The organism is Alloalcanivorax balearicus MACL04, from assembly GCF_025532145.1.
GTDB classification, from domain to species: Bacteria; Pseudomonadota; Gammaproteobacteria; order Pseudomonadales; family Alcanivoracaceae; genus Alloalcanivorax; species Alloalcanivorax balearicus.
In genome coordinates, this window is record NZ_ARXS01000006.1 from 56,906 (window position 1) to 112,898 (window position 55,993).

Genomic DNA, 55,993 nt, shown 5'->3' on the forward strand with positions numbered 1-55,993 from the left:
GTCGATGGTATCCGGATCCTCGTTGCCGATTTCGCAACCATTGCCGTGTGCGACCACGACCAGAGTGATCGCGCCCGCCAAATTCAGATGGCAGGGATGAATCTGATCCCAGGCGTAACGTGCCAGCACCGGGCCCCAGTTGGAGTGGAGCTGGGTATTGCGGATGTCGTTATCGGTGCTTAGTTCGAATACGGTGGTCATGATGAATGCCTGTGCGTTGTTGTTCGATGGAGTGCAGCCACTTTGAAACGCTCTGGAAATTCGCGGTAAGCGTCATTCGAGGCAATGATCATGGCCACTATGTCCAGGTCGCCGTATTGATCTGTTCGGTATTTTTCAAACGGATAGTCGAACAGAATCCAGCCGAAGTGCCGCCAGCGTTCGGCGGCTGTTCCCTTGCCGAAGGCGGAAAGCAAACCAGACATGATGTAAATGCCAAAGATTCCGTACCAGGTGGCACTGGCGAAGTTCCAGACCACATTCCCGTTTGATTTTTTTGTAAATGCCGAGATAACTTTTTCCAGTTTCTCTTCAGTTGCGCCCGAGTCAGGAAGACCTTTGTATTGGTCCTGTACGTAGACGTCATAGCAGCGATCAGGGCTTAGGTGTGCCCAGGAGCCCGGGGTGTTGTCGTCCCATATTATCGGCGTACCAAGTCTGAAATCTTCATTGATTCGATTGAAAAGAAGGATCTTTCCTCGAATCTCTTCGAGTTTTGGTGCTGACTTTTTTCGGATGGTCGGGTAGCGATCCAGCAAGTCAGATAGGGCGCTAAAGACGGCCTCTTTATCGTCTTCGTGCCCATTCCAGTCATCAATTTTCAATGACGTGAGCACGGTTTCCGTGCCGTGTGCTTCAAGAAAGATTCCGCACTCTTGCAGTAGCGAGGGAAAACACTGGAACTCATTGAATCCGAGCCCGCTGCCTACGTTTCCATGGCACGTTGTAAATTCATATCGCCCTTCTTCAGACTTCTTGACCTTTAGCCGTACATCCATAAGTCTGATGCCGCCTCCGAGCTGATCAGTGACGGAGAAGCGATGACAAGCATATGGGTTGAATCGGGTACTTATCGCGGCGGTGTCGTGCGTGCCCGGCAGGTTGATTTCGGATATGAGCGTGTCATCGCTGATATGAGAGAGCCAGTCACTCCGATCCGTGAGACCGTCTCCAATGTCAGAAATGGCATTGCGTATAAACAAGATCGATGCTTTATTCACGGGCCTTAGCACGACACCCTCCCTTTTTCCCCTAAAAGAAGCAGGCTATTTGGATATCCTGAATGAATTGACGTTGGCCGTGATCAGCTTAATCACCCCTTCGGCGACTTTTTGTCCGACTTCCTTGATGATCCAAACGAGTGCCGGTGGTATGCCTTGTGCATCGACGTCCTCGAGACTGGAGGTTGAATCCTTCTTCGAGTCGTAGCCTGTGATACTAAAAACGTCTCCTCCTGCCTGTAGAGTGGCGCTGCCATCCTTGTTGGTGATGGCGTTCGAGCCTATCCACCAGTTATTGCGTCCCATGGTGCTGCCTTGCCCCAGGTAAACATCGGATGTCTCGCCAGACTTCCAATGAACCTTCAAGCCGAAGCAGAAGTTCAGTTCGCCCGGATCCGTATTCGTTATCGAGAAAGGCGTAAACAGGTGGTCCTTCCCGCCGCTACCATTGCTGAACTTATTTGCCACCTCGGCTGTTTTATGACGCCCGGCCTGGAACAGGATCAAGAATTGGCCTCCCTCCCGCTTTATCGTCGGTGGTGGCTCCATTGGCTGGCCTTCTGACACTGCCCAGCTCCCCGACATGCAGCTAATGTCCTCGATCTCTTCGCTGGATATATAAGCGTAATTATCCCGAATCGTTGGCATGGTGATCACTCCCTTGAAAAGGTGTTGTGTGCGAACGGATGTTTATGCGCTTTCGGGCACATTATTGGGGTAATCAGAGAGAGGGCGTTATGCGAGGCGTCTCACGGTAATTTGCAAGGCGTCTCATTGGGGCAAAAGGAAGGCAAAAAGCTTTATAAAGGGGCGATTAATAAGAGAGTGGTCCGCTCTTCTATTTAACGGATATTGGATTGGTCGCTTGCAAAGCGGGGGAAGTTTGCGTCATAGTTTAAATCGTCATTCGGGGATATTGCGTTCCCGCATGTCGGTTTAAAGATTTTGTTTTCATAGCTTTCTTCATGTCTCCTTCCCGGCTCTGCCGGGCCCGGCCGGAGGGGCCCCATGGATGGGGCCTCCGGTTCGGCGTTTCCAACGTCTCCTTCGCTTTTCCACACTGGCGATCAGTGATCGTCGGAGAGCGTCAGCGCCTCGCCTTCGTTCAGGGTCTCGGCGATTTCCCCGGCGCTTTTACCGTCAAAACCGTCCTCCCCGGCGGACAGCCGCAGGTTGCCGGTGTCGATGACACTCTGCAAGAAAGGGGAAGTCAGCAAGTGGCCTCCCACGGACAGATGGATTTGTTGTCCCACGCGGTCACGGGTGAAATCGGCCAGGGTTTGCCGGCTTTCCGGATCGAGCGTGATATCGATCACGTCCCGGGTTGTATCAGGCGACGTTTTCTTCTCCGCGCTTTCCACCTGCAGGGTTACTGTTTCAGCCTGTGTGACGGTGGACAGAAGCAGAATCGGAAGGTATTTCATAATACGCATTTAGTCGTCCTCCTGGCCGAACAGCAAGGTGTCGACCCAATCGGGTTGTATATCGGTAAGAGGAATGTAGCGCCCTTCCTCCACATAACCCACTCGCAGAAGCGGTGTTTTCGCGCTGCTGTTATCGATCAGATGCGCTTGATCACAAAGCGGCAGGGCCAGGCGCACGTGCTTGAAAGTGCGGGGCAGACGAGCGTCGATCTTATCGGCTGGCACATGGTGTCCGCCTTCCTCGGTGCGCTGATGGACACGGGCCTGGTTGAGTTGCGGATCGTCCAGGTGAATAAAAACCAGGATCACCTGATAACCTCTGGTTTTGGCCTGGGCGATGAAGTCGATTTTGGAAGGGTGTGAAAACACTGTTTCGTAGCAAAAACTTTGCCCCTGATGAATCAGCATATCGCGCAGTTGCCGGGCCAGGGCGGCGGCCTGATAGCTATGCGCTTCCGGGGCCTGGGGAAAGCGCTGGCGGGCAATCACATCCGCATTGACGAACGGCAATCCGGCGCTCTGCAAGGCTTCCCGATAAAAGGTGCTTTTGCCGGCACCGTTGCCACCCACCAGAATCCACAATTGTTTTTCCGGTAAGGGTTGCGAGGCCACGACTCAGTTCTCGGCGATGAAAGTACCGTCAACGAACCGCCCCACGTGGATCTCTCCGGAGGCGCTGATCTGTTCCAGACAGCCTGGATGCCGGCGCGAAGCCTGATAACGCACTGCGCTGGCGGCTACTTGCCGGGCCAGGGTGCCGGAGGCGCGGCGGGCTTCCAGATTGCTGAACACGGTCTCTGACGCCACCGGTTTGGACACCGTCCGTTCCACACGCAGGGTGGCGATGCCCGCCGTGATTTCCAGGATGTCCTGCGGACTGAGCCGTGGTGCCAGGGTCCGGCCCAGATCGGCCCATTGCTCTATCTGCTCCGCGGCGCTGCGGTGAAGCAACTCGCCGTAGGTCTTGGCGGCATCCATCAACTCCGATTGCAGCCGTACCGGTGAGGCGGATTTGCCCATGAGCGTCTCCTGATCGTGATGTTTTCTTGTTTGTAGCATTTTGCTACACCGGCTGCAATGGCGGATATCGCCGGTTTTGTAGACGGGGCTGTGGGAGCTGCCTTGGCAGCGAATTGGTGTATAGGCGTACCGGCACCTGTAAGAGTGCCCGCGAGTTGTGGGCAGCATAACGGCTCAGCTTTCCGATTCGACTTGGACACTTTGCCTGGTGGCTTCCACCAGCATCAGAATCAGACTGCCGGCGCTGCCGAGCACGATGATCAAGCCGGGCAGACCGGCCAGGTTGGCGAGCATTTTAATGCCGTCCACGCCCAGGTAGGTGGCGCTGCTCCACCCCACGGCGCCGATAATGGCCGCCCAGAGCAGCTTGATGGCGAACGGCGATGTCATGTCCTCGGCGGTCACCGCCCGGGTACACAGGCCGCCGATGGCGTCCGTGTTGGAGTCCGCGGCGGTGATGAAGGAAATCAGACAGGCGAAGATAAAAAACAGGCCGAGGGCAAAGCTGCCGGGCAGATAGCTGAACAACTGATAGGAGATGGCCGCCAGTCCCTCGTCTTTATAGACCTGGTACAAGGCGCCGTGGTCCTGGATGTCGAAATACAACGCGGAGGCACCGAAGGCGGAGAACCAGAGAATACCGAACGCCGACGGCAGCACCAGATTGACCAGAATGAACTGGCGCACCGTGTAACCCCGGGCGATTTTGCCGAGGAACAGGCAGGACAGAGGCGCCCAGGCGAACCAACTGGCGAAGAACGCGGTGGTCCACCAGGCGGACCACTGGCTGTTGGCAGGCTCACGGCTCATCAGGTGACGCGGAAAAAAATCACTCAGATAGGTCACCAGGGCGTCGCCGCCCACCCGGAGAATAAAGCGACCCGGTCCCGCCAGCAGCAGGTAGAGCATCAGAGCGATAAACAGCACGGCATTCACGCGGGCGAGCCATTGGATACCGCCGCGCAGGCCGGTGGCCGCGGATAACAACGCCACGGCGATAATGCACGAAGCGGCCAGAGCGTAGACCATGCCGCTCTTGGGGATATCGAACAATACCCGCAAGCCATCCCCGATCAGCATCAGACCGCCGCTCAATACCGCGGACATACCCACCACAACGGAAAACAAAACCAACCCGTCCACCAACTCGCCGAACCACCCCTGAAAACGGTCACCGGCCAAGGGCCGCAATAGAGTACCGATGGAAAAGCCATGGCCGTGATTGTGAAAGCCAAGCGCGAAGGTCAACGCCGCCACGGTGTAAATGGCGTAAGGGGCCAACGTCCAGTGAACCAATAAGGAGGACATGGCGAACCGCAGGGCGCCGTCACTGCCGGGTCGGGCGCCGGAAAAAGCCGGCGGTTCATGGAAATGCACCACCGGTTCCGCCACCGCCCAGAACAGAATGCCCATGGCGATGACCGTGGTCAGGGATACCGAAAACCAGCGAAACGGCGAATAGATCGGCTCGGCCGTCGCGCCGCCGATGCGCACCTTGCCAAGAGGGGAAACGAAGGCCACGAGACACAGCAATAACAGACCCAGGGCCGAGTAAAGGAATACCGGTGACAAGGTATGGATCAGTACGGCGTTGAGTGCGGTGGTGAAGTCGATGAAGCGCTGTTGGTCGATGGCGATCAGAGTCAGCGCCGCCAGCATGGCCGCCAGGGCTGGCCAGAAGGCAATGGGTTTGAGCCGCCGTTTCACCGGAGACGATGTCGTTGACGGAGGTCGCGGGGGCGCACACCGAAGCGGCGACGAAACAGGCGGCTGAAACTGGTGCTGTCGACAAAGCCGCAACGGGCGGCGATGTCGGCGATGGTTTGATGGGCGGGCGCCCCCCGCAGCAGGCGCCGTACCCGGCGCAGACGGGCTTCGCGTAGATAGCCGGCCACGCTCAGGTCTTGAGCGGCGAAGGCACGGTAGAGAGTGGCGCGGGAGCAGCTCAGCCGCTGGGCCAGGGTGCTGGCGTCCAGGTCCGGATCACCCAGGTGGCGGTGGATCAGTTGCCGGGCCAGGGCAAACAGCAAGGCGGGCCGTTCCTTTTCCGGCCGTCGGCCGATGGTGTTCAACGTGGCAAGCGCCAAATCGATGATCTGATCCAGGATCAGGCTTTGATGTTTGATATCCAGAGTGGCGCCATGGCGGGCCAGGAGCCGGAGTTGGTCATGCAGGAACGGGAACAGCGAGCTGTGGTGCAGGGTTTGTATCAACTCGCTGGGGGGCGGCGGATCACCACCCAAGGCCTGACACACCGCGTCCCGGTCCAGGGAAAGATGTAATCCCTGATGGGGGCCCCAAGCGACTCGGGACGGATGGGCGGGATCATAGAACAGCAACTCTCCGGGGCCTGAGCGCAGTGCCCGGTCACCGTCCTGTTCGTGGCACCTTTCGCCGGCCAGTACCAGCCCCAGATTGACCAGCCCGCGCTCTTCCCGGCGGCAATGGTTCTGGCGGCGCCGGCCGGATACGGGATCCGATTGGTACCAATACACATCTCCGCGTGGGGCGATCAGTGCCGCGGCCCGGGCCTGAAAGCCATCGCGCTGAAGAGGGGTGGGGGTATCGGCCTCGAAGTCGTAAAACACGGTTTCCCGCCAGAAATCGTAGGCGTCCCGTGGGCGCAGAGTATCCGTGGAAAGGGACAGAAACACACAGTCCTTGGGGCGTCCATACTCTGGGGACCAACGTCCCCGTTCCGGCGTCCACTCCCAGATGTCCGGTGTCCAATCCCACTGCACTGCTGAACGCTGCTCGTCCAAACTTCCCCCTGCTGCAAAGCATTATTCTAGTCTTTGCTCATGTATGCCGTGAGGAAGAGTGAAAATCAACCCGTGGCCTGGTCCGCTCCGGGGCAAGCGGGATCAACGCCCGTTCATGGACCGGTAAACGCAAGCAGGTCTCCGTCGCGGAAGACGAACAGAGCGCTTGATAGCGAATAGGGTGACTCCGCCGCCATATCGGTGGCGACCCGGCGAAGTTTGCCGAGACTCTCCTCATCCTCGCTGCCACAGATCATCAGCCTGTCGCGGGCGGGAATGGCCAGAACCGGTTCGCCGGCTACCTCCAGCCGCTCACGCCAGTGTTCGAACAACAGCGCCATGCTGGCTTCGTAGTTGGTGTCCAGGGTCACGAAATAACGGCCGTCACCGCCTTTCAGCTGAAGATGGGGCAGCCACTGTCGCTGCAGGTTGTCGAGGGCAAGCCGGTGCAGGGCCTCCCGATCACCGCCGAATTTTTCCAGCACTTCGCCGCCGACAAAGCGCATCTGTTCGCCGCTGTCTTCCACATAAGTGATCAGCAGTTCGTCGTTGCTCAGAGGGCGGGTGAGGAAAGGCATCTGCTCGGGGGTGGCGTCGGGAAACGCCTGGCGCATCTGCTCCAGAGAGGCGCCGAGCCAGGCGCGGGTCTTGATGACCGGCAGGACCACGGCTTCGTCCTGGGTTTGCGTCACCTGATCCTGGCTGCGGATATAGGTGTGGATGATCTGATCCAGGTTTTCCGGATCGTGCCGATAGGTGTCATAGGCGTTGTCCAGGAAATGGCAAATTTCCCAACCGGCTTCACTGTCCCAGCGCACCGAGAAGCGATTGGTGTCATCGGATTGGATACGCACTTCGGCGGGACCGAGAAGCTCCTTCACCGTGGCGGCATAGCGTTGCGCGAACGCTTTCGCATCAAGCAGGTTACCGTTACCGGAAGAGGGGGTCGGTTTCTTGCCGAAAAGACGTCGAAGCAATTCCATGCCCTGACTCCTTTACCCTTGGCGGGGTTGTCATCCTGTGGAGTGGACAGCATACGCTAAAGATGGCGTGCCTCTCAGCCATAAACTCAGAGGTCGCTACGAAGCCGCTGTGGGAGCTTGCCTGCAAGCGAATGGGTTCCGGCACCAAAAGATTCGCTTGCAGGCAAGCTCCCACAGCGGCTTCGTGATTCAGTCTGTTGTGTCCCCGATGGAGGGTGACCGCCATGGACGGCGGTCATAAATAAATCGTCAGGAACGATTTTTAACGTCACTCCAGTGACGGCCCGGAGGGTGACCGCCATGGACGGCGGTCATAAAAAACCCCGCGCGAGGCGGGGTCAAAAGAGCAGATTCAGCGCTTGGAGCAATTACTTTTCCACGAAGGCCCGTTCAATCACGTATTCGTGGATATGGCCGCCGCGGCTCTCACGGAAGCCCCAGCCATCCAGAAGACTGGTGAGATCCTTGAGCATGGCCGGGCTGCCGCACAGCATGAAACGATCTTCTTCCAGGCTGGGTTGGGGCAGACCCAGATCCTCGAAGATTTTCCCGGAGTCCATCAGATGGGTGAGCCGGCCCTGGTTGCGGAACGGTTCCCGGGTGACGGTCGGGTAGTACTTCAGCTTGCCCTGGATCATGTCACCGAAGAACTCGTTGTTGGGCAGTTCATCCTGGATCATGTCCTGATAGGCCAGTTCGGAAACGAAGCGCACACCGTGGGTCAGGATCACCTGGTCGAAGCGCTCGTAGATTTCCGGATCCTTGATGATGCTCAGGAACGGCGCCAACCCGGTACCGGTGGACAGCAGCCACAGACGTTTGCCCGGCAGCAGGTGGTCCGCCACCAGGGTCCCGGTGGGTTTGCGGCTCACATAGATTTTGTCGCCCGGCTTGATTTTCTGTAGCTGGGAAGTGAGCGGGCCATCCGGCACCTTGATGCTGAAGAACTCCAGCTCTTCCTCATGGTTGGCGCTGGCGATGGAATAGGCGCGCAGCAGAGGACGACCGTTGTCCTGTTCCAGACCGATCATGGTGAAATGACCGTTCTTGAAGCGGAAGCCCGGGTCGCGGCTGGTGGTAAAACTGAACAACGTGTCGTTCCAGTGCCGAACACTGGTGACCGTTTCGGTATTCAGATTCGACATAAGTTAATACGCCTTTATTCCAAAATACTTTAGTTGATGAGAATGTAACCGTTTCGCCGATATCGGTAAAATGGGTTGTACCGATATTTGATATCGACTTTGGTGATAACAATGAGATACACCCTGCGACAACTGGAGGTGTTCCTCGCCGTGGCCCATCACGAGAACGTGAGCCGGGCGGCACGGGATCTGAACATGTCCCAGTCCGCCGCTTCCGGCGCTCTCAAGGAGCTGGAAACCCAGTTCGATATCAAGCTGTTCGAACGCGCCGGTAAAAAGCTGCGGCTCAACGAACTGGGACGCCAGCTTTGGCCCAGAGCGGAAGCGCTGTTGGGGCAGGCCCGGGATCTGGAGTCCGGTTTGCAGGCTCACCAGGAGTTGGGGCGCCTCAAGGTCGGGGCCACACTGACCATCGGTAACTACCTGGCGGTGAATATCATGGCTCGGTATATGGCGGAACAGCCCGGGGCCCAGGTGAAACTGGAAGTGGCGAATACCGCCACGATCGTCGACCGGGTCCTGGCCTTCGATCTGGATTTGGGGTTGATCGAAGGGGAAATCAACCATACCGACCTGGAGTTATTGCCCTGGCGAGAGGACGAACTGGTGGTGTTCTGCGCCCCTGATCACCCCCTGGCGAAGCAGGAAACGCTGTCCGACCAAGACCTTTTGGCCGCCACCTGGATCGTGCGGGAGCCCGGTTCCGGTACCCGTCAGACCTTTGAAAGGGCCATGCACGGCCTTCTACCCGGTCTGAAACTGTCGCTCGAACTGGAGCACACCGAAGCGATCAAACGGGCGGTGGAGGCCGGGCTGGGGATCAGCTGCTTGTCCCGGGTGTCACTGCGGGAGGCGTTTCGGCGCGGTTCCCTGGTGCCTCTGACCGTGCCGGGGCGGGATTTCAGTCGTGAGTTCTATTTTGTATTGCATCGGCAGAAATACCGCAGTCCCGGCGTCGAGCGCTGGTTGGAGCTGTGCCGGCAATCGCCGGAATGAGAGGGGAATTCGCGGCCAAGGCCGCTTCCCACAGCGGTTCCATAGTTCCCTCTGTGGGAAGCGGCCTTGGCCGCGAATGGCCTGTAAACGAGAGCCGCCCCACAATAGTGGTCCATGGGCCGTGATAAAACGATCAGGGCAGGTAGCGCTCGCGAATCAGGCCGTCCAGCTTGTTCCAGGGCACGGTCAGTTCCGGCTGGCCCATGGCGTAGGGGGCGATGCTGTAAACATTGTAGAGCAGCGCCACGCCCTGGTCGGTGATATGGAAATCGCCGGTTTGCAGGAAGGGCCAGGTGTCGCGAAAGTCCTTGTCGGCTTCGATGTCATTCGCCAGCCATTGTTGATGCACCTCGGCGGCGGCTTTCCAGAAAGCGTCTTCCTGCCCCGGTTGTAACACGTCCTGCAATGTGGCGCGCCGTTGTTCCCGGCGGTCCCAGTTCAGTAATTGCACCACCGGCATGCCATGGGCCCCACCGGTGATTTCATAGCTGTCGAGCTGCAAGGTGACCAGCCCGGCGCGCTCCCCCAGCAGCGACACTTTTGAGTTGAGCTCCCAGCCCATGCTCTCCACTTCCGCCGCTTCCCTGGCATCGGACAGGAAGCCGTCCGCCACCGCCGCGAAAGAAGAGGCTCCGTCATCGGCGCCATTGCTTAGCTGCTCAAGCAGGGTGCTTTCCAAAGTCCGGGTAAGAGGGGCGTCTTCGGGGAAGGTGAGCCACTGCAAATCCACCTTGGAGCAAGGGTCGTCCGGACAGGACTCGCTTTCGCGGGTCAGGGTTTGCGATTTCGAGGTCAGCGGTGCGTCGTCGGGCTGGTCCGGATTGGCCGCCTCGGCGTCCTGGCCGGGTGCCGTGCCGGATTGGGCGGGGGCATCGCTGTCGCCGCAGCTGACGAGTAACAGCGCGAGTGTCACGGTGGAGAGCAGGAGGCGCATAACCGGGTCCTTGGTTGTGGTGGCGGAAGCCTCAGTGTGCCGCAATGTCGTAAGAGGGAAAAGACGAGCGCGGCGGCGTGGAGATCTTGAACAGGCTCTTACAGTCTTTTGCACGAAAGAGCTGCGCAAATGGGCACAATAGGGGCTGTGCTATAGGAGAGTTTTTATGCGTCATTCCCTGTTGATGGCGGCGACGTTGATGGTGGCGACGACCTCGCTGAGCTGGGCGCAAAGCGACACCACCGAAGGCGTCCCCAATGTGAAGCAGCCTGACCAGGAAAACGTTCAGGCGCAGTTGAACGACACCTGGCAGGAAATCCGCAACTATGGCGTGGAGCAAAAGGAACGTGCTCTTGAGGCGGCTCGTCAGGGTCTCGACATGCTGGACGAGAACATCGACGAGCTGCAGAAAGACATGGACGAGGGCTGGGACACACTGTCCGAGCAGGCCCGGGCGAACAAGGAGCAGGCGCTGGAGAACCTGAAGAAACAGCGCGAGGAACTGGGCAAGGGATACAGCGAACTTCAGGAGGCCACCCGCGGAAACTGGGAGGCGGCGAAGAGCCGTTTTGGTCAGGCGTGGGAGGCCGCCAAGGACGGTTGGCGGGAACTGACCAAGCCGGCGGAAAAAAGCGACGCCGAGGATGACGGCACTATTTCCATATAAAGGTGAGGCCTTGTGGTCGATTGACCGCTGTTACCCCGCAATTGTGCAACAGCCCACTTAATGCTGGGCTGATTCGCTGCCAAGGCAGCTTCCCACAGAGAGGTGCCACGAAGCCGCTGTGGGAAGCTGCCTTGGCAGCGAATACAGCCTAAATATCCGCGTAGTCCTCGCCGCCGTTGAGCCAGCGGCGCAGTAAACGTTCCACTCGCCCCGGGTGGTGTTCCAACAGTGTCTCGGCCAGCTCGCGGGCCGGCTCCATCAGGGCTTCGTCGCGAACCAGATCGGCGATCCGGAAGGCCAGCTCCCCGGTCTGCCGGGTGCCGAGCCACTCTCCGGGTCCGCGCAGTTTCAGATCTTCCTCGGCGATGACGAAACCGTCGGTGGTCTCCCGCATCACCGCCAGTCGCCGCTTGGCGGTCTGCGACAGCGGGATCTGATACAGCAGCAGGCAGTAGCTCTGGCCGCCACCCCGGCCCACCCGGCCACGGAGCTGGTGTAACTGCGCCAGCCCCAGACGTTCCGCGTTCTCCATCACCATCAGGGTGGCATTGGGCACGTCCACGCCCACCTCGATAACCGTGGTGGCGACGAGCAGGTGTGCTTCGCCGGCGGCGAAGCGGGCCATTCGCTGCGCCTTGTCTTTTGCTTTCAGGCGGCCGTGCACCAGCTCCACGTTGAGTTCTGGCAGTGCTTCGCGCAGCGCCTCGAAGGCCGCTTCCGCCGCCTGAGCCTGTAACTCGTCGGATTCCTCGATCAGAGTGCATACCCAGTAGGCCTGGGCGCCCTCCAGACAGGCGGAACGAATCCGCGCAATCACATCGTCACGGCGTGAAGCGGGCAGCACCAGGGTTTGAATCGGCTTGCGCCCCGGTGGCATCTCATCGATCACCGAGGTGTCCAGATCGCCGTAGACGCTCATCGCCAGGGTGCGGGGAATCGGCGTGGCGGTGAGGGTGAGCTGGTGCGGCACCTGATTGCCGAAACGGCCTTTCTCCCGCAGCGCCAGCCGCTGCTGCACGCCAAAGCGGTGCTGTTCGTCGATGATGATCAGCCCGAGCCGCTGGAAGGCCACCGCGTCCTGGAACAACGCGTGCGTGCCCACCACCATGGCGGCACTGCCATCGGCCAGTGCCGCCAGATTTTCCCGGCGCGCTTTCTGGCCCAGGCTGCCGGCCAGCCAGTGCACCGGAATCCCCAGCGGTGCCAGCCAGTGCTCGAAGTTGGCCCGGTGTTGTTCCGCCAGCAACTCGGTGGGTGCCATCAGCGCCACCTGATAGCCCGACTCGATGGCGGTCAGCGCCGCCGCCGCCGCCACCAGCGTCTTGCCCGAGCCCACGTCGCCTTGCAGTAATCGCAGCATGGGGTGATCCCGGCGCAGATCGGCGCCGATTTCCTCGATCACCCGGTCCTGCGCGCCGGTGAGTGCGAACGGCAGGCCTTGCAGCAGCTTCCGCAGCAGGCGGTCGCCGTCGAGAACCGGCGCTGCCAGGGTCTTCTGCCCGGCCCGTTTGGACAGCATGCCCAATTGGTGGGCCACCATTTCCTCCATCACCAGCCGTTTCACCGCCGGGTGGTTGCCGTCCAGCAGCAGATCCACCGGGTCATCGGGGCCGGGGTGATGGAGCATTTCCAAAGCGTTGGCGAGACTGGGAAGGTGGCGCTGATCCAGCAGATCGGAAGGAATCAACTCCTCGGGAGTGTGCTGGTGCAGGATATCCAGCGCCTGGCCGGCCAGATTGCGCAGCTGCCGCTGGCTGACGCCCTCGGTGGTGGGATAGACCGGGGTCAGCGCCCGCTCCAGCGGCGGCAGCTCCGGGCCGAGCTGATACTCGGGGTGATAGAACTCCAGGCCGGCGGCGCCGGGACGGGGCTCGCCATAAACCCGGATCGGGCGGCCTTTTTCCAGATTGTTCTTTTGCGCGGCGCTGAAGTGATAAAAGCGCAGGGACACCAGGCCGGTGCCGTCGGCCACCTTGCACAGCAGCGAGCGGCGCTTGCCGAACACCACATCGGCGGCCAGGACCTCGCCCTCGATCACCACGCCCTGTTCCGGGCGCAAAGCGCCGATGGGCGTGATACGGGTACGGTCCTCGTAACGGAACGGCAAATGGAAGAGCACGTCTTCCACCGTGCTCAAGCCCAGACGTTCCAGTTTTTCTGCGGCTCTGGGGCCGACCCCCTTGAGCCGGGACAGGCCCATCTCCGCCAGTGATACCGCCATCGCTCGCTATGTCGTCGCAGTGAATGGGGGGCGGCGCGGAGAGCCGGGTCTCAGGCCGCCAGACCTTCCCGGGGTACCGCGTGGCGCAGCACTTCAATGGCCTTGGGCCGGGGGAAGCTGTCCCGCCAGACCAGGGCAATGGCGCGTGACGGCACCGGTGCCGTGAACGGACGCACGGCAAAAGTGCTTTTGTCGTAGCCGTGCTGATACAGCGCGGAATCCGGCAGCACCGTGATGCCCAACCCGGAAGCGACCATGTGACGCAAGGTTTCCAGGGAGCCACCCTCGATCTGCACCAGATTGCGCTGACGCTCGGAATTGATCGCCGGGCACAGTTCCAGAACCTGATCGCGGAAGCAGTGGCCTTCGCCGAGCAGCAGCAGGGTTTCGTCCAGAAGCTGCTCCGGGCGAATGTGTTGCTGCTTGGTCCAGGGATGGTCCGCCGGCAGCAGCACGGAGAAGGATTCCTCGTACATCTTGGCCCGCACCAGGCCGCCGCCGGAGAACGGCAGGGCGACGATGATGGCGTCCAGCTCCCCGCGCTCCAGTTTGCCACGCAGCACGTGAGTGTAGTTTTCCTCGATGAACAGCGGCATTTCCGGCGCTTCCGCGTGCACTCGCGGCACCAGGGTCGGGAACAGGTAAGGCGCCACGGTGAAGATGGCGCCCACCCGCAGCGGCGAACCGAGCTGGTCGCGCTGGCTCATTGCCATCTGCTCCAGCAAATCGGCCTGTTCCAGTACCCGTTGTGCCTGGGCCACAATAGGCTCCGCCTGGGGAGTGACCACCACTTCCCGCGGGCGGCGCTCGAACAGGGGCATGCCAAGCTGTTCCTCGAGCTTCTTGATGGCGGCGCTGAGCGTGGGCTGACTGACATTGCACACCTGGGCCGCGTGACCGAAGTGCCGCTCACGAGCCAAAGCGACCAGATAGCGAAGTTCTGTTAGCGTCATGGCAATAATATGTAGAGGCAATTGTGACCATTGTGCCCAAGAGGAAACCGATGAGCCATATCCTAATTGCCGGATTGGGAGATCTGGGCGGCGGCCTGGCGCGGGCGCTGAGTGACGAGGGTCACAGGATCAGCGCCATTCGCCGGAGTCCGCGGGCCCCCCGCGGGGTCCAAGTGTATGCCCAGGACCTGGTTCGCGATACCCCCTTGCTGCCGCCGGAGCCGGTGGATCTGCTGGTGATCGTGATGACGCCGTCGGAATATTCCGAGGCCGGCTACCGGGCCGCGTATTTGACCGCCCCAGGCCGGTTGTTGGACGCCCTGGCACAGCGCCAGCCGTTGCCGCCGACTCTGTTTGTCTCCAGCACGGCGGTTTATGGCGATCTGCAGGGCGACGTGGACGAGGACACCTCGCCGGCCCCGCGGCGCTATAACGGGCAGGTGATGCTGGCGGCGGAAGAAGCCATCAGCGCCCGGGCGCCGTCCACGGCGGTACGCTTCTCTGGTATTTACGGACCGGGCCGCACCCGTCTGCTGCGCAAGGTGGAACAGCTTAGCCAGGGACAGGAAGCGCCGCCGGCGCCGGTGTGGACCAACCGCATTCACCGGGACGATTGTGTCGGCCTGCTGCACACCCTGGCCAGGCGCTGGCTGGCCGGGCAGACGGTGTCGCCGGTGGTGCTGGGCACCGACAACCATCCGGTCAGCAACCTGACGGTTTACCGCTATCTGGCCGAACTGCACGGCTGGCCGCTGACACTGGAGGAGGCCCCGCCCAGTGGCAAGCGGCTGTTCAGCCGGTTTATCGCCGAAGGCGGCTATCGCCTGCGTTATCCTGATTATCGGGAAGGGTACCGGGGGCTTTCCCAGGTCTTGTAGGCATGAATCCAGAGGTCACTACGAAGCTCCAACAGCGGCTTCGTAGCAATCTCTGTTGGAGCTGTCCGTGAGGCCCGGTCCACGGTGTAGAATGGCCCCCGCGCGGCGCCGGTTCTTGCGCGCCGCCGCGGAATCAGTAGAGTGTGCGCCTTCCGGGTCCGAAAGCGGGCCCTTGGGGGCGTCGGGCAGGCCGTTCTGGGTGCGCCGGCGTCTCTCTAATCGGAGCCCAGGCACGGTCACGCCGGGAGCGGGCTCCACAATGGTCGGCCGATGACCGCCGGCGCATGGGAGTGAAATGATGACCGTACCCGTAGCTGTTGTAATGGGGTCCCAGTCCGACTGGGACACCATGAAAGAGGCCTGTGACGCCCTTAGCCAATTCGCGGTGGGCTGGAAAGCCCAGGTGGTGTCCGCCCACCGCACACCTGAGCGCCTGTTCGAGTTTTCCCGCAATGCCGCCGACGAGGGCTACCGAATTATCATCGCCGGTGCCGGCGGTGCCGCCCATCTGCCGGGCATGATTGCTTCCATGACGCCGCTGCCGGTGCTGGGCGTGCCGGTGCAGAGCCGTGCTCTGTCCGGTCTCGACAGTCTTCTGTCCATCGTGCAAATGCCCAAGGGCGTGGCGGTGGGCACCCTGGCCATCGGTACCGCGGGGGCCTATAACGCCGGCCTGCTGGCGGCACAGATGCTGGGCAGCCACGATGACGCGCTGCGCCAGCGCATCGCCGAGTGGAAAGCCGCCCGCGCCGATGAAGTACTGGCCAACGCGGATCTGGGGCAGGGCTGATGAATCGGGTACTGGTATTGGGTGGAGGCCAATTGGGCCTGATGATGGCGGAAGCCGGAGCCCGTCTGGGGCTGGTGGTGGATCGCTATGATCCGGAACGGGCGTTGCTGTTACCGGGAACCTCCGATCTGCCGGTACCCATCGATCTGCAGACCTGCCTGGAACGCTATCCGGTGATCACCGTGGAACGGGAAGCCTTTCCCGCTAGCGGTCTGTCCGCCGAACTGGCCAGCAGCGACCGCTGTGTGGCCCGGGGTGCCCTGAAGGTAATTCCGGACCGCTTCGACCAGAAAACCATGCTCGACAAACTGGGCATCCCCACCGCTGAGTGGATGAACCTGGATCGCGCCGGGGATCTGGATACCGCCATTCAGCGTTTTGGCGGGGTGGTGGTGAAAGCGCGCAGCGGCGGCTATGACGGCCGTGGCACCTGGATTCTGAATGCCGGCGACGACACCTCCGTGGTGCCGGTGACGGAACTGGCCGGCCAGGCCATCATTGAGCGGAAAGTGCCGTTCCGGCGTGAGCTTTCCATCGTTGGAGCCCGCAATCTGCAGGGCGATACGCTGTTCTACCCGCTGACCCGCAACTGGCACGTGGATGGCATTCTGCGCCTGAGCCTGGCTCCTGCCCGCGCTTGCCAGGCGCTGCAAAAACCCGCCGAAGCCATGCTCAAGGGCATCATGGAAGAGCTGGATTATGCCGGCGTGATGGCGGTGGAGTTTTTCGAGGAAGACGGCCAACTGGTAGTCAACGAGATCGCCCCACGTGTGCATAATTCCGGCCACTGGACCCATGAAGGCGCCGACTGGTCGCAGTTCGACTTACACGTGCATGCCCTCGCCGGTGTGCCGTTGCACGCGGTGAACGTGCACGGCCCCACCGCCATGGTGAACCTGATCGGCACGCCGTTTGACCAGGCCTGGCTGCAACATCCGGGGGTGGTGCATTGGTACGGCAAATCCGTGCGCCCCGGACGCAAACTGGGGCACGCCAATCTGGTGGCCGACACCCTGGAAGAACTGCGCGAAGGGCTGCGCGCCTGGGCCGACGTGCTGCCGGAAGGGTTCGAGGCGGTGTTGGATTCGGAACTGGGCCTTTAACGTTTCACCCTCTCCCTGTCCCTTGAGGGGGGAAGGAGAGGGTGAAAACAAAGCGATCTACTCCGTCCGGCCTCAGGGCGCCGGCCAGGGGCTCTGGCTGGCGAAATGTCGCACGGCGTTCTTCTCCCCTTCGTCGTAAGCGCTGATCGCCGCTTCCCGGTCCTCCTCCACGCTTTCCAGTGTCAGCGCTTCGCCGGACATCTCTATGTGGGCCTGTTCACGGTCGGCATCCAGTACGACGACGGTGTCACCCCCCTCGCCGCTCCATGGCATCCAGCGTGGCGGGCAGTCGCCATCGCAGCCACCGCTGGGGTCTCCTTGGCGAAGGAAGTGCTTCACATAGGTCATCATCGCGTCCTGCAGATCGCGCCGCCCTGTTTCGTTATCCGCGGTGAAAGGATAACCGAACAGCCCCTCTTCCCGGCCATGGAAGAATGAAATTTCTGCGGAGTGTCCGGCGCCATAAATGAAGTCGAAGGGTTCGGGTCCGGAGCCGGGGCTGCCCCAGCGGAAATCATAGGCGAAAACGTCTTCTTGCCGTTGTGCCAGCGCCGCCGCCAGTTCGTCCACATACTTGGCGCGCCAGGCGCGGCTGCCATGATAGCCGGCAAGCTCGTAGATCGTCCGGTCCCGCTCCGTGGGCAGCACGTCGTCCAGGGTGAACGGAGAGCCGTCCGCTTTCGATTCCCCTTCCATCACATCCTTCAGATTGAGCCAGGTGTAGTCTCCGGAAGGCTGGCCATACAGGGCTTTCACCAAGGCGCCATAGAGGGGCATGAAGGCCTTTTGCTCATATTCGTTGGCGCCGATGATCAAAGGCACGGAGTTGTATTCGCCAGCACGAATGGCCGGCATCCAGCCGCCGCTGGGCACCACCACACCGTCCTCCGTGGCGCCGTAGGCGGACAGGCTGGTGTAGGCCAGGACGGCGGCGTAGTAGTCATGGGCCGGGATCTGGAACAGATATTCATCCAGGGTGGCATCGTCCACCATCTGCTGGCGCAGGGCGGCGGCTTCGCTGGCGTCTCCGGCATCACCCCGGTAGCGCAACAGATAGTCGATCTGTTCGTTGGTGAAGGCCTCGGCCTCCGCCGGCGAGCGGGTCGCCATGGCCGGGCTTTGTGCCATGGCCTTGTGGAACAGGCCTTGTGCTTGCGGTGACACCAGCAGTGTCATCACGTTGTGACCCCCGGCGGACTCGCCAGCAATGGTGATCTGATCGGGATCGCCGCCGAAGGCCGCGGCATTGTCACGTACCCATCGCAGGGCCTGTATCTGATCCAGATTGCCGAAATTGCCGGAATCGGACAGCGCGTCGGCACCGCCGGTCTGGACTTCCGGTTGGTAGAACCAGCCCAGTGGCCCCAGCCGGTACTGGATCACCACGACCACCGCGTCGGCGTGCAGGGCCAGGTTGCCGCCATCGTAATCCATGGCGGTGCCGAAGTTATTGGAACCACCGTGAATCCAGACATAAACCGGCAATTGCTCCTGCTGCCAGTCAGCGCGGCTGGGCCGGTAGATATCCAGGTACAGGCAGTCTTCGTCGCCGATGATGTTTTGTGTGCGTACCCAGTGAAGGGTGGTTTCCGCCTGTACGCAACGGGATGCCGGCTCGGTGGCGTCGCGCACGCCGCTCCAGCTTTCCGGCGGTTGCGGTGCGCGCCAGCGTAGGTCGTCCACTGGCGGGCGGGCATAAGGTATGCCCCGCCACACCAGCAGGGTGCCATCGACAGTGGCGTTTTCCGGTGCCCGTTGCTGGCCGGCGACCTCGCCTTGCAGCGTGGTCGCGGTCACAGGGGGCTGTGGGGATGGCCGATCATTGCTGCTGTCACTGCCGCAGCCGGTCAGGATCAGGCTGAACAGGGCCAGCAGTCCCAGGGATTTGCCATGGGGGAACATCGCTCTCTCCTTGCCTTGTTGTTATGGCATGCGTTGTTAAGACCCGCGCCCAGACAGGGGCGAGGCGGATCACGGAGGGCATGGCCCTCCGTAAAAAAAGCAAACAAGACTCGAATCAAGGGCAGGCGGGCAGGCCCGGCCGGTCCTCGCTGGTGAACTGACAGCCGTAATCCGGATCGGCCACCACCGCCGGGTCGAGAATCTCATCCCCATCCGGTTTCACCGAGTTCTGTTCCCAGTTGATCATGTCGGCGAAGGCGGTTTCCTGTTCTTCCTGGGTGAAATCACAGTGCCCCGGAGAGCGTAGTGCCCGTTGTACCAGCCAGGTGTCGCTGCCATTGGCCGTGGCACGCTCGCGGTAGATCTGAGCATGACGGAACGGCACATACAGATCCCCAAGCCCTTGCAGACTGACCACCGGGATGGTGAATTCACCGTTGACCACCGGAATCCAGCGCAGACCGTCGCTGCGCGGGCCGTTGGCGGCCGGGTTCTCCTCCACTCTCAGAATGGTGTCGTTGAAGGCCTGCTCCTCGGCGGTGAGGGCCGGGTCGTTGTCGAACTGATAGGTGACGTCGGCGTTGCCAGTGAGGTTGTCGGCGAGGATGCCGTTGACGGTGCCGTCGCGCCCGCCGGTGCCCATCACCACGCCCCAATAGTAGGTACGAAAGCCGATATCCGCGATGGGCCGTTCGCCGCCGGAGAGATTGCGGGAGATCGCCATCATCTTCTCGCCCTCTGCCGTGGGGGTGCCCAGTGCGGCGGGAGTGGGGACCTCGTCCCACAATACCGCGTTGATGGCATCCGCATCGAAGTTGGTGGCCGGGATGCCTTCCAGCGGCGGCACACTGTTGTCCGCGGTGTGCGCCAGATGCTGGGCGGCCATGGTGAACCAGGCCAGATAGTTGAACTCAAGCGTGTCCGCCACCACACCGCACATGGGCACGGCGCCGTCGTAGTGCACGACGTTATTGGCGGTGTCGTAGGTTTCCTGCTCGATGGCGGCGGCGGTGACGTGGCCGCCCATGGAATGGCCGGTGATATAGATCTTGCTCGGCGTATCCAGTTCGCGGCCGTTGGCGCTGGCGATCTCGTTGAACGCCAGCGCCAGTTCGTTGGTGTCCTCCACGCCGGTCCGTACATCATAGTAGTTGGTGGAGTAGCTTGATGCCGCCCAGGCGTACCCGTTGTCCAGGAACCAGGCTCGCAGGCTTGGATCGGAAACGGTCAGGGTCTCACCCTCGCCGCGATAACCGTGGGCATACATCACCAGTTTGCCGTTCCAGTTTTCCGGCACTTCCATGCGATAACCGGCGCCGCTGGGCCGCACGCCCCACCAGCGGCTGGCATTTTTGTGCCCCTCCAGGGCCTCGAACGGCAGGCTGGCTTCATCCGCCGTGAAGGTGCGCTGATCCTGGACACGGCTGGGGTCGCTCGGTGCCGGGTCCCGGTCACTGTCACTGCCGCAGGCGGCGATGCTGGCCGCGAGCAAGCCTATGGCCAGAGGTTTAAGAGATATAACGGAATGCGAGTCCATCTGATGTCTCCCTGTCTTTATTGGTGTTATATAAATAATTTTTTATGGTGTTTCGCTATGCGGAATAGTCTTTCTATAAAACGAAACGCACTCAATATGAGAGGCGGTCACGGTGACGTCAACCTGTGAAAGGGAGGAGGTGGGATCTGCATCGCAAAGCGTCGCCGAATCACAAGCGGCGGGTCGGGATCGACGTGAAGGGGGCGGCTGAGCACCCCCTCCGCGAACCGGCTTTAAGTTAGAAATCCACGCGTTGCATCGCCAGATCGGTGATCTGAACGGTGCCGGCGGCGGTTTGGTCGAACACCAGCTCCACCGCGTTGAGGTTGGTGAAGTCCACGCCCTCGAAGGCCGTCAACGGGATATCGACGGCGTTCAGGGTGGTTTTTTGCGAGCCGTGATTAGCATCGTCATAGAAGGTGTGACCCGGCGGATAGAACAGCCCGTCGCTGTAATCGCTGGCGACCACGGCGGCGCGGTTGCCGTCCATGTCCTCAAGCACCACCTGGAAGTCCTGACCGTCCGTATTGTCAGTGTCGCCATGGGAAATGCCCACGCGTACCGATAACACCTGATAATCCGTGGCGTTGGTGCCCAGCAGCTCCGAGCGGTACGTGGCGGCGGTATCCCAGACCATGAACAACTGCTCGGCGATATTGAAGGTCGGCGTGGCCACGTCACAGCCTTCCCCGGGCCGGCCGTTGGTTTGACAGATGCCGAAGCGGGAGAAGCCGCCGAATCGCACCGCGCCACCGAGATTGTTGGTGGTCAGGCTGGCCGGATCCAGGGTGTCGTCGATGACCAGCCGTTGCCCGGCGGGTGCGTGCACGCTGAGCAGAAAGCGGTCGTCGCAGGGTGCTTCACCGGCTGGACAGAGCGTCTCCGGCACTGGCGTCTGGCCATTCCAATAGGCACCGAACTCCTCTTCGCCACCGATGAAATAGCGAAAGAAGGAAGCGATGAAAAACAGCCCATGGGCTTGCTGCATTTCCGGCGTGTCGCGGCCGTTGCCGGCGGCGTTCTCGCCACACCAGGGATCATCGCCGTCGCTGTCCAGGATGGTCCAGTCGTCCGGGCGGGTATCGGCGGTCCAGACGGTATTGTAATAGTTGTGGTTGGCGCCCATCGGAATCAACTGGAATTTTGCATAGGGGTCGTTGTCCACGGCGTAGCGGCTGGTGTCGTAGGCAAAGTTTCCCATCAGATCTTCCACATCGCCGTCACAATAGCCGGCCAGGGACAGGAAGTTCACGTTGCTGACGGTCTGAGTGTTGTAATCGGTGGGGGCCAGGGCGAACACCGCGGTGATGTTGTGAGGCTCGGGCTGGGCGCGGTTATACAGCACGGTCTGGTTGACCCCCTCGCCGCCACGGGAATGCCCCATGATGCCGATCCGGCTCATGTCGAGCTTGCCCATCAGGTTGTCCAGACCGTTGCCGCCGGCCTGATTGATGGTGCGGAACTCATCCAGATGGCGGACCACCAGCATGGCTCGGGCCAGGGCGCCGGTATCGCCGTTGCCCGGGCTGCTGTCATGGTCGTTGATATCGTTGGCGTCCACGGAAATGACGGCGTAGCCGTGGCTGGCCAGATTTTCGGAGATGTACTGGTAACCACGATAGCTGGGGATCGGGTTGTCGCAGTCGTCATCGTCGATGCCGCGGCCGTCATAACAAGTGCCATGGCGGCCATGCAGGAACAGCACCAGCGGGAACGGGCCGGCTTCTCCCTCCGGGTACTGAATATAACCGTGAATATCGGTTTCGTAGCTATCGCTATTCTTGTTGTCCACGACGGTCATGCGGCCGAACTGGTATTCATTCTCCGATACGCCATAGGCGCCGGTGGTGGCGGCATCGGCGGCCACCGTATTGGTGATCGGGTCCGGTTCAGTCTTGGCCGCCGGTGGAGGGTTGTCGGAGGAACTGTCGCCGCCACAACCACTAAGAATCAAAGAGATGGAAAGATAAAGTGCTCCCGCACCCTTGAGTGACAAGGGCGACATGCTGATGCTCATGCTGTTTTTCCCCTTCTGTTGATAACGGCAAGCGTCCCAGGAGGACCAGAGCGCTAAGGCAATAGAGATGCCATTTCCTGACCGGTGTCAGGGGAAAACAAACTTAGGAGTAGGTAAGGTTTTGTTTTAAAAGTGGATTCCGTTTTCGAGAAAACCGCGGGTGCCGTTTATCAACGAGATGGGAGAGGGCGGGGGAAAAGTAATCGCGGTGCAAGCCGGTGCAGCGGAACTGGAAAGGGGCATCCGCTAGGATGCCCCTGATTAAAAGCGGTGCGGGAATAGTGCCTCTGAATCGATCAGGCGATATCCATGATGCCGTCCATTTCCACCCCGGCGCCTTTCGGCAAGGCGGCCACGCCGATGGCGGCGCGGGCGGGGTAGGGCTGCTGGAAGTAGCTGGCCATGACCTCATTGACCAAAGCGAAATGGCTGAGGTCGGTAAGGAAGATATTGAGTTTGACGATGTCCTGCAGGCCGCCACCAGCGGCTTCGCAGACCGCCGCCAGATTGTCGAAGACGCGGCGGATCTGGGCTTCCATGTCGCCTTCCACCAACGTCATGGTGGTGGGGTCCAGCGGAATCTGGCCGGACAGGTACACCGTGGAACCGGCCTTGATGGCCTGGGAATAGGTGCCGATGGCCGCCGGCGCCCGGTCGGTATTGATTACGGAACGATTGGACATGGTAGTTCAGTACTTGAGTGTGAATGACGGCGCCCCGACTGCCCGGTGACGCTCAGAAAGAAGCTATGCTGGCACGGGGGGCCAGGAGGCGCAATAGACCTGCGGCCTGGCCGGCAACTATGTATTCAGGGGTAACTACATAGCCGCCGCCCGGACCACGCGCCTACGGCGGCTGGGTAGTCCGTTTCACAGCGAATTGCGGGACAACGGGGCCCCTTGATGAGGCGTACCCCTTATAATGGCGTCACTGAAGCCGCTGTTTGACCGTCCCGCCATGCCTGTGTGTCCCTGCCAATCCGGCCTCGATTACGAGCAATGCTGCCAGCCCCTGCACCGGGGTGCTCCGGCGCCCTCGCCCGAAGCGCTGATGCGCTCCCGCTACAGCGCGTTTGTCCTCAACGATGCGGCCTACCTAAAGGCCTCCTGGCACCCGGCTACCCGGCCCGCGCCGCTGACACTGGAAGACGGTGATCAATGGCTCGGCCTGATCGTGCTGGACAGCCAACAGGAGGGGGAGGATGGATCGGTGCATTTCCGCGCTACCTGCCGTGAAGGCGACGGCTTCGCCGTGTTGGAAGAGCGGTCACGTTTTCTGCGCGAAGACGGCCGCTGGTTCTATCTCGATGGAGAACACGACGTGCGGCCGCTTAAACCCGGCAGGAACGACCCGTGCCCCTGCGGCAGCGGCAAAAAGCATAAGAAGTGCTGCGGGTGAAAGGTCTGCCGCGAAGCCGCTGTGGGAGCTTGCCTGCAAGCGAATGGGGCTCACTCAGGCGGTTTATAATATTCGCTTGCAGGCAAGCTCCTACAGAGGCTTCGTGGTCAGGCCTGCGGGAAGAGCCTCACAGACGGTGAATGCGAACGATGTTATCCAGCACACGCAGGCGTTTAATAATGCGCGCCAGATGGATGCGGTCCTTCACCGTGAGAGTGACATTGAGAAGGGAAAGCGTGGGGTCCTTGTCGGACATGTCGATGGTATCGATGTTGGAGCCCAGTTCGGTGACGCTGTTGGCCAGAGTGGCGAGGACGCCGCGCTTGTTGACCAGTTCAATGCGCAGGCCAGCGGTGAATTCCTGCTCTGCCTCCCGCTCCCAGCTCAGAGCGATGCATTTCTCCGGCGCGTTGCGCATCTCCGCCAGCAGATTCTTGCAGGTATCGCGATGCACCACGATGCCCCGTCCGGCACTGAGATGCCCGAGGATGGTATCGCCGGGTAGCGGGTAGCAGCACTTGGCGTAGGTCACCATCAGGCCTTCGCTGCCACGGATCGCCAGCGGCCGCCGGTCGTCCTCTTCCTGCCGGGCCTCACCATGGTTGCCCATCATCTTGCGGGCCACCAGCGGCGCCAGCCGGTTGCCCATGCCGATGTCTTCCAGCAGCTCGTCCAGGCTGTGCTGATCGTTGCTGTCCAGCTCGGCGCGGATCACCGTTTCCGGCAGATGCTCAAGGCTGCTCTCGTAGCCCGCCAGGGCCTTGTCCAACAGGCGTTGTCCCAGTTCCCGGGCGTCTTCCCGCCGCTGCTGCTTGAGGAAGTGGCGAATGTTGGAGCGGGCCTTGCCGGTGACGACGAAGTTGAGCCAGGCCGGATTGGGGGTGGCGTTGGGGGCGGTGATGATCTTCACCGTTTGCCCGGACTCCAGCGGCGTGGACAGCGCCGCCAGCTTGCCGTCCACCCGGGCCGCCACGCAACGGTTGCCCACCTTGGTGTGCACGGCGTAGGCGAAGTCCACCGGAGTGGCGCCGGCGGGGAGTTCCTTGATGTCGCCTTTGGGCGTGAACACGTAGGCTTCGTCGGGGAACAGGTCCACTTTGACGTTCTCGATGAACTCCATCGAGTTACCGGCCTTTTGCTGCATCTCCAGCAGCCGCTGCATCCAGGACTGTGCCCGGGTGTGGGTCGGCGAGCCGGGTTTCTCCTCGGTCTTGTACAGCCAGTGGGCGGCGATGCCGTTGTTGGCCATCGCTTCCATTTCCTCGGTGCGGATCTGGATTTCCAGCGGAATCCCGGAGTGGGCCTTCAGAGTGGTATGCAGGGACTGGTAGCCGTTGGCCTTGGGAATGGCCACGTAGTCCTTGAACCGGCCCGGGATGGGAATGAAATAGTTGTGCACCGCGCCGAGCACCCGGTAGCAGGTGTCCACGCGGTCGACGATGATGCGGAAGCCAAACACGTCCATGATTTCCGAGAACGGTTTGTGCTGCTCTTTCATCTTGTTGTAGATGCTGTAAAGGTGCTTCTCGCGCCCCAGCACCCGGGCCTCGATGCCTTCCTGCTGCAGGCAGTGTTCGATGCTGGTCTTGATCGACGAGAGGATTTCCTTGCGGTTGCCCCGGGCGGAGCGCACCGCCTGGCCGATCAGCCGGGCCCGCATCGGATGGATGGCGTGGAAGGCCAGGTCCTCGTACTCCACGCGCATGTTGTACATGCCCAGGCGGAAGGCGATTGGCGCGTAGATCTCCAGGGTTTCGGTGGCGATACGGCGTCGTTTGTCGGGGTTCATCACATGCAGCGTGCGCATGTTGTGCAGACGGTCGGCGAGTTTCACCAGGATCACGCGGATGTCCCGCGTCATCGCCAGGATCATCTTGCGCAGATTCTCCGCCTGCTGTTCCGCTTTGGACTCGAACTTGATCTGGGCGATTTTGGAGACGCCGTCGACCAGTTCCGCCACCTCCTCGCTGAACTCCGTCGCCAGCTGTTCCTTGGAGACGCCGGTATCCTCGATCACATCGTGCAGCATGGCCGCCATCAGAGAGGCGTGGTCCATGTGCATATCGGTGAGAATGTTGGCCACCGCCAGCGGATGCGTGATGTACGGGTCCCCGGTCCGTCGATACTGGCCCTCGTGGGCGGTCTCGGCGAAATAGTAGGCGCGCACCACCGGGGCGATTTGCTCGTCCGTCAGGTAGCTGCGCAAACGTTTTTCCAGGTTATGGATGGTGGACAAGGGCTCTCATCACGCCGCCAGGGCGAATCCATGTATGCAAAGGACGCTTCATGCATCCGCGCTGATCTCGCGGTATGCGGTATACAGTCCTAGCTTAAGGTTTGCCGCGACAATTTGTCTACGTTATTGCCGTGAGTCATTGAAAAGGCAAAGTTTTTTGCCTTGATAGGCTGAGACTATGAAAAAGCGGGCAAAGACAGGGGCAAAGAGAAGGGCGCGGCCGGGTCCGTGCCCGGCCGGAGCGGCGGCGTTATTCGCCGAAGGAACGGGTCAGCAGCGCCAGGTCATCGACCTCGCTGTCGTGTTCCAGGGCGGCGGCGTCCAGGCTTTCGCCGGTCACGTGACCATCGGCGATTTCGCGCAGGGCCACCACGGTGGGCTTGTCGTTCTCCCAGGCCACCCGCGGCTCTTTGCCGCCGGTCTGCAGCTGACGGGCGCGCCGGCTGGATACCAGTACCAGCTCAAAGCGGTTGTCCAGCTTTTCCAGGCAATCTTCTACAGTTACACGGGCCACGGTGTTCTCCTCCGGTTGGTCTCAATCGACCAGACATAAGGGCGGGGATTTTACCGGGTTTCGCTACCGGACAACAAGTCCGCCAGTACCGCCGCCTGACGCACCGCCTGGCGATGGGTGGTCAGCCGGCGGGCTTCGACGATGGCGGCCAGCTCATGCAGGGCGCGTTCGAAGTTATCGTTGACCACCAGATAATCGAATTCGCCGTAGTGGCTCATCTCCTCCCGGGCCCCGGCCAGACGCTTGCGGATCACCTCGTCGTCATCGGAGGCGCGGCTGCGCAGGCGCTGCTCCAGAGTCTTCAGGCACGGCGGCAGGATGAAGATGCTGACCGCCTCGGGCATCTGCCGGCGGACCTGGGCGGCGCCCTGCCAGTCGATCTCCAGAATCACGTCTTCGCCGTCACGCAGGGTGTCGGAAACCCAGTCGGCGCTGGTGCCGTAGAGGTTGCCGAACACCTCGGCGTGTTCCAGGAGCCGGCCCTGCTCCACCAGCCTTACGAACGATTCGCGTTTGATGAAGTGGTAATTCACACCATCGGTTTCGCCGTCACGGCGGTCGCGGGTGGTGTGGGAAATGGAAATCCTCAGACGCGGCAGCTTTTCCACCAGTGCCGCCACCAGAGAAGTCTTGCCGGCGCCGGAGGGTGCGGAAACGATGTACAGGGTGCCAATGTCGGCCATAACGTATATTCCTGTTTCTCGGGATGCGGGTAGGGTCGGAGGCAACGGGTACCCCTGCCGGACTTGCCGCGAAAACGGGCATTATAGGAGCAAAGCCGGTGGTCCGTCATGGGCGTCCGGGACGAGGAGAGCCTATGTCGTATCTGCCAGACAGCCCTATCAGCGCTACCGTGGATTACCACCGCGACGGTGTGCAGCATGGATTTCTCAAGCTGCCGCACTCCCATGATGACTCCGCCTGGGGCAGTCTGATGATCCCCATCGCCGTGGTGCGCAATGGCGCGGGACCAACGGTGCTGCTCACCGGAGGCAATCACGGCGACGAGTACGAGGGGATCACCTCCCTGCTCAAGCTGGCCAACCGGCTGCGGGCCGAGGACATCACCGGCCGCGTCATCATCGTGCCGATGATGAACCATCCGGCGGCGCTGAATGGCACCCGTACCTCGCCCATCGACAAGGGCAATCTCAATCGCGCCTTCCCCGGTGACCCGTGCGGCACGCTGACCGAGCGCATCGCCGATTACTTCACCCGTTATCTGGTGCCGTTGAGCGACGTGGTTCTGGATATCCATTCCGGCGGCCGCACCCTGGATCTGCTGCCGTTCGCCGCCACCCACCGGCTGCCGGACCAGGACCTGGCCCGCCGTTGTCTGGAAGGCGCCCTGGCCTTTGGCGCACCCAATACGCTGTTGATGTCGGAGCTGGAGGGCGGGGCGCTGTTCGACACCGTGGTCGAGAATCAGGGCAAGGTCTTTATCAGCACCGAACTGCGCGGTGGCGGCACGTCCACGCCGGAGAGCGTGGCGCTGGCGGAGCGGGGTGTCGAGAACGTCCTTCGCTACGCGGGTGTCCTGGCTGGAGAACCGCATCCGCCGGTGCCCGCCAGCAGAATGCTGGAGATCCCCGATAACGACCACTATCTGCAAAGCGAACACGCCGGATTGCTGGAGTTTGGCGTCGGCCTCGGAGACGAAATCCGCGCCGGTGACCTGATCGCCAGAATCTACGGTATGGAGCGCACCGGTGCCGCGCCGGTGGAATACCGGGCGCCGGTGAGCGGTATTCTGATCGGCCGCCGCCACCCCGCCAGAGTTGCCATGGGGGATACCTTCGCGGTGCTGGCGGTGGTGCTGAAGAACTTCGATTGACCGGCGTGAAGGAACGTCGTGCGGTTTTAGCGACTACAGGCCGTCGAGCAGGGCGGCCCGGAACGCCGGGTCGTCCAGGTAAGCCACGTTGAGGCGGGTCCAGGGCACGATTTTTGTTCTGTCGACGGAAAAGATCGAGCCCGGTGCCAGCATCACCCCTTTGTCCAGACAGTGCCGGGTGAGTTCATTGGCGTCGTCGATACCGGGGAAGCGGGCCCAGACATAGAGGCTCTGATCCGGGCGGTGAAACACTTCCGCGCCGAGCTCATCCAGCACCGCCAGACCCTGTTCTGTGGCTTCCCTGAGCCGTTTTTGCAGACGCGCCAGATGCCTCAGGTAGTGACCTTCGCGCAAGATAATATTCACCAGTCTCTCCGAATACTCGGCACCGCTGGTGTGTAACAGCATTTTTACGTCCGCCAGTTCGCTGACCAGCCCTTCCTCGCCGGCGACGAAACCGACTCGCAGTGCCGCTGAAACCGGTTTGGAGAAGCTGCCGATATAAAGAGTGCGTTTGAGTTGATCCTGAGCGGAAAGCTTGCAGCATGAACTGAGCTTGAAGTCCGCCATGGCATCGTTTTCCACCACGATCAGATTATGGCGTCTGGCCAACGCCAGAATCCGTTCCGCCTTGGCGGTGGAAAGATCGGTGCCGGTGGGGTTATGGCCGGCGGACTGCATGAAGAACAGGCGCGGCTTCTCTCGGACCAGCAGCCGGGCCAGTTGTTCGGTGTCGGGCCCGTCCACCTGGCGGGTTACCGGCAGCATGCGCGCGCCCTGAAGCTGCAACTTGCCGAACAGCGGGTAATAACCCGGACTTTCCACCAGTACCGCATCTCCGGGTTTGACGAACCGCCGGATCACCAGGTCCATGCCGTGGTTGGCGCCGAAGGTCGTGGCGATCTGCGCCGTGGTGGTGCTGATGCCGTAGCCGGCCAGCTTTCTGACCAGTTGCTGTCGCAAATTGACATTGCCCAGTCGATCGCCGTAACGGAACAGCGTGGCCACGCCACTGCGCACCACCTGGCGGCTGAACTTGTCCAGACGCATATCCATCAGCCATTCCACCGGCGGAAACCCTTCGCCCAAATGGGAATGTCCAGGCTCGCGCACGAACTGCTGACGCATCATCCAGATAGTGTCCAGAGCGCGTGCATAAGGCGGTGGTTCGGGGCCGGTGTCGTCGTTGTTCTCCGGCGGCGCGCAGACAAAAAAGCCCTTGCCGTGTCTGGCCTCGATAAGCCCTTCCGCGGCGAGGTACTCGTAGGCGGTGATCACGGTGTTCTTGGAATGGCCATGCAGGCGAGTGTACTCGCGCAGGGAGGGGAGCTTGTCGCCCTGGCGCAGCGCGCCCTCGGCGATCTGCTCGGCGATGCTGGCGGCGACCCGCTGGGCCAGCGTTTGGCGATGCAGAGGAAGGGCCACGGGAGGTTCCGTTGTTGTTGTACCGGGATGGGGAGACTGTTTGCCGTAACTGTACCTTTTTGATGGGTACAGGTGAAGCTATCGTAACGGTCAATCCGGCGTATCCGGCTTCGCCAACCAAACGCCGCCCACCTAACAACAACGACGTCACAGAGGTGACCAGTGAGCTACAGTTCCCTGCTTCCCGGTTTTCGTAATCTCTCCCCCGCCGAGCGATTGGATCATCTGCAATCCCAGTTGGCCCTATCCGATGATGAGCTGGATCTGCTGCGCAACGCCGGAGCTCTGCCGTTGGAAATCGCCGACGGCATGATCGAGAACGTCATCGCCAAGTTCGAGCTGCCTTTGGCGGTTGCCGGGAATTTCCTGGTTAATGGCAAGGAGGTGCTGGTGCCTCTGGCGGTGGAAGAGCCTTCGGTGGTGGCGGCGGCGTCCTTCATGGCAAAGCTGGCGCGCCCGGCGGGAGGGTTTTTGACGTCCTCCAGTACGCCGCTGATGCGCGCGCAGATCCAGATCATCGGTGTTACCGATCCGGTCAACGCCCGTCTCAGCCTGCTGCGTCACAAGCAGCGCATCCTCGATCTGGCCAACAGCAAGGATCAGCTCCTCAACCAACTCGGTGGTGGCTGCCGCGATCTGGACATCCATACCTTCGCCGACAGTCCGCGCGGACCGATGGTGGTGGCCCATCTGTTGGTCGACGTGCGGGACGCCATGGGGGCCAATACCGTGAACACCATGGCCGAGGCCGTGGCGCCGCTGATGGAAGAGATCACCGGTGGCACGGTGCGGCTGCGGATTCTCTCCAACCTCGCCGATCTGCGGCTCTCCCGTGCCCAGGTACGCATTGCACCGGAGCATCTGGATACCGCGGACTACAAAGGTGAGGACGTGATCGAGCGTATCATCGACGCCTACGCGTTCGCCGCCGTGGATCCGTACCGGGCGGCCACCCACAACAAAGGCATCATGAATGGCATCGACCCTTTGATCGTCGCTACCGGTAATGATTGGCGCGCGGTGGAAGCGGGCGCCCATGCCTATGCCTGTCGCGATGGCCATTACGGCTCCCTCACCACCTGGGAAAAAGACCGCGAGGGCGCCCTGGTGGGCACCATTGAAATGCCAATGCCGGTGGGGTTGGTGGGCGGCGCCACCAAAACGCATCCGCTGGCGCGGCTGGCGTTGAAGATTCTGGGCGTATCCAGTGCCCAGGAGTTGGCGGAAGTGGCGGTGGCGGTGGGGCTGGCACAGAACCTGGGAGCGCTGCGCGCGCTGGCGACGGAAGGCATTCAGCGCGGCCATATGGCTCTGCACGCTCGCAATATAGCACTGTCGGCCGGCGCTCGTGGCGAGGAAGTTGCTTATGTGGTGGAGCGCATGGTCAGCGCCCGGGACGTGCGCGCCGATCACGCGGAAGCCTTGTTGAGAGAAAAAAAGTTGAGAGAAATACGGTTGAGAGAGAAACGACAAAGCGAGTGAGACAGCGTCTATGATCAGCTCGCTGGTGGCGCCGATGAGAGGCGCCGCCAGCGAGCATCAGAATGACAACAAGACGAGGAGGTCCCATGACCCATCAAACCGATATTCCCGTTGCATCAGAAGGTCCGCTCAAGGGCATTGTCATCCTCGATCTGACCCGGGTCGTGGCCGGCCCCTATTGCGCCATGTTACTGGCTGACATGGGGGCGACGGTGATCAAGATCGAGCACCCCCAGGACCCGGACCTGACGAGGGAATTCCCGCCCTTGCACGATCAGGATGGCGCGGCGATCAGCGGTTTCTTCGCTCAGTACAACCGCAACAAAATGGCGGTGAGTCTGGATCTGAAGAAAGCGGAAGGTCGTGAGACCTTTCTGCAAATGGTGGCCAGAGCCCACATTGTCATCGAGAACTTCCGCCCCGGCACGCTGGATAAGCTGGGATTGGGCTACGACGTTCTGGCGGAGACCAATCCCGCCATTATTCTCACCTGTATCAGTGGCTTCGGACAGACCGGACCAAACTCGCCACGGCCGGCGTTCGACAGCAGCGCCCAGGCCACCGGCGGACTGTGGTCCATGAACGGTACGGTGGAAGAACCCATGCGGGTGGGCACCGTGCTCGGCGATCTGAGTGCGGCCCTGTACGGCGCCATTGGCACCCTGGGGGCATTACGCCAGGCGGAACAAACCGGCATAGGCCAATGCGTGGATATTTCCCAACAGGACTCCATTATTTCGCTCACCGAGAACGCGCTGGTGACTTACACCGCCTCCGGCAAGGTCACGGTTCCCGAAGGCAACGGCCATCCTTTCGTCAAACCCTATGGCCGCTACGCCTGCAAGGACGGCTATGTGTTCTTCGGTGCCTATACCGATAAATTCTGGCGTGAAGCCTGCATTGTTTTCGGTGATGAACACCTCCTCGATGACCCTGAGATCAACACCATGGCCAGGCGTTTTGATCCGGAAGTTTATGAACGCCGGGTGAAACCGCTGGTGGAACAGTGGTGCGGGCGTCATACCAAAGCGGAACTGGAAGAGATGACCGGTGCGCGCTTCCCATTGTCACCCATCAAGAGCATCGACGAGGTGGTGGCGGATCCCCATGTGCGGTTACGCGACATGGTGATTCCGGTGCAATACCGGGGCGTGGATTTTCAAGTGTTCGGCAATCCGGTGAAGCTGTCCGGCGGTACCCGCGAGATGAACGCGGCGGCTCCGGAAGTGGGCGAACACAACGAACGGATTTATCGGGAATGGCTTGGCAAGGATGATGAAGAATTCGAGTTCCTGAAAAACAGCGGCGTCATCTGACGCCGTTACCATGAACTATTAAATAACAAAGGTGAACACACTATGAAACGCTTGATGATTATGGCTCTGGCCATACTCAGTGGGGTGACTGTGCTCTCCGCCGAGGCGAGAACGTTGCGTTATGCCATTGGCCATCCCCCCAGTTCTTTCGTCGTGGATGTGGCCAAACAATATGCGGAATCCGTCAGTGAACTGTCCGACGGTGATTTGAAAGTCCGGGTCTTTCCCATGTCGCTTCTGAACTTTGCCGAGACCTCCGGTGGTCTGCGGGACGGTATGGCGGATATCGGTTTTGTCCTGACGTCTTATTTCCCCGCCGAGTTTCCGCACAGCAATGTGGCGGTGGAATCATCGATGTTGCTGAGCTTGCTGGGTGACAAGGTGCGCGGCAAGGAAGGCATGGTCTTCATGGGCGCACTCTCCGAGTTCACGTTCTTTCACTGCCCGGAATGCAATCAGGAATTCGCCAAACAAAATCAGGTGTATACCGGCAGCACCGGTGGTTCCTCCTATGGGTTGGTATGCAACCGGCCAGTGGAAACTGCCGCGGATCTCAGTGGCATGCGTCTTAGGGTCGGTGCCGCCAACTGGTCCCGCTGGACCGAGGCGGTGGGTGCCTCACCGGTGACCATGTCCGCCAACGAAATGTACGAAGCATTGAGTCAGGGTGTCGTGGGCTGCATCGTTCTGGCTTCTCCGGAGATCCACAATTTCGGGCTCGCGGATGTGGTGACCGACATCAATATGGATGTGCCGGGCGGTCCCATGCCGGTGGCGGGGACCAATATCAATGCCAACACCTGGAAGTCGCTGTCTCCGCAACAGAGAACGCTGATGCTGCGTGCCGCCAGTGCTTTCACCGCTGGCATTCCCTGGATCTACCACCAGCACGAAGATCGTATCCTGGCGGAGGCGGAGCAGCGCGGTGTCACGATTCATCATGCCGACGAGGATCTGGTGGCAAAAACCAACGCCTTTATCGAGAAGGACATGGATTTCATCGCCACGGACTATCAAAAACGTTACAACGTCAGTCGAGGTCAGGAGATGATCGCGGATTTCCGCGAACTATTGGAGAAGTGGGCCGGTCTGGTCCAGGACGTGGACAGTGAGCAACAGCTCGTCGACCTGTACTGGAATGAGATCTTCTCCAAAGTGGACGTCTCCAAGCACGGCCTCTGATCCGATGCGGGCGGCCTGGCCGCCCGGTCTCCGCCAACCTGACCGGGGTACGTCATGACTGTGATTACCGAAGAGCTCAAAAACCATGTCGGTGCTGAGCTTCCGCCTTTCGAATTTGAAATTTCCCGCGGTGACCTGAAGAAATACGCCGTGGCTACCGGCCAGCGACTCGAGCGCTACCTCAATGGTGACGAGGCGCCGCTGCTTTACTTGTTCGCGGCGATGATGCCGGTGGTGCCGCTGGACCGCCTGTTGCCGGACGGCCGACAACCGGACAGCGGTCTGATGCCGCCGCTGCCGTTGAACCGCGTAATGGCCGGTGGCAGTGAATATCAACTCCACCGCAAGGTGAATGTCGGGGATGTGCTGGTTTGTCGGCAGAAATTCGTCGAGGTATTTGAGAAAACCGGAGCCGAGGGGCCATTGCTGTTTCTGGTATTCGAAAACCGATTTGAAACTCGTGATGGCGAACCAGTGGTCACGGAACGTCTGACCCGGATCGCGAGGTAGCAGTGATGATGAAAAAGCGTATTGAAGCTGGCGAGAAACTTACGGGACGGACCTGGCGTGCGGATACCGTTCAGCTGTTCTTGTACAACGCCGCCATCTGGAATCCTCACCGCATCCACTATGATCTGCCCTACACCCAGGAAGCCGAAGGGCATCCGCAATTGTTGATCGATGGCCCACTTCAAGGTGACTGGTTGACGCAGATGGTCTACGAATGGTTGGGCGAAAACGGGACTCTGACGGCATTCAGCTACAGCAATCGTCGTGCGGCCTATGTAGGTGACGTGCTGAGCACCGTGGGCGAAGTGACCGCCGTTGATGGAGACACCGTTACCCTGGATCTCAGGATCACCAATCAGCGTGGGGAAGCCACCACCGTGGGCAATGCCACCGTGGTCATCGAATCCGGCCATTAAAAGTTATCGCCGATTTTCACTTCGCACTCCCGGTTCTCGAGGAAAGACTATGTATCGGTTGGGGCGTTACCTTTCCCGGGTAACGGATATAACGACGCTGGTGGGCGGGCTTGCCATTGCCTTGATGATGATCCACATCAGCCTGGACGTGGTGTTGCGTTATCTGTTTTCAACACCAATACCTGGCACCATCACCTACGTGTCCAACTACTACATGATCATCGCTGCCTTTCTGCCTTTGGCTTACGCGGAAAAGCTGGGCGCCCACATCAGCGTGGAGGTGGTTACCGAACGTCTGCCACAACGGATCCAGTTCCATCTGGCCCATTGGCTGATCCTGCTGTCCGCGATCATCCTCGCCTTCATGGCAGTGAAAACGGGGCTGGAAGCCGTGACCCGCTATGAAATGGGGGCCGCACTGGTGGAAGGCGGCACCTCCATCATCATCTGGCCGGGCTACTTTGTGCTGCCCATTGGGCTGGGGCTTATGGTTCTGATGCTGGTCTACAAGTTCGTGGTCTATGTCACGGGCGGCGAATCGGGGCTGGTCTCGTCCGGACAACAGCAGGGAGCTGGTGAAGTGCCGCGGCCGAATGCTACCCGCGCCACCGGAGAATCGGCATGACCGAAGTCCAGATCGGCCTCGGTGGTTTGGTGGTGCTGTTCGCGCTGATTGCCTTGCGCATGCCGGTGGGCATTGCGCTTATCGGAGTCTCGTTCGGCGGGCTGTGGTATTTGATGGGTTGGGGAATTGCCTGGGGATCGTTGGGGCTCATCCCTTACCAATTCTCCGCCAACTGGGTGCTCAGTTCGGTACCCATGTTTCTATTGCTTGGCTACGTTTGCTTCCATGCCCAACTGACTCAGGGATTGTTCAGGGCTGCGCGCCTTTGGTTATCCTCGGTGCCGGGCGGGCTGGCGGTGGCCTCGATTTTCGGCACCACCGGTTTCGCCGCGGTGTGTGGTTCCTCCGTGGCCTGCTCCGCCGCCATGGGGCGCGTTGCCGTGCCGGAGATGATTGACCAAAAATACAATCCGGGGCTGGCGACCAGCACCGTTTCCATCGCCGGCACCGTCGGTGCCCTGCTGCCGCCGTCCATCATCATGATCCTTTACGGCATCATCGCGCAGCAATCGATCAGCAAGCTGTTTCTGGGCGGGATCGCCGCCGGCCTGATTACCGTGGCGGGTTACATCGCGGTGGTGATGATACGGGTGAAGCTGGATCCGTCGCTGGCGCCGCGTACCGATTCGCGCGTGTCACTGAAAGAGAAAGTGGCGGCGCTGTGGGATATCTGGCCGATCCTGCTGATCATGATGGGCATCTTCGGCGGCATGTTCGCCGGATTGTTCACGCCCACGGAGGCCGGTGCGGTAGGCGCCGCGCTGTCCTGTGTTGTGGCGCTGTGCAAACGCACCCTGACCTGGAGCCGGTTTCGCGCGGCGATACAGGAAACCCTGCTGACCACCGGCACCCTGCTGATCATCGCCATGGGCGCCAGTTTGCTGACGCGCTTCTTGTCCTTATCCGGCGCCGGTGATTACCTGTCCTCGCTGGTACTGAACGCCGGCGCCGATACCGTGGCGATCCTGCTGATCATCGTCTGCGTTTATCTGTTGCTGGGCATGTTTCTGGAACCCATCGGCGCCATGCTGCTGACCCTGCCCATCGTCCTGCCGATCATCGACAGCGCCGGCCTCAGCCTGATCTGGTTCGGTGTGGTACTGACCAAACTGCTGGAAGTGGGCATGGTGACACCGCCGGTGGGCATGAATATCTTCGTGATAAAGAGCGTGGTCGGTGACCTGGTATCCACCAGCGCCATCTTCAAGGGCGTGTTCTGGTTCCTGATGATGGACGCCCTGGTGCTGTTGCTGTTGATGGGCGTGCCGGATCTGATTCTGTTCCTGCCTGAAAGGTTTGGTTGAGCGGTATTGCCCGCAGTCCAATGAGGTCTATTTTGGCTATTATGGTATCTATTTATGCTTGTTTTGGTCATAATTAGACATCCTGGTGTCTGTTTTGGTGTGAGATGACCTCTCTTCTTGATGACATTGATGTGCAGCGAGCGTTTGCTGCTCATCTGCGGCGTTTGCGCAAGCAGGCCAGGCTGTCCCGTGATGCCCTGGCCGAGCGTAGTGGGGTGCCGGCATCCACCATCAAGAAGTTTGAACTCACCGGACAGATCTCGTTCCGGCAACTGTTGCTTCTCTGGCAGAGCCTGGATGATCTGCGCCGTCTGTATGCGTTAACCCGTCATTCCCCTGGGGAAGCTGAGATGCCCTCCAGCATTGATGAAGTATTGAACAGTGAGCTTTAAGCCAGTTCGCAAGCTGACGGTAACGCGTACGTTGCAACTCCTGTCCCCCGATGCACCTGATCGCTGTTACACGGTTGCACAAACCGGGGATGAGGCCTGGCTGGTCAGATTTACATCGCGCAACCTGCCGTTGGGCCATGAGGAAGGACTTTGTGAAGCCGCTTATCTGCATCTGGCCGGAAAACTGGGGCCGCAGCCGCAGTGGCGGCTGTTCGATCCACCGAACCAGAGCGGAGCCTGCGGCTGGTTTGGGATGAAACGGTTTGACTGGGTGAGTCACCCGCAAAAGGCGGGCCATATTCAACCAGTTCACCTGCAATCAGGATGATCACAGTAAGAACTGGGCTTTTCTCAAGACGATGCTGGCGAGTGGGCGCTGGCGTCTTTCTATGACGTGACCTTCAGCCCTCATCCATTCCAGGAGCACGCCACCGCCTATGCCGGTTATGGATGTGCGGGGCGATAGTTCTCAGGCAACCGATGCAAGGGGGCTCATACGCCTTCGTTATGGCGGGTAACCGAGGGCCATATTGGCACTATGACTTCCCGGGTTTAGACTGTTCCTGGTTCCCCTTGATGCCCTGAGAAATATCTAATTATGGCAACCACTTACGCCAAAATTAATCCGGATATCCTGGGCTGGGCTCGCGAACGGGCCCAGCTCAGCATATCCGTGTTGGCCGGCAAGCTCGGGGTAAACGAGAAGAAAGTAGAGGCCTGGGAAAGTGGGGAAAAGCGACTCACCTTCCGTCAGGCTCAGCAGTATGCGGCCAAGACCCACGTCCCGTTTGGATATTTGTACCTGAAGCGTCCGCCGGTTGAAGAGCTCCCGCTGCCAGACCTTCGAACGGTTGGTAGTCAAAGGCCGGTCAGGCCTTCCGCGGAACTGATCGAAATGGTGCGAATCGTCTTGCGCCGACAGGAGTGGTACGCGGAATACCTCCGGGATCAAGGGGCGGAGCGGAACGAGCGGGTTGGCCATTTCACGACCCAGTCCGGGGTGCGGGCTGTGGTTGAGGACATGCGGGGGGCCTTGCAGGTACCGCCGCTCCAGACTCGGGGCACTTGGGAAGACTATCTCAGGCTACTGGTCCAGAGGATTGAGGAGGCCGGTGTCCTCGTTATGCGAGAAAGTTTCGTTGGCCATCATACGCGACCATTGTCCGTACAAGAGTTCCGGGGGTTTGCGATCGCCGATCCCCTGGCCCCGGTGATTTTCATCAACCAGGCCGACGCACCCAAAGCCCGGCTGTTTACCCTCATCCACGAACTGGCCCATGTCTGGATCGGCCAGACCGGCATATCCGACGCCAGCCCTGCTGCTGAGCGCCGCGAAGAGGTATTCTGCAACGCCGTGGCGGCGGAATTTCTAGTGCCGGCGGAAGAGTTCGAGCGGCAATGGCGGGATCTGGATAACTGGCGCGAAAACCTACCTGACCTCGAGGCGCACTTCCGCGTCAGCACCTGGGTGTTGGCACGTCGCGCCCTGACGCTGAACAAGATCAGTGCCGATGAGTATCATCGCTATGTTCGAGAACTCCAGGAGGAGTACCGAAACAGGGAAAAAGAAAGTATCCCGATAAGTTACTACCAGGGGCGGAAGGGTAAGATCAGCCAGACTTTCTCCAAGGCTCTGTTGAGCGAGGCCTTGAGCGGTCGGGTGCTGCTGCGTGATGCCGCACGGCTATTGGGTTTGAAGCCCTCTCAATTAGCGAAGTATGCGAGGGAATTGGGGGTTTAATGTATCTGCTGGATGCGAATACCTATATTCAGGCCAAGAACCTGCATTACCAAATGAGCTTCTGTCCGGCGTATTGGCATTGGTTGGACGAGCAATTTGAAGCCGGCCAGTTAGCCAGTATCAGCTCGGTCTACCACGAGTTGACTGTGCAGAACGATGAATTAACTGAGTGGGTAAAGATGAGAAAGGCGCACTTTCTGCCTGTCTCTTCGGAAGACATCCAGGATCAGTTCGGGAGTGTTGCGGAATACGTCTCTGGTCTGGAGGATAAAAAGGCGGAGCATATCGCGGACTTTCTGGGAAATGCTGACCCTTGGTTGGTGGCAACCGCTTGTGCCAGGGACGCCACGGTGGTTACTCACGAGGCGCCTGTTCCGGACAACAGCAGCAAAGTAAAGATTCCCAATGTGTGCCGCGCATTCGATGTCCCCTACATCACTACCTATGAACTCTTGAATACGCTCGATGCTCAGTTCGTTCTAGGTAGGAGTTCCTAGCCGGTCAGGTGCCTGCGGACTTTACTCAATATTCTGGATCTGCTCCCGCATCTGCTCGATCAGAACCTTGAGCTCGACGGCGGCGGTGGTGGTTTCGGCGTCGATGGACTTTGACGCCAGGGTGTTGGCTTCGCGGTTGAGTTCCTGCATCAGGAAATCCAGACGGCGGCCCGCCTGGCCACCCTTCTCCACCACCCGGCGGACTTCCTTCACATGGGCCTCCAGGCGGTCCAGTTCCTCGTCCACATCCATTTTCTGGGCGGCCAGCACCACTTCCTGTTCCAGGCGGTCGTTGTCAGCGGTTTCCAGCACGTCCTCGACCCGTTGTCGCAGCCGCTCGCGCAGGTGGTCGCGGATGCGGGGCAGGGCCGCGCGGACGATGACGACCTGCTCGCCGATCAGTGTCAGACGGTCAAGCACCAGTTTGGCCAGCTGTTCCCCTTCCCGTTCGCGGGTGGCCAGGAGGCTGTCCAGGGCTTCGTCGAGCAACGCCACGGCTTTGCTTTGCAGGGCTTCCGGGTCGGCCCTGGTGGTTTTCAACACGCCGGGGAAGCGCAGTACTTCCAAGGGGTCGATTTGCCCGGGGTGCATGACCAGATCGCCTACCCGGCGGGCTGCTTCGGAGATCCGTTTCACCAGCGCTTCATTGAGCTCCAGATTGGGATCCGCTTCGTCTTCCTGGTAACGCAGGGTAACGTCGAGTTTGCCCCGGGACAGACGATTACGGCAGCGCTCACGTACCGCGCCCTCCAGAGTGCGCAGGGTTTCGGGCAGGCGTGGAGAGATTTCCAGGTAGCGGTGGTTTACCGAGCGGATTTCCCAGGCGAGATCGACGCCGTCGAGGTGCCCATCAGTGCGGGCGAAAGCGGTCATGCTGCGGATCATACGGGGGCCTCGGCTATTGCGTGTGCGGTCAGTGTACCATTGCTGTTCGATAGTTGTGGGCCAGCGACGAAGCTACTGTAGGAGCCGGCCCCGCTGGCGAAAGGGGCTGCACCCTCAGGGATTCGCCAGCAAGGCTGGCTCCCACAGCGGCCTTGTAGCGATCTCCCTCGCAGCGCGATCCGGGCCGATCGACCGTGACGCCTCGCAATGGGTCCGGCGGGTTCGTTACAATGGGGGTCTCCCATACCATTATCAGAACCTAAGGAGCTACCATGCGTCCCTCCGGCCGCGCGCCCGACCAAATGCGTGAAGTGTCTTTTACGCGCCATTACACCAAGCATGCCGAGGGTAGCGTCCTGGTGGCGTTCGGTGATACCCAGGTGCTCTGCACCGCCTCCGTGGAAGACGGCGTCCCGCGCTTCCTCAAAGGCAAGGGCCAGGGCTGGATCACTGCTGAGTACGGCATGTTGCCCCGCGCCACCCACACCCGCTCCGGCCGGGAGGCAGCCCGCGGCAAGCAGGGCGGGCGTACCCTGGAAATCCAGCGCCTGATCGGCCGCTCCCTGCGCGCCGCCGTGGATCTGCGCAAGCTGGGCGAAAATACCGTCTATCTGGACTGCGATGTGCTGCAGGCTGACGGCGGCACCCGCACCGCTTCCATCTCCGGGGCCTGCGTCGCGCTTGTGGACGCCTTCTCGGTTTTGCTGGAAAGGAAGCGCATAAAGGAAGATCCCTTGAACGGGTTGATTGCGTCCGTATCCGTGGGCATGTACAACAATGAGCCGGTGCTGGATCTGGACTATCCGGAGGATTCCAACGCCGATACCGATATGAACGTGGTGATGACCCAGCATGGGGGCTTCGTGGAGATTCAGGGGACCGCGGAGGGGGTGCCGTTCACCCGTGAACAGTCCGATACCCTGTTGGGCCTGGCGGAGAAGGGCATTCAGGACATCGTGCGCAAGCAGCAGGAGGCCCTGGGCTGGTAAGCGCCTGGTGACATGATGAAAAACTACAAAAAGCATTTTCTGCGGTTCGCCGAGCAGCGCCAGGCGTTGAAGTTCGGCGAGTTCACGCTCAAATCGGGGCGTATAAGTCCTTACTTCTTTAACGCCGGCACTTTCCATACCGGGGAAGCGCTGGCGCGCCTGGGACGCCATTACGCCGACGCCATCGTCGAGTCGGGCATCGAATTCGATATGCTGTTCGGCCCGGCCTACAAGGGTATTCCGCTGGTGTCCTCGGTGGCGGTGGCGCTCGCCGAGCATCACGGTCTGGATTATCCCTGGGCCTTCAATCGCAAGGAGGTCAAGGACCACGGCGAAGGCGGTTGGCTGGTGGGGGCGCCCCTCAATGGCCGGGCGCTGATCATCGATGATGTCATTACCGCCGGCACCGCCATTCGTGAAGTGGCGGCGCTGTTCGCGCAGACCGATGCTTCCATCGCCGGGGTGTTCGTGGCGCTGGACCGCCAGGAGCGGGGGCAGGGAGAGCCCTCGGCGGACGGTAAAGCGAAATCCGCGATCCAGGAAGTGCAGGACAGCCTGGGCGTGCCGGTGCGCAGTATCGTTTCCATGGAAGACATCATCGGCTGGCTTGATCAGCAGCCGGACCGGGAAGCGGAACGGGCCGCCATGGACGCCTACCGGGTACGCTATGGGGTGAGCGAGTCGTGAGAGCAACGGTACTGCTGCTGGGTGTGTTGTTGAGTGTGTTGAGCGCTGCCGCCATGGCGGCGAACAAGACCGAGGAAGCAGAACAGCGGCTGTACCGTTACCAGTCCGCGGACGGGGCCATGGCGATCAGCGCCACCCTCACCGAAGCGGCCATTCACGCCGGTTACCAGGTGCTCGACCAGCATGGTCGGGTGCTGGAAACGGTGGCGCCTGCGCCGCCGGAGGAACAGGCCCGCCGCCGCAAGGAACAGGCCCGTCAGCAACAGGCCAAGGCTCAGGCCCAGCGCGACGGTGAATTGCGCCGCCTCTACGCCGGGCCGGGCGACGCCGAACGGGCCCGCGATCGGCAGCTGCAGGCGCTGCAGCTCAATATCGACTACACCGAGAACACCATCCAGCAGCTTAACAACAAGCAGGACGAGGAAATCCGCAAGGCAGCCCGGGCCGAGCGGGCTGGCCGGGAAGTGCCCGACAGCGTGCGCGATGCCATTGAACGTTACGGCCGCCAGGCTCGCGAGAACCGCGAGAAAATCGAGGAATACCAGGAGGACATGGCGCGGGTACGGGAGGAATTCACCCCCATCATCCAGCGCCTGCGCGAGCTGGAAGCTCAGTAATCACACCTGTTTTTCACCACTGTGGGAGCTTGCCTGCAAGCGAATCTTTGGATGCCAGAGCCCATTCGCTTGCAGGCAAGCTCCCACAGCGGCTAAAGATCGGGCTGTTTAGTTTTGTCGCTGTCAACTGTCCACTGTTAACTGTCAACTGCCTTTTAAAGCGCTTCCCCGTCCGCACGAAAGATCATCGGCGCGATCAGTGCCCATTGCTCATGCCAGTCCTCGGCGGGACGGGCGCGGAAGCCCGAGCGCACGAACTGGGCGATACGCCCCTCCACCACGGACAGCAGCAGATTGGCGGTGATGCCCGGAGTGGCGCGGGTGCGCTTGCCTTCGCGGAATTCGGCGTCACGGACCACCTGTTTCAGCTGGCTCTCCACCCGGTCGTAGAATTGCTGAATACGCTGACGCAGCCGCTCATTCTCGCCGGTCAGGGCGTCGCCGGTAAGCAGCCGGGTAATGCCCGGATTGCGCTCGGTGAAGGCCAGAATCAGCGTCAGAATCTGCTCCACCTGTTGCAGCGCGTCCCCTTCGGAGATGATGCGGTTAATGCGCGAGAACACCGAGTCCTCGATGAACTCGATCAGCGCCTCAAGCATGCGTGCCTTGCTGGGAAAATGGCGATACAGCGCGGACTCGGACACCCCCACTTCCCTGGCCAGCCCGGATGTGGTCACCCGGCCCCCCGGCTCCGCTTCCAGCATGTAGGCCAGTGTTTGCAGGATTTGCTCCTTGCGAGAAGGCTTCTTTTCGGTCATATCCTGGTTACCCGTTTTATGTGAGCCGGCCCGGCGATGCCGCCGCCGGGCCGGTGTGCTCCACCCCAAATGGAGCCAATAACAAAGCGCCGTTCCGGCGCATCAATCGCGGCTGATGAGCGTGCCGATGCCCTGATCGGTGAGAATTTCCAGCAGCACCGCGTGAGGCACCCGTCCATCGATGATGTGCGAGGTGTGCACCCCGTTCTCCACGGCTTCCAGGGCGCAGCGAATCTTCGGCAGCATGCCGCCGTAGATGGTTCCGTCCTTGATCAAGGCATTGACCCGCTCCGCGCTCAGACCAGTGAGAATACGATCGTTCTTGTCCTTGAGCCCGGCCACGTTGGTCAGCAGGATCAGTTTCTCGGCGCGCAGCACCTCGGCCACCTTGCCGGCCACCAGGTCGGCGTTGATGTTGTAGCTGATACCCTGGTCATCCACGCCGATGGGCGCGATCACTGGAATGAAGTCACTGCCGGACAGCAGCGAAAGAATGCGGGTGTCGATGCCCTGCACTTCCCCCACGTGACCGATATCGATGATTTCGGAGGCCTTCAGTTCCGGATTGTCGGCGTCCTCGTTCCGCAGCAGCATTTTGCGGGCGCGGATCAGACGGCCGTCCTTGCCGGTGAGGCCGATGGCCTGGCCGCCGTTGTGCTGGATCAGATTGACGATGTCCTTGTTGACCAGGCCGCCGAGCACCATCTGCACCACGTCCATGGTCTCCTGATCGGTGACGCGCATGCCCTGGACGAACTTGCTTTCCTTGCCGAGACGGTTGAGCAGATCACCGATCTGCGGACCGCCGCCGTGGACGATCACCGGATGGATACCCACCTGCTTCATCATCACCACGTCACGGGCGAAGCTGTTCTTCAGCTCATCATTTTCCATGGCGTTGCCACCGTACTTGATCACCACGGTGGTTCCGGAAAAACGCTGAATATAGGGCAGAGCCTCGATCAGAACGCGCGCGGTTTCCTGGGCGCTCTTGGTATCCATGTCATTCTCCAGCCAAAACGTCAAAAGGGCAGCGCCAGGTCGGGGGACACCGCCCGGAGCTGATCACGGAACAGATCCTTGACCCGTTCCAGGGCCGCCGTGTCGCGACCCTCGAAGCGCATTTCCAGCACCGATTGTAAGGGGCAAAGCCTCACCACGCCCCACCCATCGGGAAATTCCACCCGCAGGCCGTCCACGGTGGCGGCGCGTCCACCAGGAAAGCGGCCGTCCGCGCGCAGCGCCGAGACCAGCGCCCGCCCCTGATCACCGGGGACAGGCAGTCGCAGCAGCGGGGTGCTGCGCCCGGTGGCGAGGCCGGCGAACACGGTGGCGCTGTCGCTCTCCTGCATGCTGAGAATCTCCAGCACCCGGGCCGCCGCATAGAAACCGTCAGCGAAACCGAACCAACGGTCCGCGCAAAACACCCGGCCGGACCACTCGCCCGCCAGCGGCGCCCCCAAACGCAGGCGCTCCCCGGCGATATGGCGCCGGTCGGCGGCGCACAATACCGGGCGCCCGCCCTGTTTGCGAATCAGCGAGGGCAAGGCGCGGCTGCATTTTACGTCAAATAAAACGTCGGCGCCGGGGTGACGGCTCAACAGGTCCCGGGCCAGCAACATCAGCACCCGATCAGAAGCCACTTCCTCGCCCTGATGGTCCACCAGCGCCAGCGTATTCCCGCGCTGATCCAGGAGGATACCGACATCCGCGTTCTGTTCCGTCACCACGCGGCGCAGGGCATCGGCGGTCTTGGCCGGCACCACGGCGCAGCCCAGGCCATCGAACAGAGCGTGCGCCAGCGGCGCCAGCAGCGCGGGGGCGTGCAGGGCCAGCCGTAGAGGCCGGGCCAGAACGATATCGTCACGAAGCTGGCGCAAGTAAGTGTCGAAGGGCGCTGGCTCGGGATCGGCCCGCCGCGAGGAAGCGGCCACGGTGCCGGCACTGTAGCGGCGCAAGGTGTCGAGATCGTCCTGGCCTGGTTCCTGTCCGTCCAGTACCGGGATCAGCCGCCAGCGATCGCCGTTTTTGTGGACGTACAGTCCTTCGCGGATGGCGCCGGTTTCCAGCCCGTGCCGCCACAGAGGCTCGGCGCAGGGCACCTGGTCCCGGGTTTTCAGGCCTTCCACCAGAATGCCGCCGCGCAGCGCGTCGAGCACCGCGTCGGCACCCTCCGAATCATCACTGGCCAGGCACAGGGCGGGGGCGTGCCTGTCCCGGGCCAGAGCGGCGAAGGCGCTGCCCAGGCGTGCCAGGAGCTCGGGGTCCGCCTTGAGAACAAGGCCGTCGCCGCTGAACACATCGTCCGGCAGCGGCGGCTGAGTGACCGCTGGCGCCGCCGGTTTGGGCGCGGCCGGTTCGCGGCGTTGCGGTTTGGGAGCGCTGCCCTGCCTCACCGGTTCCGGCTGCTCCGGGCGCCGCGTCAGCCTGGGCAGAATCAATGACAACAGGACCAGGCCGAGCCCCAGACCACCGGGCAGAATCCAGGCGGTTAGCGGAGGCGGCGGCGGTGGCCTATCCAGCCGTACCGTAAAGGTGCCCTGGGTGGCCTCTCCGGAAGCCATATTTGTGCCATGAAGAGCGATGCCATGAAGGGTAGCGGACTGGCCGCGTCGGGCCAGGGTGACCTCGTCCTGGATCAGGCGCACCTGGGCGCCCCGGGGCAGGCGCTGATCAAGCTGGCGCATCCAGGGCGAGAGGTCCTGCTGGATGATCAGGGCGCCGCCGGACACCGCCCGTCCCGCCAGCAGTGCCGGAGACTCGCCGCCGCGTCCGATCACCAGCGGAGCACGCCCGCTCCCTTCATGAAGCCGTTGCAGCAGATCCTGTTCGGTGAAACTGAGCGCGTCGGTGGCGGCGATATCCGGCACGATGCGTAAGCGGCCGTCGCGAAACCAGTCGGCATCGGAGACTTGCGCTTGCGCCAGCGCGCGCTGGACCGGGACTTCGCCGGGCAGGCGGGTCAGTCTGTCCTCGAGCCGTTGTGCCCGGTTCCACAGGTCGCGCGCCCATTCCCGGGCCAGGCCCTGCGCATCGGCTTGCGCGGTTTGCCATTGCCGTTGCTGGATCTGCTGATGGAAATAAACGGCCTGGACGGCGGCGAGCGCCATCCCCACCAGTAAAGCGAACAGAACGAAGGGCCGCGATGGGCGCGCGTCGGCGCCGTCGGCCTTGCTGTTGAACATGGTGTCCCCCCTTTTTGTACACTTGAACGACGATGTTCAAGCAACAACGCTGGCGGCCCCCACCGCCGGCGTTCGCGCCCGGCCCGCATTGGAATGATGTCATGCGCGGGACGGGCAGGTGCGGATGTTATTGTCGGCCACTGTGGCCGAAACCGCCGCTACCCCGTTGGCTTTCTGTGAACTGCTCGACCTGCTGCCAGACCACCTGCTGCACCGGCACGATCACCAACTGAGCCACTCGCTCACCAGGCTCCAGGGTGAAAGCGTTTTGCCCCCGGTTCCAGCAGGACACCATCAATTCGCCCTGGTAATCGGAGTCGATCAGCCCCACCAGATTACCCAGCACGATGCCGTGCTTGTGCCCCAGCCCGGAGCGCGGCAGCACCAGGCCGGCGTAACCGGGATCGGCGATGTGAATCGACAAACCGGTGGGCAGCAAAGTGGAATCGCCCGGCGCCAGGGTGATGGCTTCGTCCAGCATGGCGCGCAGATCCAGGCCGGCGGAGCCCTCGGTGGCGTAATGAGGCAAGGGGATGGTGTCGCCCAGACGCGGGTCGAGCACTCGATATTGCAGGTTCATGTGTTATCCCGGGTTGATGACGAAACTGTCAGTCCTTGTACCGTATCGCGATCAGCTCGATCAATTGCTTGGCGATCTGTCGCTTGGACGCCAGCGGCAGCACCTTGTGGCCGCCGGGCCAGATCACGGTCAGGGCGTTATTGTCGCTGTTGAAACCCACGTTGCTGCCGGACACATCGTTGGTGGCGATCATATCCAGCTTCTTGTTGGTCAGCTTGCCCTGGGCGTAGCTGATCACATCCTGGGTTTCCGCGGCGAAGCCCACGGTAAAGGGGCGTTTGTCGTGGCTGGCCACCGCGGCGATGATGTCCGGGTTCTTCACCAGGGTCAGGTGAATCTCCTCGGTGGACTTCTTGATCTTGTGGTCCGCGGTCACCGTCGGCCGGTAGTCCGCCACGGCGGCGGTGGCGATGAACACATCGCAACCCTGCTCCACCACTTCCATGCTGGTCTGGTACATATCCTGGGCGCGCACCACATCGATGCGTTGCACCCGCTCCGGGGTCGGCAAGGCCACCGGGCCGGCGATCAGCGTAACCCGGGCCCCCGCTTCCGCCGCCGCTTCCGCCAGGGCGAAGCCCATCTTGCCGGAGCTTTTGTTGGTCAGATAACGCACCGGGTCGATCGGCTCGCGGGTGGGGCCGGCGGTGATCACCACATGCCTGCCAGTGAGCAGATCGTAATGAAAGATATCCGCGGCCTGCCGGATGATCTCTTCCGGCTCCAGCATACGGCCCGGGCCCACTTCACCACAGGCCTGGTTGCCGGAGCCGGGGCCGAAGATGTGAATGCCCTTTTCCTGCAGGATCAGCTGATTCTTCTGCGTGGCGGTGTCCGCCCACATCTGCTGATTCATGGCCGGGGCGATGGCGATCGGTGCGCCGGTGGCCAGGCACAGTGTGCTCAGCAGGTCGTTACCATGGCCGTGGGCCAGGCGGGCGAGGAAATTGGCGGAGGCCGGGGCAATCAGGATCAGGTCGGCCCAGCGCGCCAGCTCGATATGCCCCATCGCCGCCTCGGCGCGGGGGTCGAGAAGATCGGTGTGCACCGGTTGTCCGGACAGCGCCTGCATGGTCAGCGGTGTGATGAATTCACAGGCACCCTGGGTCATCACCACGCGCACCTCGGCGCCGGCGTCCTGCAGGCGGCGGACCAGATCCGCGGCCTTGTAAGCGGCGATACCGCCGGTGACGCCGAGAAGAATTCGCTTACTAATCAAACGTTGCATACTGTATTTCCGTACAGTAGTTTGGAGTGGACGCTTTCGCAGTGTATGCCCAATGCCTGGCGGTGACAAACGGGCCAGAGGGCTGCGATTGGCGTCGGCTAGCAGGGCACTAAACCATCATCACGGAGGATATCCAATGGCAATAACGGACTGGCCGGAAAACGAACGCCCGCGGGAAAAGCTGCTGCAGCGGGGCGCGGCGGCACTGAGTGACGCGGAGCTGCTGGCAGTGCTGTTGCGCACTGGCGTGCGGGGCTGTTCCGCGGTGGACCTGGGGCGGAATTTGTTGAATGAGGCCGGTGATCTGCGGGCGCTGCTGGATCTGCCTCCGGAGCGCATGCGGCGTATGCGGGGGCTGGGAGGCACCCGCCTGACCCAGTTGCTGGCGGCGGTGGAACTGGGAAAACGCTATGTGGCCCTGGAACTGAAAAAGGAAGTGACCCTCAGTGAACCGGAGCCGGCCGCGCGCATGTTCATGTCGGAGCTGCGCGGGGAGCCCAGCGAAGTGTTCGCGGTACTGTTCATGGACAACAAGAACCGCATGCTGGGCTTCGAGAAGCTGTTCCGTGGCACCGTGGACGCCGCCGCCGTCTACCCGAGGGAAGTGGTGCGGCGGGCGCTGGACCATAATGCGTCCAGTATCATCGTCGGGCACAATCACCCCTCGGGCATCGCCGAACCCAGCCGCGCGGACCGCGATGTCACCCGCCGCCTCAGCGACGCCCTGAATCTGGTGGATGTCCGCTTACTCGATCACCTGGTGATCGGCGACAACCAGTGGCAGTCCCTGGGTCGCCTCGGCTGGCTGTAGCGGCGGGAAACCGGGGGTCAGGATTCGCCCCAGCAGGCTGGCTCCCACATGTGCTACGAAGCCGCTGTGGGAGCTGCCCTGGCGGCGAATACCGGTCCCGCCAGACCTCCCCCGTCCACCGCCACCGACGCTTTCCGCTTGATCCCCGGGGCGGGGTCTGGTATAAAACGCGGCCTTATTCCGGGGCTGCCCCGCCCCTATGTGATCATCACGGGAGCAAGATCATGTCCAAGGTTTGCCAGGTGACCGGCAAGCGCCCGGTAACGGGCCACAACGTGTCCCACTCGAACATCAAGACCAAGCGTCGGTTCGAACCGAATTTGCACTACCACCGCTTCTGGGTGGAAAGTGAAAAGCGCTTTGTGCGTCTGCGCGTATCCTCCAAAGGCATGCGCATCATCGATAAGAAGGGTATCGACTCAGTACTGACCGATATCCGTGCCCGCGGCATTCGAGTTTAAGGAGCTGACCCATGGCCGGTCCGGTTCGTGAAAAGATTCGTCTGGTGTCCTCTGAAGGCACCGGTCACTTCTATACCACCACCAAAAACAAGCGTCTCCATCCGGAAAAGATGGAAACCAAAAAGTTTGATCCGGTGGTACGCAAGCACGTGATGTACAAGGAAGCGAAGATCAAGTAACGCTTCCCCAGCCTGGCACGGGGCGAACAAATAAAGGCCTGGTGGCACAAGCCGCCGGGCCTTTTGTTGTACCCGCCAATCCGCCCTTTCCCGCAAAACCAACGACAAGCCGTTATTTCTGTGGGAGCTTGCCTGCAAGCGAATAGGGCAACGCCAGAGGCCTGAATTCGCCAGCAGGCTGGCTCCCACAGCTTTACTACAGAGCCGCTGTGGGAGCTTTGTCCGGGCGGCGGGCCGCTGCAAGTGAATGGCCAATGGCCCAGAGACATTCGCGGCCAAGGCTGCTTCCCACAGCGGCTTAATAACCCGCCTCCTTTTGATGCCGGAATGCCAAAACATAGACGGTATCGTCAGCGGGTTCAAAGCGGTACAGCGCGATATAACCAGAATCTCCGAAAGGAATCACCAATTCACGCAATACAGGAATCGCTTCGTCCGGGCGGCCAACGGTGGGGGTCGATTCCAGTAGCAAAAAGTGTTGCTCAATGACCTGCCCGGCACGCCGGGCTGCCTCCGGGGACTTATCAAGCAGGAACCGGCGGCATCTCGCCAGGCCTTGAGTTGCTCGGGCCGTAACGACTATTCGTGGCACTCGGGAGCATCCTGCTCATTGTCAGTGCCCCAGGTCTTCAACCAGTCGCGAACTTCCTGCCCCGTCAGATGCTGTCCTGTTTCCTGATAGGCTTGCCAGGAGGCCAGCGCTTCTTGCCGGAAGCTTTCGCGTGCTTCTTCCCGTTCAACATACTGCTGGATAGCCTCCAGCATGAGCCAGTGGGCCGAACGGCGCCGTTGATTGGCAAGATGCTGGACACGGCTTTTCAGTTCGTCGTCGATCTTCAGGGACGTTGCCATGACGGACCCTCGTATCAATAAGTAATACCTGGTGATAAATTAGCCTCCACCTGATCAAATGTCCAGTCCCCGATAACGATCAAGCGCGATTCAAGCTGCCTCCCCAACCTCCCCGTCAGTAGGTTGAAGCTCAAAATATCACCGCATATTCATGGTCCGGGAATAAAACTGAAACCCGGCCGGCGCCTTTCCGTCCTTAAAACCCGCCCTTATGCAACCTTATGTAACCCTTTGTACGGCGCCTGCACCCATGTGACCTGTGCCTCAGCATGATTTTACATATTGCATATAGGAAATGTGACTGAGCGCACTTTTTCATAATGACAAAATGACATTATTTCATTTGGAGTCAGGTTTTTGCACACTCAAAACAACTCACTGCGTATTCGAAAAATGTAAAACACGGAAAGGAGGTGTTGCAGGGATCGGGGGGCTAAGCAAAACCACTTATCGCATGCCACCCGCCGATCATCTTAAGAGCGGATCTGTAAGTGATTGAAATTGCTACGTGTATTTACGCAGTATGCACAAAGTAGAACTTGTGACGAACGTCACAACACGCCTACGATCGAAGCTGAAAGGTGCCCCTGTCTGGGGGGGCAATCAAAAACCGCAAGGGAGCGCTTAAAATGAAAATGATCCAATCCTTTAATACCGCCATTCAATCCTTGATGGTGCGTCTCTTTACCCAAATGCCAACTCGTAGTAACCGCCAGCGTGGGGCTAGTGCGTTGGAATATGTTGTTCTAGTCGCACTGATTGTCGTGATTATTGTGGCAGCTATCGCTTTCCTCGATGAGAGTGCTGTATCGGCGGTTTTTGCGCCTATTAAAAGTGCGATTTCTGGCGCCTGATAAAGTGATGTTCACTGCAGGTCGACGAGACAAATCAGGGAAAGAGAGAGGGGCGGTAGCCTTAGAATTTTTAGTCCTGTTTCCGCTGATCTTCTCCCTGATTTATGCCGCGGGGGTCTACGGCGTTCTGTTTTCCTGGCAAGTCAGGATGCAGATTGCCGTAGACCGAGCTACGGCCTCGGTGATGCATTTGGATAGAAATGGAACTGACGAACCTGACGTCGAGGCTTTGAAGCTGGCTAACGATAGTGTGGCTGGAGGTCTGGTGCCGGAATTCATGGGTTCCTTGTCAACAGAGGCCTGTTATCACCCCCCTGGCGCAGACGATCAAGTGGTTTGTACTTTAAAAGTGGTCTTAGCTGATGGGGGGTGTGCCGATGGACAGGGGGCGGTAGGTACGGCGAAAGGGCCTGGCGCCCTGGGTTTTTGGGGAGGCTTCCCGCCCATGCCGGACTGCCTGCAGGCCACGGCGAAAGTTGTTTATTAGCCGGAAAAAAAGCAGGGCGGAGTGTAAATCAGGCAACCTATCGTATTAGGGGCTGGTTTACCTGCTTCGCTGAATCGAATAACACGGCCAAACCCAAGGAGAAGGTATGGGGGCTCGATGGCTATACATGTTACCGGCGTTGCTGCTCAGTGTGTTGGCAGTGATTCTGGCTTTCATTGGACTTGCACGTGAGCCGGAGTCTTCCGAGGCGTCTACCCCCGGGGTGGTGATGCAGGTTACGGAGGAGCAAATCGAAGAGGCACTCAAACATAGCTATTGGGTAGCTACTCGTGAGCTGAATATTGGTACGACCATTAGCGAAGAAGATTTCCGAAAGGTCGGCGTCTCCGTGCCTCTTGCAGAAGCCGTGTCTTCCGGAGAGCCGGTTCAAGGCAAACTCTTACGCCGTAATGTCCGTGAAGGAGAGATCCTTTCAAAATCCCATCTCCAGGCATCCAATCGGTTGGCTCAAGCGGTTCCGGCAGGGTTTCGCGCTTTCTCAATTGGCATTAGTGATGTCTCTGGCGTAGGGGGCTTGCTTCAACCGGGGGACTTGGTGGACGTGCTTGCGCACTTCAAAAATGGGGAAGAACAACAACCGACAGTGATGATTCTGCTTAACAGCATTGAAGTAATCGCCGTCTACGGTCAACTGGAAGAGGCCGCGACAGGTCCCGAGGCCGAGCAGCAACAACGCCGGGGCCGTAATGCGACTGCCGTTCTGGCAATTCCTAGGGAAGACCTTCCCAAACTGTTTCTTGCGGACACCAACGGGGACCTGCGCCTGGCTTTGGCGGGCGAGGCCCAACATAGAGAAGCGTCCCCAGAAGAGAAGGGCGGACAAGAATTGGCGCAGGTAGAAACTGACGGTGCAGGGGAAACGGAGAAGAAAGACGCCTCCGAGGACCCGATACTTATGACCAAGATTAGCGATCTGTTTCCTGAAAAGAAAAAGGCACAACCGGTAAGACGAGCGCCGGCACCAAGAGGCCAGCGTGTGGAAGTTTATGAGGGATCTACGTCCAGGAGCACCTATGTACATTAAACAACGACAAAGCCCCAGCATCGTCGCGCCCGGCATTTTCTCCGGGGGGGCATACGGTATTTTCGCGGCGTGCGTCTTGTTCATGCTTCTGGCTATATCCCGGGCTTCTTGGGCGGATGAGGACGTCCTGGACAAGGTGATGCGGCTGGCCCCTGGGGATCAACGCGTGCTCGTGTTCCCTAGCCGGGTAACGAAAGTGGCGACCTCTGACCCGGAAGCCGCCGCCGTTTCCGTTAGCGCCAGCACGGAGCTGCTTTTAACGGCTAAAAAAGAAGGCTCTTCGGTGCTTTCTGTATGGCTCAATGGGAGCAACGAGCCGCTGAGAAGCACGGTCGTGGTGGCGGCCACCGCTGGAAATGCGATGCCTTTTGGGACCCAGGTGCAAACGGATATTCGCATTCTTGAGGTCAGCCGTAGTGAGCTGAATGCTTTTGGGTTTGAGTACTCCAACATCTTTGATGGGGCTGGCACCGAGGCCGGTATCAGCTCTCCGGCGACAGGAGCAGACGGCTTCAGCTTGTTCCGGATCGGCCGAAACTCCACAACCATCATAAATGCGCTGGAAAGCGGTGGGTTTGCTTATACATTGGCGGAACCTTCCTTAACTGCATTGAGCGGGCAAACGGCAACCTTCCTTTCTGGCGGCGAATTTCCGGTCCCGACACGAAGCAACAATGATGGTGTTCAGGTTGAGTACAAAAATTTCGGCGTTGGACTTGCATTGACCCCGACTGTCATCGACGACAACCAAATCATTCTCAAGGTTGCTCCGGAGGTCAGCGAGCTGGACTACTCCTCGGGAATACAAAGTGGTGGTGTCTCGGTGCCTGGATTACGGGTGCGCCGCTCCGAAACCACCGTTTCCATGGCTCCGGGAGAAACCTTCATTATCAGCGGATTGGTTAGCCGGAACACAGTCAACAACAGTGATCGTATCCCTGGTCTCGGCAATCTCCCAATTTTGGGCGTCTTCTTCCGCTCCGGTCGTATTGAACGGGAAGACAAAGAACTGGTGATGGTGGTTACGCCCCATTTGGTCTCCCCACAAAAATCCACCATGCCTCCAGGCACGTTACCGGGAGCGGGCTATCACGACAGCAGCACGGGCTGGCTGGATATGATGACGGAAACCCGTCGCGGCTCGCAGCCCATCCGTCACGGCTTGAGCTGGTAAAGGGAGAGTGTGATGGACGGCACCATGCTGGCGGTAGTGGAAGACGCGGGTACGGAAGCCTGGTTGGATCAGGCGCTTCAAGGCCTGGGCCGCTTGGAAAAAGTGACACGCAGCGACCTGGGGCGTGTACTGCGCATGCTTGAAGCCACCGGCGCGAGTGTGGCGCTGGTGGAGATGACAGACCGGGACGCCACCCAATCCATGGCGGTAATTAATGCGCTGAGTAACGCCCGCCCCTGGGTGACGGTAATCGCCGTAACGCGCATCGCCGACCAGGAAACCGTACTGCAGTGCATGCGATCCGGTGCGCGGGATTGTGTGATCGTGGGCAGCGACGGCGCTGAGCTACGTGACCGGCTGCGCCGTCACCAACTGGTAAGGCCCAGTCATTGGGGAGAAGAACTGCAGTCCAAGGTCCGTAATCTGACTATGGTGACAGCGGTAACCCCACAAATCGACAGCGCCTTTTTTGCCCAGAATCTGGCGGTATCCATGGCCGCGCAAAAGCCGGGGCAACGGATTCTCGCGATCGACATGGATGCTCGGGGCGATACGGTTTTCCATTCAGACAGCAAGAATAACTTCGACCTGGGGCAGCTCCTGTCCAGCCCGGATACGCTCGATGAAACTTTGATCGACACGGCCTTGGAGGAGTACCGGCCTGGCTTGCGCCTGCTCGCGGGCGGACCTGGAAGCGACTTTCTCGGTGACCGGGGCGCGGACTTGTTTATCGCTCTGACACGATTAATGACCATGTTTGATCACATCGTCCTGAATGTGGGCGCGATCAGCCAGTCCGCCTGGGTTCGGGTGATTGGCGTGCATGTGCGAGAGCTACTGTTGCTGGCCAACCAGGAGGTGCCGGTAGTAAGAGCGGCCCGGGACAATATTGCCGACTGGCGGCCCTATCTGGCTTCCAACACGGACATCCTGGTTGTCGTCGATGGATACGAACCCGCGGTGCCGCCAAAGGCGGATGAGCTAGGAGAGAGTGTCGGTGCGGAGATTGCGGCAACCTTGCCGATGGAGTGGAAACAGAGGCTGGAGGCCATCAACCTAGCTCAGCCAATCCTCGAGAGCGCACCGAAAAGCGGCTACGGCAAGGCGGTGAAGGCTCTGTCGGCCCGGCTGATGGGAAGCACCAAAGCCCAGAGCGGTAAGGGCTGGCTCAAAAGAGCCTGAGGCAAGACGGCTAAGGCCCAAACTAAGGAAAAAGGTGTCTGAGTGGCGGGACGAATTGACGATGAATACCAGCGGCTTAAAGCCCACACCCACAAAAGGGTAGTGGATAAGCTGGATGAAGATGGCGTGGAAGTAGGTGGCGCCAACCGTCCGCGTGTGGAAGACGCCATCACTCGTGCTGTGCATCAGTACATCGCGGAGCAGCGTATTCCGATTTCCAATCAAGACCTGAACCAACTGGCCCGGGACATGATTGATGAAGTCATGGGCTTCGGTCCCTTGGAGCCGCTACTTCGTGATGCCCGGATCAACGATATTCTGGTGAATGGCCCGCAAAGCGTCTTTATTGAAATCGCGGGAGTTTTGCAAAAGGCGGCGATCCGATTCATTGATAACGATCACATCGTCCGCGTGGTGCGCCGGATTCTGGCGCCTCTGGGGCGTCGCCTGGATGAAGCCAGCCCCATGGTGGATGCCCGGCTGCCAGACGGCTCACGTGTTAACGCCATTATTCCTCCATTGGCATTGGACGGACCTTCCGTATCTATCCGGAAGTTCAATCGTCACCATCTTTCCGCCGAGGACCTGATTCAAT

At 60.6% G+C, this 55,993-nt stretch carries 60 protein-coding genes (2 of these 60 cut by a window edge); 31 read left to right on the forward strand and 29 right to left on the reverse strand.

What is annotated here, in order from left to right:
- The 10 genes from MA04_RS07030 to MA04_RS07075 form a co-directional block, all read right to left on the reverse strand.
- On the reverse strand, positions 1–201 hold the 5' portion of the coding sequence (locus MA04_RS07030) for a hypothetical protein (RefSeq protein ID WP_262459915.1). Its footprint begins 237 nt before the window's first position; the window shows 201 of its 438 coding nt (coding positions 1–201); its start codon is at positions 199–201; the stop codon falls past the left edge of the window.
- Positions 198–1,232, reverse strand: coding sequence for a hypothetical protein (locus MA04_RS07035; RefSeq protein WP_262459916.1), 1,035 nt, complete (start codon positions 1,230–1,232; stop codon positions 198–200). Before MA04_RS07035 ends, MA04_RS07030 begins: the two co-directional genes overlap by 4 nt.
- A gap of 33 nt (positions 1,233–1,265) precedes the next feature.
- A complete protein-coding gene (locus MA04_RS07040; RefSeq protein ID WP_163124523.1) occupies positions 1,266–1,868 on the reverse strand; it encodes a hypothetical protein in 603 nt (200 codons plus the stop codon).
- A gap of 419 nt (positions 1,869–2,287) precedes the next feature.
- Positions 2,288–2,653 (reverse strand): SecDF P1 head subdomain-containing protein, encoded by a 366-nt coding sequence (locus MA04_RS07045; RefSeq protein WP_163124520.1) that lies wholly within the window; start codon positions 2,651–2,653, stop codon positions 2,288–2,290.
- Positions 2,654–3,256 carry a zeta toxin family protein gene (locus MA04_RS07050; protein ID WP_262459917.1) on the reverse strand — a complete coding sequence of 201 codons (603 nt, stop codon included), beginning with the start codon at positions 3,254–3,256 and terminating at the stop codon, positions 2,654–2,656. It lies immediately after the preceding gene.
- Positions 3,257–3,259: 3 nt separating this feature from the next.
- A complete protein-coding gene (locus MA04_RS07055; protein ID WP_163124514.1) occupies positions 3,260–3,664 on the reverse strand; it encodes a TA system antitoxin ParD family protein in 405 nt (134 codons plus the stop codon).
- Positions 3,665–3,838: 174 nt separating this feature from the next.
- On the reverse strand, positions 3,839–5,371 hold the full coding sequence (locus MA04_RS07060; protein WP_262459918.1) for a BCCT family transporter: 1,533 nt from the start codon (positions 5,369–5,371) through the stop codon (positions 3,839–3,841).
- A complete protein-coding gene (locus tag MA04_RS07065; RefSeq protein WP_262459919.1) occupies positions 5,368–6,426 on the reverse strand; it encodes a helix-turn-helix domain-containing protein in 1,059 nt (352 codons plus the stop codon). The genes MA04_RS07060 and MA04_RS07065 overlap by 4 nt, the downstream gene beginning before the upstream one ends.
- Positions 6,427–6,539: 113 nt before the next feature.
- Positions 6,540–7,409 carry a DUF1444 family protein gene (locus tag MA04_RS07070; RefSeq protein ID WP_262459920.1) on the reverse strand — a complete coding sequence of 290 codons (870 nt, stop codon included), beginning with the start codon at positions 7,407–7,409 and terminating at the stop codon, positions 6,540–6,542.
- A gap of 368 nt (positions 7,410–7,777) precedes the next feature.
- Entirely contained in the window at positions 7,778–8,554 is a 777-nt protein-coding gene (locus MA04_RS07075) for a ferredoxin--NADP reductase (protein ID WP_163124502.1), read from the reverse strand.
- A 111-nt stretch (positions 8,555–8,665) separates the two neighbouring features.
- Here MA04_RS07075 and MA04_RS07080 point away from each other — a divergent pair, with 111 nt between their 5' ends.
- Positions 8,666–9,550 (forward strand): LysR family transcriptional regulator, encoded by an 885-nt coding sequence (locus MA04_RS07080; protein ID WP_262459921.1) that lies wholly within the window; start codon positions 8,666–8,668, stop codon positions 9,548–9,550.
- Positions 9,551–9,683: 133 nt separating this feature from the next.
- Here the strand turns inward: MA04_RS07080 and MA04_RS07085 are convergent, their stop codons facing one another.
- On the reverse strand, positions 9,684–10,484 hold the full coding sequence (locus MA04_RS07085; RefSeq protein WP_262459922.1) for a DUF3298 and DUF4163 domain-containing protein: 801 nt from the start codon (positions 10,482–10,484) through the stop codon (positions 9,684–9,686).
- Between the two features lie 166 nt (positions 10,485–10,650).
- Here MA04_RS07085 and MA04_RS07090 point away from each other — a divergent pair, with 166 nt between their 5' ends.
- Complete coding sequence (locus MA04_RS07090; protein ID WP_262459923.1) at positions 10,651–11,151, forward strand: hypothetical protein; 501 nt, start codon at positions 10,651–10,653, stop codon at positions 11,149–11,151.
- A 148-nt stretch (positions 11,152–11,299) separates the two neighbouring features.
- Here MA04_RS07090 and recG read toward each other — a convergent pair whose 3' ends face one another.
- Together recG and MA04_RS07100 are read right to left on the reverse strand one after the other, a co-directional pair.
- Complete coding sequence (gene recG / locus MA04_RS07095; RefSeq protein ID WP_163124490.1) at positions 11,300–13,372, reverse strand: ATP-dependent DNA helicase RecG; 2,073 nt, start codon at positions 13,370–13,372, stop codon at positions 11,300–11,302.
- Positions 13,373–13,422: 50 nt separating this feature from the next.
- Complete coding sequence (locus tag MA04_RS07100; RefSeq protein ID WP_063140641.1) at positions 13,423–14,325, reverse strand: hydrogen peroxide-inducible genes activator; 903 nt, start codon at positions 14,323–14,325, stop codon at positions 13,423–13,425.
- 50 nt (positions 14,326–14,375) lie between these two features.
- Between MA04_RS07100 and MA04_RS07105 the strand changes: the two genes are divergently transcribed.
- The 3 genes from MA04_RS07105 to MA04_RS07115 all read left to right on the forward strand — a co-directional run bounded on the left by MA04_RS07105 (position 14,376) and on the right by MA04_RS07115 (position 17,096).
- The gene (locus MA04_RS07105; RefSeq protein WP_063140640.1) at positions 14,376–15,203 is read left to right on the forward strand and encodes an NAD-dependent epimerase/dehydratase family protein; all 828 of its coding nucleotides are present in this window, start codon (positions 14,376–14,378) and stop codon (positions 15,201–15,203) included.
- Positions 15,204–15,501: 298 nt separating this feature from the next.
- Positions 15,502–15,993, forward strand: coding sequence for a 5-(carboxyamino)imidazole ribonucleotide mutase (gene purE, locus MA04_RS07110; protein ID WP_026948870.1), 492 nt, complete (start codon positions 15,502–15,504; stop codon positions 15,991–15,993).
- Positions 15,993–17,096: a 5-(carboxyamino)imidazole ribonucleotide synthase gene (locus tag MA04_RS07115; RefSeq protein ID WP_262459924.1), complete on the forward strand. Its 1,104-nt coding sequence runs from the start codon at positions 15,993–15,995 to the stop codon at positions 17,094–17,096. Before purE ends, MA04_RS07115 begins: the two co-directional genes overlap by 1 nt.
- Positions 17,097–17,168: 72 nt before the next feature.
- Here MA04_RS07115 and MA04_RS07120 read toward each other — a convergent pair whose 3' ends face one another.
- The 4 genes from MA04_RS07120 to MA04_RS07135 form a co-directional block, all read right to left on the reverse strand.
- On the reverse strand, positions 17,169–18,998 hold the full coding sequence (locus MA04_RS07120; RefSeq protein WP_262459925.1) for a carboxylesterase/lipase family protein: 1,830 nt from the start codon (positions 18,996–18,998) through the stop codon (positions 17,169–17,171).
- 115 nt (positions 18,999–19,113) lie between these two features.
- Positions 19,114–20,535: an alpha/beta hydrolase gene (locus MA04_RS07125; protein ID WP_262459927.1), complete on the reverse strand. Its 1,422-nt coding sequence runs from the start codon at positions 20,533–20,535 to the stop codon at positions 19,114–19,116.
- A 238-nt stretch (positions 20,536–20,773) separates the two neighbouring features.
- Positions 20,774–22,552: a poly(ethylene terephthalate) hydrolase family protein gene (locus tag MA04_RS07130; RefSeq protein WP_262459928.1), complete on the reverse strand. Its 1,779-nt coding sequence runs from the start codon at positions 22,550–22,552 to the stop codon at positions 20,774–20,776.
- A 296-nt stretch (positions 22,553–22,848) separates the two neighbouring features.
- On the reverse strand, positions 22,849–23,235 hold the full coding sequence (locus MA04_RS07135) for a RidA family protein (RefSeq protein ID WP_014992527.1): 387 nt from the start codon (positions 23,233–23,235) through the stop codon (positions 22,849–22,851).
- 238 nt (positions 23,236–23,473) lie between these two features.
- On the opposite strand from MA04_RS07135, the gene MA04_RS07140 reads away from it, so the two are divergent.
- Positions 23,474–23,950, forward strand: a complete 477-nt coding sequence (locus MA04_RS07140) for a YchJ family protein (RefSeq protein ID WP_262459929.1) — start codon at positions 23,474–23,476, stop codon at positions 23,948–23,950.
- 127 nt (positions 23,951–24,077) lie between these two features.
- Here MA04_RS07140 and spoT read toward each other — a convergent pair whose 3' ends face one another.
- The 3 genes from spoT to gmk form a co-directional block, all read right to left on the reverse strand.
- The gene (gene spoT / locus MA04_RS07145; protein WP_262459930.1) at positions 24,078–26,186 is read right to left on the reverse strand and encodes a bifunctional GTP diphosphokinase/guanosine-3',5'-bis pyrophosphate 3'-pyrophosphohydrolase; all 2,109 of its coding nucleotides are present in this window, start codon (positions 26,184–26,186) and stop codon (positions 24,078–24,080) included.
- 250 nt (positions 26,187–26,436) lie between these two features.
- The gene (gene rpoZ / locus MA04_RS07150) at positions 26,437–26,700 is read right to left on the reverse strand and encodes a DNA-directed RNA polymerase subunit omega (RefSeq protein ID WP_014992535.1); all 264 of its coding nucleotides are present in this window, start codon (positions 26,698–26,700) and stop codon (positions 26,437–26,439) included.
- A gap of 50 nt (positions 26,701–26,750) precedes the next feature.
- On the reverse strand, positions 26,751–27,383 hold the full coding sequence (gene gmk, locus MA04_RS07155; RefSeq protein WP_262459931.1) for a guanylate kinase: 633 nt from the start codon (positions 27,381–27,383) through the stop codon (positions 26,751–26,753).
- A 134-nt stretch (positions 27,384–27,517) separates the two neighbouring features.
- On the opposite strand from gmk, the gene doeB reads away from it, so the two are divergent.
- Positions 27,518–28,534 (forward strand): N(2)-acetyl-L-2,4-diaminobutanoate deacetylase DoeB, encoded by a 1,017-nt coding sequence (doeB, locus tag MA04_RS07160; RefSeq protein WP_262459932.1) that lies wholly within the window; start codon positions 27,518–27,520, stop codon positions 28,532–28,534.
- A gap of 33 nt (positions 28,535–28,567) precedes the next feature.
- Here the strand turns inward: doeB and MA04_RS07165 are convergent, their stop codons facing one another.
- Positions 28,568–29,959 carry an aminotransferase-like domain-containing protein gene (locus MA04_RS07165; RefSeq protein ID WP_262459933.1) on the reverse strand — a complete coding sequence of 464 codons (1,392 nt, stop codon included), beginning with the start codon at positions 29,957–29,959 and terminating at the stop codon, positions 28,568–28,570.
- A gap of 162 nt (positions 29,960–30,121) precedes the next feature.
- Between MA04_RS07165 and MA04_RS07170 the strand changes: the two genes are divergently transcribed.
- The 12 genes from MA04_RS07170 to MA04_RS07225 all read left to right on the forward strand — a co-directional run bounded on the left by MA04_RS07170 (position 30,122) and on the right by MA04_RS07225 (position 39,424).
- Entirely contained in the window at positions 30,122–31,441 is a 1,320-nt protein-coding gene (locus MA04_RS07170) for a hydroxymethylglutaryl-CoA reductase, degradative (protein WP_262459934.1), read from the forward strand.
- Between the two features lie 86 nt (positions 31,442–31,527).
- The gene (locus MA04_RS07175; protein ID WP_262459935.1) at positions 31,528–32,757 is read left to right on the forward strand and encodes a CaiB/BaiF CoA transferase family protein; all 1,230 of its coding nucleotides are present in this window, start codon (positions 31,528–31,530) and stop codon (positions 32,755–32,757) included.
- Between the two features lie 42 nt (positions 32,758–32,799).
- Positions 32,800–33,939 carry a C4-dicarboxylate TRAP transporter substrate-binding protein gene (locus MA04_RS07180; RefSeq protein ID WP_262459936.1) on the forward strand — a complete coding sequence of 380 codons (1,140 nt, stop codon included), beginning with the start codon at positions 32,800–32,802 and terminating at the stop codon, positions 33,937–33,939.
- Between the two features lie 54 nt (positions 33,940–33,993).
- Positions 33,994–34,449 carry an FAS1-like dehydratase domain-containing protein gene (locus MA04_RS07185; protein WP_063140630.1) on the forward strand — a complete coding sequence of 152 codons (456 nt, stop codon included), beginning with the start codon at positions 33,994–33,996 and terminating at the stop codon, positions 34,447–34,449.
- Between the two features lie 5 nt (positions 34,450–34,454).
- Positions 34,455–34,865, forward strand: a complete 411-nt coding sequence (locus MA04_RS07190) for a hotdog family protein (protein WP_063140629.1) — start codon at positions 34,455–34,457, stop codon at positions 34,863–34,865.
- A 49-nt stretch (positions 34,866–34,914) separates the two neighbouring features.
- Complete coding sequence (locus MA04_RS07195) at positions 34,915–35,490, forward strand: TRAP transporter small permease (protein WP_262459937.1); 576 nt, start codon at positions 34,915–34,917, stop codon at positions 35,488–35,490.
- Complete coding sequence (locus MA04_RS07200; RefSeq protein ID WP_262459938.1) at positions 35,487–36,794, forward strand: TRAP transporter large permease; 1,308 nt, start codon at positions 35,487–35,489, stop codon at positions 36,792–36,794. Before MA04_RS07195 ends, MA04_RS07200 begins: the two co-directional genes overlap by 4 nt.
- Positions 36,795–36,898: 104 nt before the next feature.
- Complete coding sequence (locus tag MA04_RS07205; protein WP_262459939.1) at positions 36,899–37,186, forward strand: helix-turn-helix domain-containing protein; 288 nt, start codon at positions 36,899–36,901, stop codon at positions 37,184–37,186.
- Positions 37,176–37,514, forward strand: a complete 339-nt coding sequence (locus MA04_RS07210) for a hypothetical protein (RefSeq protein ID WP_262459940.1) — start codon at positions 37,176–37,178, stop codon at positions 37,512–37,514. The genes MA04_RS07205 and MA04_RS07210 overlap by 11 nt, the downstream gene beginning before the upstream one ends.
- Positions 37,483–37,584, forward strand: coding sequence for a HipA domain-containing protein (locus MA04_RS21830; protein WP_262460018.1), 102 nt, complete (start codon positions 37,483–37,485; stop codon positions 37,582–37,584). Before MA04_RS07210 ends, MA04_RS21830 begins: the two co-directional genes overlap by 32 nt.
- A gap of 200 nt (positions 37,585–37,784) precedes the next feature.
- On the forward strand, positions 37,785–38,927 hold the full coding sequence (locus MA04_RS07220) for an XRE family transcriptional regulator (protein ID WP_262459941.1): 1,143 nt from the start codon (positions 37,785–37,787) through the stop codon (positions 38,925–38,927).
- The gene (locus tag MA04_RS07225) at positions 38,927–39,424 is read left to right on the forward strand and encodes a DUF4411 family protein (RefSeq protein ID WP_262459942.1); all 498 of its coding nucleotides are present in this window, start codon (positions 38,927–38,929) and stop codon (positions 39,422–39,424) included. Before MA04_RS07220 ends, MA04_RS07225 begins: the two co-directional genes overlap by 1 nt.
- Positions 39,425–39,445: 21 nt before the next feature.
- Here MA04_RS07225 and MA04_RS07230 read toward each other — a convergent pair whose 3' ends face one another.
- Positions 39,446–40,309 (reverse strand): YicC/YloC family endoribonuclease, encoded by an 864-nt coding sequence (locus MA04_RS07230; RefSeq protein WP_262459943.1) that lies wholly within the window; start codon positions 40,307–40,309, stop codon positions 39,446–39,448.
- 272 nt (positions 40,310–40,581) lie between these two features.
- Between MA04_RS07230 and rph the strand changes: the two genes are divergently transcribed.
- From rph to MA04_RS07245, 3 genes are read left to right on the forward strand one after another with little or no spacing between them, the layout of a single operon-like run.
- Positions 40,582–41,298, forward strand: a complete 717-nt coding sequence (gene rph, locus MA04_RS07235) for a ribonuclease PH (RefSeq protein ID WP_014992551.1) — start codon at positions 40,582–40,584, stop codon at positions 41,296–41,298.
- A 15-nt stretch (positions 41,299–41,313) separates the two neighbouring features.
- A complete protein-coding gene (gene pyrE, locus MA04_RS07240; RefSeq protein WP_262460019.1) occupies positions 41,314–41,985 on the forward strand; it encodes an orotate phosphoribosyltransferase in 672 nt (223 codons plus the stop codon).
- Positions 41,982–42,602 (forward strand): hypothetical protein, encoded by a 621-nt coding sequence (locus MA04_RS07245; protein ID WP_262459944.1) that lies wholly within the window; start codon positions 41,982–41,984, stop codon positions 42,600–42,602. The genes pyrE and MA04_RS07245 overlap by 4 nt, the downstream gene beginning before the upstream one ends.
- A 155-nt stretch (positions 42,603–42,757) precedes the next feature.
- Here the strand turns inward: MA04_RS07245 and slmA are convergent, their stop codons facing one another.
- The 5 genes from slmA to coaBC form a co-directional block, all read right to left on the reverse strand.
- Positions 42,758–43,360: a nucleoid occlusion factor SlmA gene (slmA, locus tag MA04_RS07250; RefSeq protein WP_262459945.1), complete on the reverse strand. Its 603-nt coding sequence runs from the start codon at positions 43,358–43,360 to the stop codon at positions 42,758–42,760.
- A 102-nt stretch (positions 43,361–43,462) separates the two neighbouring features.
- The gene (gene argB, locus MA04_RS07255; protein ID WP_262459946.1) at positions 43,463–44,362 is read right to left on the reverse strand and encodes an acetylglutamate kinase; all 900 of its coding nucleotides are present in this window, start codon (positions 44,360–44,362) and stop codon (positions 43,463–43,465) included.
- A 20-nt stretch (positions 44,363–44,382) separates the two neighbouring features.
- Complete coding sequence (locus MA04_RS07260) at positions 44,383–46,545, reverse strand: hypothetical protein (RefSeq protein ID WP_262459947.1); 2,163 nt, start codon at positions 46,543–46,545, stop codon at positions 44,383–44,385.
- Between the two features lie 127 nt (positions 46,546–46,672).
- Complete coding sequence (gene dut / locus MA04_RS07265; RefSeq protein WP_022996572.1) at positions 46,673–47,125, reverse strand: dUTP diphosphatase; 453 nt, start codon at positions 47,123–47,125, stop codon at positions 46,673–46,675.
- A gap of 28 nt (positions 47,126–47,153) precedes the next feature.
- Positions 47,154–48,353 carry a bifunctional phosphopantothenoylcysteine decarboxylase/phosphopantothenate--cysteine ligase CoaBC gene (gene coaBC, locus MA04_RS07270; RefSeq protein WP_262459948.1) on the reverse strand — a complete coding sequence of 400 codons (1,200 nt, stop codon included), beginning with the start codon at positions 48,351–48,353 and terminating at the stop codon, positions 47,154–47,156.
- A 136-nt stretch (positions 48,354–48,489) separates the two neighbouring features.
- Between coaBC and radC the strand changes: the two genes are divergently transcribed.
- From radC to rpmG, 3 genes are all read left to right on the forward strand, one after another.
- The gene (radC, locus tag MA04_RS07275; protein WP_262459949.1) at positions 48,490–49,164 is read left to right on the forward strand and encodes a RadC family protein; all 675 of its coding nucleotides are present in this window, start codon (positions 48,490–48,492) and stop codon (positions 49,162–49,164) included.
- Positions 49,165–49,388: 224 nt separating this feature from the next.
- Positions 49,389–49,625, forward strand: coding sequence for a 50S ribosomal protein L28 (rpmB, locus tag MA04_RS07280; RefSeq protein WP_014992560.1), 237 nt, complete (start codon positions 49,389–49,391; stop codon positions 49,623–49,625).
- An 11-nt stretch (positions 49,626–49,636) separates the two neighbouring features.
- Entirely contained in the window at positions 49,637–49,804 is a 168-nt protein-coding gene (gene rpmG, locus MA04_RS07285) for a 50S ribosomal protein L33 (RefSeq protein ID WP_014992561.1), read from the forward strand.
- Positions 49,805–50,102: 298 nt separating this feature from the next.
- Here the strand turns inward: rpmG and MA04_RS07290 are convergent, their stop codons facing one another.
- Both MA04_RS07290 and MA04_RS07295 read right to left on the reverse strand, forming a co-directional pair.
- A complete protein-coding gene (locus tag MA04_RS07290; RefSeq protein WP_262459950.1) occupies positions 50,103–50,396 on the reverse strand; it encodes a type II toxin-antitoxin system RelE/ParE family toxin in 294 nt (97 codons plus the stop codon).
- The gene (locus tag MA04_RS07295) at positions 50,384–50,656 is read right to left on the reverse strand and encodes a CopG family ribbon-helix-helix protein (protein WP_262459951.1); all 273 of its coding nucleotides are present in this window, start codon (positions 50,654–50,656) and stop codon (positions 50,384–50,386) included. The genes MA04_RS07290 and MA04_RS07295 overlap by 13 nt, the downstream gene beginning before the upstream one ends.
- A 629-nt stretch (positions 50,657–51,285) precedes the next feature.
- Between MA04_RS07295 and MA04_RS07300 the strand changes: the two genes are divergently transcribed.
- The 6 genes from MA04_RS07300 to MA04_RS07325 all read left to right on the forward strand — a co-directional run.
- Complete coding sequence (locus MA04_RS07300) at positions 51,286–51,510, forward strand: hypothetical protein (protein WP_262459952.1); 225 nt, start codon at positions 51,286–51,288, stop codon at positions 51,508–51,510.
- 7 nt (positions 51,511–51,517) lie between these two features.
- Entirely contained in the window at positions 51,518–51,997 is a 480-nt protein-coding gene (locus MA04_RS07305) for a TadE/TadG family type IV pilus assembly protein (protein WP_262459953.1), read from the forward strand.
- 106 nt (positions 51,998–52,103) lie between these two features.
- The gene (gene cpaB / locus MA04_RS07310) at positions 52,104–53,042 is read left to right on the forward strand and encodes a Flp pilus assembly protein CpaB (protein WP_262459954.1); all 939 of its coding nucleotides are present in this window, start codon (positions 52,104–52,106) and stop codon (positions 53,040–53,042) included.
- Positions 53,032–54,216 carry a type II and III secretion system protein family protein gene (locus MA04_RS07315; RefSeq protein WP_262459955.1) on the forward strand — a complete coding sequence of 395 codons (1,185 nt, stop codon included), beginning with the start codon at positions 53,032–53,034 and terminating at the stop codon, positions 54,214–54,216. The genes cpaB and MA04_RS07315 overlap by 11 nt, the downstream gene beginning before the upstream one ends.
- Positions 54,217–54,228: 12 nt before the next feature.
- Entirely contained in the window at positions 54,229–55,398 is a 1,170-nt protein-coding gene (locus MA04_RS07320; RefSeq protein ID WP_262459956.1) for an AAA family ATPase, read from the forward strand.
- Between the two features lie 42 nt (positions 55,399–55,440).
- Positions 55,441–55,993: the 5' end (the start) of a CpaF family protein gene (locus MA04_RS07325; RefSeq protein ID WP_262459957.1), read on the forward strand. 614 nt of this gene lie beyond the right edge of the window; the window shows 553 of its 1,167 coding nt (coding positions 1–553); it begins with the start codon at positions 55,441–55,443; its stop codon lies beyond the right edge, outside the window.

Coding starts and splice junctions, on each gene's coding strand:
- MA04_RS07040 (WP_163124523.1), bottom strand. CDS start 1,868: ATGCCAACGATTCGGGATAATTACGCTTATATATCCAGCGAAGAGATC.
- MA04_RS07045 (WP_163124520.1), bottom strand. CDS start 2,653: ATGCGTATTATGAAATACCTTCCGATTCTGCTTCTGTCCACCGTCACA.
- MA04_RS07055 (WP_163124514.1), bottom strand. CDS start 3,664: ATGGGCAAATCCGCCTCACCGGTACGGCTGCAATCGGAGTTGATGGAT.
- MA04_RS07070 (WP_262459920.1), bottom strand. CDS start 7,409: ATGGAATTGCTTCGACGTCTTTTCGGCAAGAAACCGACCCCCTCTTCC.
- MA04_RS07075 (WP_163124502.1), bottom strand. CDS start 8,554: ATGTCGAATCTGAATACCGAAACGGTCACCAGTGTTCGGCACTGGAAC.
- MA04_RS07080 (WP_262459921.1), top strand. CDS start 8,666: ATGAGATACACCCTGCGACAACTGGAGGTGTTCCTCGCCGTGGCCCAT.
- MA04_RS07085 (WP_262459922.1), bottom strand. CDS start 10,484: ATGCGCCTCCTGCTCTCCACCGTGACACTCGCGCTGTTACTCGTCAGC.
- MA04_RS07090 (WP_262459923.1), top strand. CDS start 10,651: ATGCGTCATTCCCTGTTGATGGCGGCGACGTTGATGGTGGCGACGACC.
- recG (WP_163124490.1), bottom strand. CDS start 13,372: ATGGCGGTATCACTGGCGGAGATGGGCCTGTCCCGGCTCAAGGGGGTC.
- MA04_RS07100 (WP_063140641.1), bottom strand. CDS start 14,325: ATGACGCTAACAGAACTTCGCTATCTGGTCGCTTTGGCTCGTGAGCGG.
- MA04_RS07105 (WP_063140640.1), top strand. CDS start 14,376: ATGAGCCATATCCTAATTGCCGGATTGGGAGATCTGGGCGGCGGCCTG.
- purE (WP_026948870.1), top strand. CDS start 15,502: ATGACCGTACCCGTAGCTGTTGTAATGGGGTCCCAGTCCGACTGGGAC.
- MA04_RS07115 (WP_262459924.1), top strand. CDS start 15,993: ATGAATCGGGTACTGGTATTGGGTGGAGGCCAATTGGGCCTGATGATG.
- MA04_RS07120 (WP_262459925.1), bottom strand. CDS start 18,998: ATGTTCCCCCATGGCAAATCCCTGGGACTGCTGGCCCTGTTCAGCCTG.
- MA04_RS07125 (WP_262459927.1), bottom strand. CDS start 20,535: ATGGACTCGCATTCCGTTATATCTCTTAAACCTCTGGCCATAGGCTTG.
- MA04_RS07130 (WP_262459928.1), bottom strand. CDS start 22,552: ATGAGCATCAGCATGTCGCCCTTGTCACTCAAGGGTGCGGGAGCACTT.
- MA04_RS07135 (WP_014992527.1), bottom strand. CDS start 23,235: ATGTCCAATCGTTCCGTAATCAATACCGACCGGGCGCCGGCGGCCATC.
- MA04_RS07140 (WP_262459929.1), top strand. CDS start 23,474: ATGGCGTCACTGAAGCCGCTGTTTGACCGTCCCGCCATGCCTGTGTGT.
- gmk (WP_262459931.1), bottom strand. CDS start 27,383: ATGGCCGACATTGGCACCCTGTACATCGTTTCCGCACCCTCCGGCGCC.
- doeB (WP_262459932.1), top strand. CDS start 27,518: ATGTCGTATCTGCCAGACAGCCCTATCAGCGCTACCGTGGATTACCAC.
- MA04_RS07175 (WP_262459935.1), top strand. CDS start 31,528: ATGACCCATCAAACCGATATTCCCGTTGCATCAGAAGGTCCGCTCAAG.
- MA04_RS07180 (WP_262459936.1), top strand. CDS start 32,800: ATGAAACGCTTGATGATTATGGCTCTGGCCATACTCAGTGGGGTGACT.
- MA04_RS07185 (WP_063140630.1), top strand. CDS start 33,994: ATGACTGTGATTACCGAAGAGCTCAAAAACCATGTCGGTGCTGAGCTT.
- MA04_RS07190 (WP_063140629.1), top strand. CDS start 34,455: ATGATGAAAAAGCGTATTGAAGCTGGCGAGAAACTTACGGGACGGACC.
- MA04_RS07195 (WP_262459937.1), top strand. CDS start 34,915: ATGTATCGGTTGGGGCGTTACCTTTCCCGGGTAACGGATATAACGACG.
- MA04_RS07200 (WP_262459938.1), top strand. CDS start 35,487: ATGACCGAAGTCCAGATCGGCCTCGGTGGTTTGGTGGTGCTGTTCGCG.
- MA04_RS07205 (WP_262459939.1), top strand. CDS start 36,899: ATGACCTCTCTTCTTGATGACATTGATGTGCAGCGAGCGTTTGCTGCT.
- MA04_RS07220 (WP_262459941.1), top strand. CDS start 37,785: ATGGCAACCACTTACGCCAAAATTAATCCGGATATCCTGGGCTGGGCT.
- MA04_RS07225 (WP_262459942.1), top strand. CDS start 38,927: ATGTATCTGCTGGATGCGAATACCTATATTCAGGCCAAGAACCTGCAT.
- MA04_RS07230 (WP_262459943.1), bottom strand. CDS start 40,309: ATGATCCGCAGCATGACCGCTTTCGCCCGCACTGATGGGCACCTCGAC.
- rph (WP_014992551.1), top strand. CDS start 40,582: ATGCGTCCCTCCGGCCGCGCGCCCGACCAAATGCGTGAAGTGTCTTTT.
- pyrE (WP_262460019.1), top strand. CDS start 41,314: ATGAAAAACTACAAAAAGCATTTTCTGCGGTTCGCCGAGCAGCGCCAG.
- slmA (WP_262459945.1), bottom strand. CDS start 43,360: ATGACCGAAAAGAAGCCTTCTCGCAAGGAGCAAATCCTGCAAACACTG.
- argB (WP_262459946.1), bottom strand. CDS start 44,362: ATGGATACCAAGAGCGCCCAGGAAACCGCGCGCGTTCTGATCGAGGCT.
- MA04_RS07260 (WP_262459947.1), bottom strand. CDS start 46,545: ATGTTCAACAGCAAGGCCGACGGCGCCGACGCGCGCCCATCGCGGCCC.
- dut (WP_022996572.1), bottom strand. CDS start 47,125: ATGAACCTGCAATATCGAGTGCTCGACCCGCGTCTGGGCGACACCATC.
- coaBC (WP_262459948.1), bottom strand. CDS start 48,353: ATGCAACGTTTGATTAGTAAGCGAATTCTTCTCGGCGTCACCGGCGGT.
- radC (WP_262459949.1), top strand. CDS start 48,490: ATGGCAATAACGGACTGGCCGGAAAACGAACGCCCGCGGGAAAAGCTG.
- rpmB (WP_014992560.1), top strand. CDS start 49,389: ATGTCCAAGGTTTGCCAGGTGACCGGCAAGCGCCCGGTAACGGGCCAC.
- rpmG (WP_014992561.1), top strand. CDS start 49,637: ATGGCCGGTCCGGTTCGTGAAAAGATTCGTCTGGTGTCCTCTGAAGGC.
- MA04_RS07295 (WP_262459951.1), bottom strand. CDS start 50,656: ATGGCAACGTCCCTGAAGATCGACGACGAACTGAAAAGCCGTGTCCAG.
- MA04_RS07300 (WP_262459952.1), top strand. CDS start 51,286: ATGAAAATGATCCAATCCTTTAATACCGCCATTCAATCCTTGATGGTG.
- MA04_RS07305 (WP_262459953.1), top strand. CDS start 51,518: ATGTTCACTGCAGGTCGACGAGACAAATCAGGGAAAGAGAGAGGGGCG.
- cpaB (WP_262459954.1), top strand. CDS start 52,104: ATGGGGGCTCGATGGCTATACATGTTACCGGCGTTGCTGCTCAGTGTG.
- MA04_RS07315 (WP_262459955.1), top strand. CDS start 53,032: ATGTACATTAAACAACGACAAAGCCCCAGCATCGTCGCGCCCGGCATT.
- MA04_RS07320 (WP_262459956.1), top strand. CDS start 54,229: ATGGACGGCACCATGCTGGCGGTAGTGGAAGACGCGGGTACGGAAGCC.